This window comes from Enterobacter sp. 241F3, from assembly GCF_034106785.1.
Classification (GTDB): Bacteria; Pseudomonadota; Gammaproteobacteria; order Enterobacterales; family Enterobacteriaceae; genus Enterobacter; species Enterobacter vonholyi.
The window spans coordinates 1-53,081 of the sequence record NZ_JAWNDD010000007.1; the positions used below are offsets into that span (position 1 = coordinate 1).

The 53,081-nt window shown below is 53.0% G+C and carries 74 protein-coding genes (1 of these 74 running past the window's edge); 16 read left to right on the plus strand and 58 right to left on the minus strand.

Going from position 1 to position 53,081, the window contains the following annotated elements; all coding sequences use genetic code 11:
- Nucleotides 1-338 precede the first annotated feature (338 nt).
- Nucleotides 339-893, plus strand: a complete 555-nt coding sequence (locus UR504_RS17110) for a gamma carbonic anhydrase family protein (RefSeq protein ID WP_302238377.1) — start codon at nt 339-341, stop codon at nt 891-893.
- Here the strand turns inward: UR504_RS17110 and UR504_RS17115 are convergent.
- Genes UR504_RS17115 through dprA form a run of 6 tightly spaced genes read right to left on the minus strand, consistent with a single transcriptional unit; the run spans nt 869 to nt 4,652 of the window.
- Nucleotides 869-1,117: a DUF1488 domain-containing protein gene (locus UR504_RS17115; protein ID WP_274241011.1), complete on the minus strand. Its 249-nt coding sequence runs from the start codon at nt 1,115-1,117 to the stop codon at nt 869-871. The two genes, UR504_RS17110 and UR504_RS17115, sit on opposite strands and share 25 nt — an antisense overlap.
- On the minus strand, nt 1,114-1,932 hold the full coding sequence (gene aroE, locus UR504_RS17120; protein WP_274241013.1) for a shikimate dehydrogenase: 819 nt from the start codon (nt 1,930-1,932) through the stop codon (nt 1,114-1,116). The genes UR504_RS17115 and aroE overlap by 4 nt, the downstream gene beginning before the upstream one ends.
- 4 nt (nt 1,933-1,936) lie before the next feature.
- The gene (tsaC, locus tag UR504_RS17125; RefSeq protein WP_023309444.1) at nt 1,937-2,509 is read right to left on the minus strand and encodes an L-threonylcarbamoyladenylate synthase type 1 TsaC; all 573 of its coding nucleotides are present in this window, start codon (nt 2,507-2,509) and stop codon (nt 1,937-1,939) included.
- Entirely contained in the window at nt 2,502-3,056 is a 555-nt protein-coding gene (locus UR504_RS17130) for a type I DNA topoisomerase (protein ID WP_274241016.1), read from the minus strand. Before UR504_RS17130 ends, tsaC begins: the two co-directional genes overlap by 8 nt.
- Nucleotides 3,057-3,082: 26 nt before the next feature.
- Nucleotides 3,083-3,556: a DUF494 family protein Smg gene (gene smg, locus UR504_RS17135; RefSeq protein ID WP_008503477.1), complete on the minus strand. Its 474-nt coding sequence runs from the start codon at nt 3,554-3,556 to the stop codon at nt 3,083-3,085.
- Entirely contained in the window at nt 3,528-4,652 is a 1,125-nt protein-coding gene (gene dprA / locus UR504_RS17140) for a DNA-protecting protein DprA (protein WP_111966072.1), read from the minus strand. Before dprA ends, smg begins: the two co-directional genes overlap by 29 nt.
- Before the next feature lie 127 nt (nt 4,653-4,779).
- On the opposite strand from dprA, the gene def reads away from it, so the two are divergent.
- The 5 genes from def (at nt 4,780) to mscL (ending at nt 9,556) form a co-directional block, all read left to right on the plus strand.
- Complete coding sequence (gene def / locus UR504_RS17145) at nt 4,780-5,289, plus strand: peptide deformylase (RefSeq protein WP_008503479.1); 510 nt, start codon at nt 4,780-4,782, stop codon at nt 5,287-5,289.
- A gap of 24 nt (nt 5,290-5,313) precedes the next feature.
- Nucleotides 5,314-6,261: a methionyl-tRNA formyltransferase gene (fmt, locus tag UR504_RS17150; protein ID WP_127732448.1), complete on the plus strand. Its 948-nt coding sequence runs from the start codon at nt 5,314-5,316 to the stop codon at nt 6,259-6,261.
- Nucleotides 6,262-6,313: 52 nt separating this feature from the next.
- Nucleotides 6,314-7,600: a 16S rRNA (cytosine(967)-C(5))-methyltransferase RsmB gene (gene rsmB, locus UR504_RS17155; RefSeq protein ID WP_111966071.1), complete on the plus strand. Its 1,287-nt coding sequence runs from the start codon at nt 6,314-6,316 to the stop codon at nt 7,598-7,600.
- Nucleotides 7,601-7,622: 22 nt separating this feature from the next.
- Nucleotides 7,623-8,999, plus strand: a complete 1,377-nt coding sequence (trkA, locus tag UR504_RS17160; RefSeq protein WP_008503482.1) for a Trk system potassium transporter TrkA — start codon at nt 7,623-7,625, stop codon at nt 8,997-8,999.
- Nucleotides 9,000-9,145: 146 nt separating this feature from the next.
- The gene (gene mscL, locus UR504_RS17165; protein ID WP_023309449.1) at nt 9,146-9,556 is read left to right on the plus strand and encodes a large-conductance mechanosensitive channel protein MscL; all 411 of its coding nucleotides are present in this window, start codon (nt 9,146-9,148) and stop codon (nt 9,554-9,556) included.
- Here mscL and UR504_RS17170 read toward each other — a convergent pair whose 3' ends face one another.
- The 31 genes from UR504_RS17170 to rpsJ all read right to left on the minus strand — a co-directional run bounded on the left by UR504_RS17170 (nt 9,557) and on the right by rpsJ (nt 24,386).
- On the minus strand, nt 9,557-9,772 hold the full coding sequence (locus tag UR504_RS17170; protein ID WP_111966064.1) for an alternative ribosome-rescue factor A: 216 nt from the start codon (nt 9,770-9,772) through the stop codon (nt 9,557-9,559).
- Nucleotides 9,773-9,829: 57 nt separating this feature from the next.
- The gene (zntR, locus tag UR504_RS17175) at nt 9,830-10,255 is read right to left on the minus strand and encodes a Zn(2+)-responsive transcriptional regulator (protein ID WP_014833516.1); all 426 of its coding nucleotides are present in this window, start codon (nt 10,253-10,255) and stop codon (nt 9,830-9,832) included.
- 2 nt (nt 10,256-10,257) lie between these two features.
- A complete protein-coding gene (locus tag UR504_RS17180) occupies nt 10,258-10,626 on the minus strand; it encodes a DUF1992 domain-containing protein (protein WP_302238430.1) in 369 nt (122 codons plus the stop codon).
- 106 nt (nt 10,627-10,732) lie between these two features.
- Complete coding sequence (gene rplQ / locus UR504_RS17185; protein WP_001216368.1) at nt 10,733-11,116, minus strand: 50S ribosomal protein L17; 384 nt, start codon at nt 11,114-11,116, stop codon at nt 10,733-10,735.
- 40 nt (nt 11,117-11,156) lie between these two features.
- Nucleotides 11,157-12,146 (minus strand): DNA-directed RNA polymerase subunit alpha, encoded by a 990-nt coding sequence (locus tag UR504_RS17190; protein ID WP_002919219.1) that lies wholly within the window; start codon nt 12,144-12,146, stop codon nt 11,157-11,159.
- 25 nt (nt 12,147-12,171) lie between these two features.
- Nucleotides 12,172-12,792 (minus strand): 30S ribosomal protein S4, encoded by a 621-nt coding sequence (rpsD, locus tag UR504_RS17195; protein WP_004868345.1) that lies wholly within the window; start codon nt 12,790-12,792, stop codon nt 12,172-12,174.
- A 33-nt stretch (nt 12,793-12,825) separates the two neighbouring features.
- The gene (rpsK, locus tag UR504_RS17200; protein ID WP_003863312.1) at nt 12,826-13,215 is read right to left on the minus strand and encodes a 30S ribosomal protein S11; all 390 of its coding nucleotides are present in this window, start codon (nt 13,213-13,215) and stop codon (nt 12,826-12,828) included.
- A 16-nt stretch (nt 13,216-13,231) separates the two neighbouring features.
- Nucleotides 13,232-13,588: a 30S ribosomal protein S13 gene (gene rpsM / locus UR504_RS17205; RefSeq protein ID WP_003863308.1), complete on the minus strand. Its 357-nt coding sequence runs from the start codon at nt 13,586-13,588 to the stop codon at nt 13,232-13,234.
- A 146-nt stretch (nt 13,589-13,734) separates the two neighbouring features.
- A complete protein-coding gene (gene rpmJ / locus UR504_RS17210) occupies nt 13,735-13,851 on the minus strand; it encodes a 50S ribosomal protein L36 (RefSeq protein ID WP_000868187.1) in 117 nt (38 codons plus the stop codon).
- A 31-nt stretch (nt 13,852-13,882) separates the two neighbouring features.
- Nucleotides 13,883-15,214 carry a preprotein translocase subunit SecY gene (gene secY, locus UR504_RS17215; protein WP_003863305.1) on the minus strand — a complete coding sequence of 444 codons (1,332 nt, stop codon included), beginning with the start codon at nt 15,212-15,214 and terminating at the stop codon, nt 13,883-13,885.
- A 7-nt stretch (nt 15,215-15,221) separates the two neighbouring features.
- On the minus strand, nt 15,222-15,656 hold the full coding sequence (gene rplO / locus UR504_RS17220) for a 50S ribosomal protein L15 (protein WP_003863304.1): 435 nt from the start codon (nt 15,654-15,656) through the stop codon (nt 15,222-15,224).
- 3 nt (nt 15,657-15,659) lie between these two features.
- Complete coding sequence (rpmD, locus tag UR504_RS17225) at nt 15,660-15,839, minus strand: 50S ribosomal protein L30 (RefSeq protein WP_003863301.1); 180 nt, start codon at nt 15,837-15,839, stop codon at nt 15,660-15,662.
- A 6-nt stretch (nt 15,840-15,845) separates the two neighbouring features.
- On the minus strand, nt 15,846-16,346 hold the full coding sequence (gene rpsE, locus UR504_RS17230; protein ID WP_003863299.1) for a 30S ribosomal protein S5: 501 nt from the start codon (nt 16,344-16,346) through the stop codon (nt 15,846-15,848).
- A gap of 14 nt (nt 16,347-16,360) precedes the next feature.
- A complete protein-coding gene (rplR, locus tag UR504_RS17235; protein WP_003863297.1) occupies nt 16,361-16,714 on the minus strand; it encodes a 50S ribosomal protein L18 in 354 nt (117 codons plus the stop codon).
- A gap of 9 nt (nt 16,715-16,723) precedes the next feature.
- Nucleotides 16,724-17,257, minus strand: coding sequence for a 50S ribosomal protein L6 (gene rplF / locus UR504_RS17240; RefSeq protein ID WP_003863296.1), 534 nt, complete (start codon nt 17,255-17,257; stop codon nt 16,724-16,726).
- A gap of 12 nt (nt 17,258-17,269) precedes the next feature.
- Entirely contained in the window at nt 17,270-17,662 is a 393-nt protein-coding gene (rpsH, locus tag UR504_RS17245; protein ID WP_006178918.1) for a 30S ribosomal protein S8, read from the minus strand.
- Nucleotides 17,663-17,692: 30 nt separating this feature from the next.
- Nucleotides 17,693-17,998, minus strand: coding sequence for a 30S ribosomal protein S14 (gene rpsN, locus UR504_RS17250; RefSeq protein WP_003863291.1), 306 nt, complete (start codon nt 17,996-17,998; stop codon nt 17,693-17,695).
- 14 nt (nt 17,999-18,012) lie between these two features.
- Complete coding sequence (gene rplE, locus UR504_RS17255; protein ID WP_001096202.1) at nt 18,013-18,552, minus strand: 50S ribosomal protein L5; 540 nt, start codon at nt 18,550-18,552, stop codon at nt 18,013-18,015.
- A gap of 14 nt (nt 18,553-18,566) precedes the next feature.
- Complete coding sequence (gene rplX, locus UR504_RS17260; RefSeq protein WP_003863287.1) at nt 18,567-18,881, minus strand: 50S ribosomal protein L24; 315 nt, start codon at nt 18,879-18,881, stop codon at nt 18,567-18,569.
- A 10-nt stretch (nt 18,882-18,891) separates the two neighbouring features.
- Nucleotides 18,892-19,263: a 50S ribosomal protein L14 gene (rplN, locus tag UR504_RS17265; protein WP_002919748.1), complete on the minus strand. Its 372-nt coding sequence runs from the start codon at nt 19,261-19,263 to the stop codon at nt 18,892-18,894.
- A 166-nt stretch (nt 19,264-19,429) separates the two neighbouring features.
- The gene (gene rpsQ, locus UR504_RS17270) at nt 19,430-19,684 is read right to left on the minus strand and encodes a 30S ribosomal protein S17 (RefSeq protein WP_008503489.1); all 255 of its coding nucleotides are present in this window, start codon (nt 19,682-19,684) and stop codon (nt 19,430-19,432) included.
- Complete coding sequence (rpmC, locus tag UR504_RS17275; RefSeq protein ID WP_003863282.1) at nt 19,684-19,875, minus strand: 50S ribosomal protein L29; 192 nt, start codon at nt 19,873-19,875, stop codon at nt 19,684-19,686. The genes rpsQ and rpmC overlap by 1 nt, the downstream gene beginning before the upstream one ends.
- Entirely contained in the window at nt 19,875-20,285 is a 411-nt protein-coding gene (gene rplP, locus UR504_RS17280) for a 50S ribosomal protein L16 (protein WP_002919759.1), read from the minus strand. Before rplP ends, rpmC begins: the two co-directional genes overlap by 1 nt.
- A gap of 12 nt (nt 20,286-20,297) precedes the next feature.
- The gene (gene rpsC, locus UR504_RS17285; RefSeq protein ID WP_000529945.1) at nt 20,298-20,999 is read right to left on the minus strand and encodes a 30S ribosomal protein S3; all 702 of its coding nucleotides are present in this window, start codon (nt 20,997-20,999) and stop codon (nt 20,298-20,300) included.
- Between the two features lie 17 nt (nt 21,000-21,016).
- Nucleotides 21,017-21,349 (minus strand): 50S ribosomal protein L22, encoded by a 333-nt coding sequence (gene rplV, locus UR504_RS17290; protein WP_002919773.1) that lies wholly within the window; start codon nt 21,347-21,349, stop codon nt 21,017-21,019.
- 14 nt (nt 21,350-21,363) lie between these two features.
- Nucleotides 21,364-21,642, minus strand: a complete 279-nt coding sequence (gene rpsS, locus UR504_RS17295) for a 30S ribosomal protein S19 (RefSeq protein ID WP_001138117.1) — start codon at nt 21,640-21,642, stop codon at nt 21,364-21,366.
- A gap of 16 nt (nt 21,643-21,658) precedes the next feature.
- Nucleotides 21,659-22,480, minus strand: a complete 822-nt coding sequence (rplB, locus tag UR504_RS17300; protein WP_008457150.1) for a 50S ribosomal protein L2 — start codon at nt 22,478-22,480, stop codon at nt 21,659-21,661.
- 17 nt (nt 22,481-22,497) lie between these two features.
- Nucleotides 22,498-22,800 carry a 50S ribosomal protein L23 gene (rplW, locus tag UR504_RS17305; protein WP_000617546.1) on the minus strand — a complete coding sequence of 101 codons (303 nt, stop codon included), beginning with the start codon at nt 22,798-22,800 and terminating at the stop codon, nt 22,498-22,500.
- Entirely contained in the window at nt 22,797-23,402 is a 606-nt protein-coding gene (gene rplD / locus UR504_RS17310) for a 50S ribosomal protein L4 (protein ID WP_000424395.1), read from the minus strand. Before rplD ends, rplW begins: the two co-directional genes overlap by 4 nt.
- 10 nt (nt 23,403-23,412) lie before the next feature.
- Entirely contained in the window at nt 23,413-24,042 is a 630-nt protein-coding gene (gene rplC, locus UR504_RS17315; protein ID WP_003863274.1) for a 50S ribosomal protein L3, read from the minus strand.
- A 32-nt stretch (nt 24,043-24,074) separates the two neighbouring features.
- The gene (rpsJ, locus tag UR504_RS17320; protein ID WP_001181005.1) at nt 24,075-24,386 is read right to left on the minus strand and encodes a 30S ribosomal protein S10; all 312 of its coding nucleotides are present in this window, start codon (nt 24,384-24,386) and stop codon (nt 24,075-24,077) included.
- A gap of 380 nt (nt 24,387-24,766) precedes the next feature.
- On the opposite strand from rpsJ, the gene UR504_RS17325 reads away from it, so the two are divergent.
- Nucleotides 24,767-25,240: a prepilin peptidase gene (locus UR504_RS17325; RefSeq protein WP_271369738.1), complete on the plus strand. Its 474-nt coding sequence runs from the start codon at nt 24,767-24,769 to the stop codon at nt 25,238-25,240.
- Here the strand turns inward: UR504_RS17325 and bfr are convergent.
- From bfr to fkpA, 11 genes are all read right to left on the minus strand, one after another.
- Nucleotides 25,224-25,700, minus strand: coding sequence for a bacterioferritin (gene bfr / locus UR504_RS17330; protein WP_008503492.1), 477 nt, complete (start codon nt 25,698-25,700; stop codon nt 25,224-25,226). The two genes, UR504_RS17325 and bfr, sit on opposite strands and share 17 nt — an antisense overlap.
- Before the next feature lie 72 nt (nt 25,701-25,772).
- Nucleotides 25,773-25,967, minus strand: coding sequence for a bacterioferritin-associated ferredoxin (gene bfd, locus UR504_RS17335; RefSeq protein WP_008503493.1), 195 nt, complete (start codon nt 25,965-25,967; stop codon nt 25,773-25,775).
- Between the two features lie 179 nt (nt 25,968-26,146).
- Entirely contained in the window at nt 26,147-27,331 is a 1,185-nt protein-coding gene (gene tuf / locus UR504_RS17340) for an elongation factor Tu (protein ID WP_014068448.1), read from the minus strand.
- Nucleotides 27,332-27,400: 69 nt separating this feature from the next.
- A complete protein-coding gene (gene fusA, locus UR504_RS17345) occupies nt 27,401-29,515 on the minus strand; it encodes an elongation factor G (RefSeq protein WP_008503004.1) in 2,115 nt (704 codons plus the stop codon).
- A gap of 96 nt (nt 29,516-29,611) precedes the next feature.
- Nucleotides 29,612-30,082 carry a 30S ribosomal protein S7 gene (gene rpsG, locus UR504_RS17350; protein WP_004106370.1) on the minus strand — a complete coding sequence of 157 codons (471 nt, stop codon included), beginning with the start codon at nt 30,080-30,082 and terminating at the stop codon, nt 29,612-29,614.
- 96 nt (nt 30,083-30,178) lie between these two features.
- The gene (gene rpsL / locus UR504_RS17355) at nt 30,179-30,553 is read right to left on the minus strand and encodes a 30S ribosomal protein S12 (RefSeq protein ID WP_000246815.1); all 375 of its coding nucleotides are present in this window, start codon (nt 30,551-30,553) and stop codon (nt 30,179-30,181) included.
- 124 nt (nt 30,554-30,677) lie between these two features.
- Nucleotides 30,678-30,965: a sulfurtransferase complex subunit TusB gene (gene tusB, locus UR504_RS17360; protein WP_045909310.1), complete on the minus strand. Its 288-nt coding sequence runs from the start codon at nt 30,963-30,965 to the stop codon at nt 30,678-30,680.
- Between the two features lie 7 nt (nt 30,966-30,972).
- Complete coding sequence (gene tusC / locus UR504_RS17365) at nt 30,973-31,332, minus strand: sulfurtransferase complex subunit TusC (RefSeq protein ID WP_111963791.1); 360 nt, start codon at nt 31,330-31,332, stop codon at nt 30,973-30,975.
- On the minus strand, nt 31,332-31,718 hold the full coding sequence (gene tusD, locus UR504_RS17370) for a sulfurtransferase complex subunit TusD (protein ID WP_115876878.1): 387 nt from the start codon (nt 31,716-31,718) through the stop codon (nt 31,332-31,334). The genes tusC and tusD overlap by 1 nt, the downstream gene beginning before the upstream one ends.
- Entirely contained in the window at nt 31,718-32,440 is a 723-nt protein-coding gene (locus UR504_RS17375; protein WP_003861697.1) for a transcriptional regulator, read from the minus strand. Before UR504_RS17375 ends, tusD begins: the two co-directional genes overlap by 1 nt.
- Before the next feature lie 165 nt (nt 32,441-32,605).
- Nucleotides 32,606-33,427 (minus strand): FKBP-type peptidyl-prolyl cis-trans isomerase, encoded by an 822-nt coding sequence (gene fkpA, locus UR504_RS17380; RefSeq protein ID WP_111963789.1) that lies wholly within the window; start codon nt 33,425-33,427, stop codon nt 32,606-32,608.
- A 238-nt stretch (nt 33,428-33,665) separates the two neighbouring features.
- Here fkpA and UR504_RS17385 point away from each other — a divergent pair, with 238 nt between their 5' ends.
- Nucleotides 33,666-33,884 (plus strand): protein SlyX, encoded by a 219-nt coding sequence (locus UR504_RS17385; protein WP_302237818.1) that lies wholly within the window; start codon nt 33,666-33,668, stop codon nt 33,882-33,884.
- A 51-nt stretch (nt 33,885-33,935) separates the two neighbouring features.
- On the opposite strand, the gene slyD is transcribed toward UR504_RS17385, so the two are convergent.
- The 4 genes from slyD to kefG all read right to left on the minus strand — a co-directional run bounded on the left by slyD (nt 33,936) and on the right by kefG (nt 37,194).
- Nucleotides 33,936-34,526, minus strand: coding sequence for a peptidylprolyl isomerase (gene slyD / locus UR504_RS17390; protein WP_008503010.1), 591 nt, complete (start codon nt 34,524-34,526; stop codon nt 33,936-33,938).
- A 94-nt stretch (nt 34,527-34,620) separates the two neighbouring features.
- Entirely contained in the window at nt 34,621-34,821 is a 201-nt protein-coding gene (locus UR504_RS17395; RefSeq protein WP_010436300.1) for a YheV family putative zinc ribbon protein, read from the minus strand.
- Between the two features lie 13 nt (nt 34,822-34,834).
- Nucleotides 34,835-36,640, minus strand: a complete 1,806-nt coding sequence (kefB, locus tag UR504_RS17400) for a glutathione-regulated potassium-efflux system protein KefB (protein WP_320739956.1) — start codon at nt 36,638-36,640, stop codon at nt 34,835-34,837.
- Nucleotides 36,640-37,194, minus strand: coding sequence for a glutathione-regulated potassium-efflux system ancillary protein KefG (gene kefG / locus UR504_RS17405; protein ID WP_021242220.1), 555 nt, complete (start codon nt 37,192-37,194; stop codon nt 36,640-36,642). The genes kefB and kefG overlap by 1 nt, the downstream gene beginning before the upstream one ends.
- 135 nt (nt 37,195-37,329) lie before the next feature.
- On the opposite strand from kefG, the gene UR504_RS17410 reads away from it, so the two are divergent.
- From UR504_RS17410 to UR504_RS17425, 4 genes are all read left to right on the plus strand, one after another.
- A complete protein-coding gene (locus tag UR504_RS17410; protein WP_302237771.1) occupies nt 37,330-39,234 on the plus strand; it encodes an ABC transporter ATP-binding protein in 1,905 nt (634 codons plus the stop codon).
- 112 nt (nt 39,235-39,346) lie between these two features.
- Entirely contained in the window at nt 39,347-40,369 is a 1,023-nt protein-coding gene (locus UR504_RS17415) for a hydrolase (protein WP_302237769.1), read from the plus strand.
- Nucleotides 40,366-40,584, plus strand: a complete 219-nt coding sequence (locus tag UR504_RS17420) for a YheU family protein (protein ID WP_008503016.1) — start codon at nt 40,366-40,368, stop codon at nt 40,582-40,584. Before UR504_RS17415 ends, UR504_RS17420 begins: the two co-directional genes overlap by 4 nt.
- A gap of 30 nt (nt 40,585-40,614) precedes the next feature.
- Nucleotides 40,615-41,484: a phosphoribulokinase gene (locus tag UR504_RS17425; protein ID WP_008503017.1), complete on the plus strand. Its 870-nt coding sequence runs from the start codon at nt 40,615-40,617 to the stop codon at nt 41,482-41,484.
- An 87-nt stretch (nt 41,485-41,571) separates the two neighbouring features.
- On the opposite strand, the gene UR504_RS17430 is transcribed toward UR504_RS17425, so the two are convergent.
- Nucleotides 41,572-41,976, minus strand: a complete 405-nt coding sequence (locus UR504_RS17430; protein WP_008503018.1) for an OsmC family protein — start codon at nt 41,974-41,976, stop codon at nt 41,572-41,574.
- A gap of 311 nt (nt 41,977-42,287) precedes the next feature.
- Here UR504_RS17430 and crp point away from each other — a divergent pair, with 311 nt between their 5' ends.
- Both crp and UR504_RS17440 read left to right on the plus strand, forming a co-directional pair.
- Nucleotides 42,288-42,920: a cAMP-activated global transcriptional regulator CRP gene (crp, locus tag UR504_RS17435; protein WP_000242758.1), complete on the plus strand. Its 633-nt coding sequence runs from the start codon at nt 42,288-42,290 to the stop codon at nt 42,918-42,920.
- A gap of 57 nt (nt 42,921-42,977) precedes the next feature.
- A complete protein-coding gene (locus tag UR504_RS17440) occupies nt 42,978-45,065 on the plus strand; it encodes a YccS/YhfK family putative transporter (protein ID WP_302237816.1) in 2,088 nt (695 codons plus the stop codon).
- On the opposite strand, the gene argD is transcribed toward UR504_RS17440, so the two are convergent.
- From argD to ppiA, 4 genes are all read right to left on the minus strand, one after another.
- Nucleotides 45,062-46,282, minus strand: coding sequence for a bifunctional acetylornithine/succinyldiaminopimelate transaminase (gene argD, locus UR504_RS17445; protein WP_181899775.1), 1,221 nt, complete (start codon nt 46,280-46,282; stop codon nt 45,062-45,064). The genes UR504_RS17440 and argD overlap by 4 nt on opposite strands.
- Before the next feature lie 86 nt (nt 46,283-46,368).
- A complete protein-coding gene (pabA, locus tag UR504_RS17450; RefSeq protein WP_127732460.1) occupies nt 46,369-46,932 on the minus strand; it encodes an aminodeoxychorismate synthase component 2 in 564 nt (187 codons plus the stop codon).
- A gap of 30 nt (nt 46,933-46,962) precedes the next feature.
- Nucleotides 46,963-47,547: a putative adenosine monophosphate-protein transferase Fic gene (locus UR504_RS17455; RefSeq protein ID WP_115876871.1), complete on the minus strand. Its 585-nt coding sequence runs from the start codon at nt 47,545-47,547 to the stop codon at nt 46,963-46,965.
- Between the two features lie 106 nt (nt 47,548-47,653).
- On the minus strand, nt 47,654-48,226 hold the full coding sequence (gene ppiA, locus UR504_RS17460; RefSeq protein WP_014885514.1) for a peptidylprolyl isomerase A: 573 nt from the start codon (nt 48,224-48,226) through the stop codon (nt 47,654-47,656).
- 277 nt (nt 48,227-48,503) lie between these two features.
- On the opposite strand from ppiA, the gene tsgA reads away from it, so the two are divergent.
- A complete protein-coding gene (tsgA, locus tag UR504_RS17465; protein ID WP_302237760.1) occupies nt 48,504-49,688 on the plus strand; it encodes an MFS transporter TsgA in 1,185 nt (394 codons plus the stop codon).
- 18 nt (nt 49,689-49,706) lie between these two features.
- On the opposite strand, the gene UR504_RS17470 is transcribed toward tsgA, so the two are convergent.
- On the minus strand, nt 49,707-51,008 hold the full coding sequence (locus tag UR504_RS17470; RefSeq protein ID WP_302237757.1) for a cytosine deaminase: 1,302 nt from the start codon (nt 51,006-51,008) through the stop codon (nt 49,707-49,709).
- A 240-nt stretch (nt 51,009-51,248) separates the two neighbouring features.
- On the opposite strand from UR504_RS17470, the gene nirB reads away from it, so the two are divergent.
- Nucleotides 51,249-53,081, plus strand: partial view of a nitrite reductase large subunit NirB gene (gene nirB, locus UR504_RS17475; protein ID WP_302237755.1) — the 5' portion only. 711 nt of this gene lie beyond the right edge of the window; the window shows 1,833 of its 2,544 coding nt (coding positions 1-1,833); it begins with the start codon at nt 51,249-51,251; its stop codon lies beyond the right edge, outside the window.

The window sequence follows — 53,081 nt, forward strand, 5'->3', positions numbered from 1 at the left end:
TGTTAAAGAGCAGTGCAACGCGGCTTTCGCTCACCGTTGCGAGGTGGCGTATATTACGCTTTCCTCTTTCAGAGTCAACCCGTTATTTCAGGATTTTTTCTCTTCAACCGACCGGCTGTTTGTGAAGTGATTCACATCCGCCGTGTCGATGGAGGCGCATTATAGGGATCCCATTTTTTAGCACAAGTATTTTTTAGATCTTTTTTTCCGACTGCTGATTTTCCGCGCTTTTCGCTGAAATCCCGCCCGATCTGCTTAAATATTGACGTATTTTGCCTTGCCTCGATCCATTAGTACGATCAAAGTCTTCTGTATAGCGCTCATTGTTAGAGGTAGATATGCCCGGAGTATTACGTCCTTATAAAGATCTGTTCCCCCAAAAAGGCGATCGCGTGATGATCGATGCCAGTAGCGTGGTGATTGGTGATGTCCGAATGGCCGATGATGTCAGTATCTGGCCACTCGTCGCCATCAGGGGTGATGTTAACTATGTGTCGATTGGTGCACGTACCAATATTCAGGACGGTAGCGTCCTGCACGTCACGCACAAATCCTCCTATAACCCGGAAGGCAATCCCCTCATCATTGGAGAAGAGGTTACCGTCGGCCATAAAGTGATGCTTCACGGCTGCACTATCGGAAATCGCGTACTTGTTGGCATGGGGTCGATTTTGCTGGATGGCGTCATAGTAGAAGATGACGTGATGATTGGAGCCGGTAGCCTGGTCCCGCAGAACAAACGGCTGGAGAGCGGCTATCTCTATCTGGGAAGTCCGGTAAAACAGATCCGCCCCCTTAAGGAGGCAGAGATCGAAGGATTAAAATACTCGGCGAACAACTACGTAAAATGGAAAAATGATTATTTGGATCAGGATAGCCAAACCCAACCCTGATCGTCTTCCTGCTCTTCGCGGATTAAATCGCTGGCTTCCTCTTCCAGCTCCCAGCGATTTTCGCAAAATACCGCTATCGGATCTGAACCGCCAAAACGACGCAACAGCGTTTCCCCATGAATGGCACAGGTCAGTTGCATGCCGTGTACCAGAACCGGGAAACAGACCGCTTGCTTACTTTCATCCCAGCTCTCTCTGTCCGGAAAATGAATAGCCTGATTCACGCCGAAAGCTCCTGCTTTAACTTTTCAATGACCGGCTCGACTGCAGGCAACACCCCGTGCCAGAGCAGCACCGCATGCGCAGCCTGCCCCACCAGCATGCCGAGTCCATCGGCTAACTGTTTCGCACCGTGTTGTTCACACCAGTTAAGGAAAGGCGTCTTTCCTTTCTGATAAAACATGTCATAGAAATACATATGCGCACTGACCAGCGAAGCGGGGATCGCCGGGATCTCACCACTAATGCCACTGGATGTGGCATTAATGACAAGATCGAACTCACGATCGGCAAGATCGTCAAGAGCTACCGCGCTCACGCTGCCGGTATGCGCAAACAACGCCGCCAGTGCTTCTGCCCGGGAAAAGGTTCTGTTAGTAATGGTCACCGAACAGTCCAGTGAAAGCAGAGGCAACAGAACGCCCCGCGATGCGCCACCCGCGCCAATCAGCAGGATCCGGAATCCAGGCTTGATAAAGGAGAGTCTTTCCAGATCGCTGAGTAAACCAATCCCGTCGGTGTTGTCACCCAAAAGGCGTCCATCCTCAAGCCGTTTTAGAGTATTGACTGCACCAGCCAGTGAAGCGCGCTCGGTTAGCTCATCCGCACGTTCGAAGGCTTCCTCTTTAAAAGGCACCGTCACATTCGCGCCTTTGCCCCCCGCGGTGAAAAAGGCCTCCAGCGTTGGGATAAAAGCATCCACTGGCGCCAGTATGCGACCATAGGGATGATCAATCTCCAGCTGCTCCGCGAATTGCTGATGGATCAACGGTGACTTGCTGTGTGCAATGGGATTGCCAAAAACAGCATAGGTTTCCATGAGATTACCCCTGGCGAAAACGTTCGCCGGTCAAAGCGTCGCGAATTTCAGACGGATTCAGGCGCCCTCCCGTTTCACCGACAGCAACAGGGAAGTCATTCCCGAACTGCGCCAGCACTTCTTCGGTTGTCCGACAAGGCGGCAATCCGGTCAGGTTAGCACTTGTTGAGACTAGCGGTTTACCAAATGCCAGACAAAGCTCAACCACCAGCGGATGGTCAGTTACGCGAACGGCGAGGGAATCAAAGCGTCCGGTTAACCAACGCGGGGTTGTCGGCTGCGCCGGGAAGACGAAGGTCACTGGTCCCGGCCACGCGGAGAAGATAGTCTCGCGCTGCGCCGGCGTCAGCATAGAGTCATCGATATAAGGTTTAAGCTGCTCGTAATTCGCAGCGATCAAAATCAGTCCTTTCTCGACGGGTCTTTGTTTCAGGGCAAGCAGACGGCTCACAGCCGTCTCGCTGTCAGGATCGCAACCGACCCCAAAAACAGCTTCAGTTGGATAGGCGATGACTTCTTCATTTTTCAGTACGTCCACTGCATGCGCAATGGAGCCTGATGGCAGGTTATTATTCACTATTTTGATCCGCCGTAACCGGCTTTCCACATTGTTTACTGGCGCAGAAGCGTTTCATGCCTTGCGCGGTTTTCTTCTCTATCAGTAGCGGATAATTGCAATGAGGGCAGATTCCCGCTACCGGTTTAAAATTGATGACGAACTGGCATTCAGGGTAGCGATCGCACGAATGGAAGGTCTTACCATAACGGGAACGGCGCTGTACCAGCTGACCGCGCTGACACTGAGGGCACGCAATTGCCGTTTCATCAGGTTTATCAATTTGTTCCGTATGCTCACATTCTGGATAGCGGCTACATCCAATAAACATGCCGAAACGCCCCTGCCGCAGGGCTAATTCACCACCGCACACGGGACAATACTGACCCTCCAGAATTTTAACGATATGTCCATCCGCCTGGCTTTTCAGAGGACGAACATAATCACATTCCGGATAGTGTGAACAACCGAGAAACGGGCCGTGTTTCCCGGACCGAATAACAAGTTCAGCCCCGCACTGCGGGCAGGGCTCGTTTTTATGCACCGTGAATAGTGCTGATTTGGCCATAACAACTCTTGGTGCTGCACATTGAATTAGTGCAGCATACCTTCATTCACTTCAAAGAGTAATTCTTCCATTTGCTGATAGGCATTTTCACAGCCCGGAATATTAAACAGAACCATCAGGATCACCCATTTGAGATCTTCCAGTTCGAATTCTGCTGTATCCAGCGCCATGACGCGCTCTATCACCATTTCTCTCGTTTCGAGGTTCAGCACCTGAATCTGCTCAAGGAATAAGATGAATCCCCGGCAGCTGGCGTCCAGCCTTTCACACTCTTCTGCGGTATAAATGCGTACTGACAATGGATCCGAAGCAAGCTGCATCGGTTCGGCCAGGCCTTCCTGATAATCAGCCAGTTTTTCCAACCACATCAACGCATTATAGATGTCTTCCCGCTCAAACCCCGCATCGGTAAGATCCTGTGTCAATTTGTCCTGATCCACTCGCATTTCTGCTTCGTTATGGATGTAAGTCTCAAACAAATACATCAGTACGTCGAACATGGCATGCCCTCCTCAATCGGACATAGCCGCCGGGTACAGCTGCGATCCACCCTGCTAACTCCAGTTCGAGTAGCTGTGCTACCGTTACTGGCACAGGTTGGCCGGCACGTTCAGCGACAACGTCAACAGGTGTTACCTCATCTCCTACGTTAGCCAGGAGCTTGGGAAATGGCAATGCCACCTTTCCCTGATCTGATGAATATTGTCGCTTTTCGGGATCTTCCTGCAGCCATTGCAGCCCATATTGCAAATTTTCAAGAATATCCCCTACTTCCGTTACCGGTGTGGCCCCTTGTTTAATCAGCCAGTGGGGCCCCTCGCATCCGGGGTTACCTATCGGGCCGGGCAAGGCAAAGACCTCTCTCCCCTGTTCGAGCGCGCATCGTGCCGTGACCAGCGAACCGCTTCGCCGCGCAGCTTCAACTACCAGCACGCCTTTGCTAAGCCCGCTGATAATTCGATTACGACGCGGAAAGTTTGCCGGCCTGGGCTGCGCGGAAAGCGGAAACTCAGAGACTATCGCGCCGTCAGATTCAATAAGCCGCATCGCCAATGCCTGATGTCGGCGTGGATAAATGCTAAAAAGACCGTTCCCCAGGACCGCGACACTTTGTCCTTTAGCTGACAGTGCCGCGCTGTGGGCAACGCCGTCAATACCGCAGGCCAGCCCGCTGGTAATCGTGAAACCACTTTGTGTAAGCTGTTCGCACAGGATTTTCCCCCATCGCTCGCCGTACCATGACGGCGCACGACTGCCTACCACCGCCAGCTGAACGGTATTAAGCGTCTCTGGGTTACCTTTTATGAATAATGCACCGGGATAATCAGGGATCGTGCGAAGCAAAGGGGGATAAAGGGGATGGTTGGCCGTTAATAAATGATGCCCCGGCTGCTCAAGCCATAGCAGGCTACGTTCCAGCTCACTCTCATTGAACGCAAAGAACCGTTCAGCCTGCTTTGCTGTCAGTCCAGCATTTCTTAAGACAAGCGTGTCGATGCCTTCCTGCTTCTGCAGTCGTGCAGCCGCTTCCAGCATTACATCACCACACAGAGACCCTGTGTGTATTAGCCGTAGCCATATCTCGGTCAACGTCATCCTTTCCCCTGCCATAAGCGGCCTCCGCAATCATTGCGATTGGTCACTGATGCTGTCAATCGATGGGGGATTTGTCTAGAATAGAGGTAGTATTCTTATCAACTCCTGAACACGACTCTGGAAATTTATGGCAGTTTTGCAAGTGTTACATATTCCGGACGAGCGCCTTCGCATCGTCGCTGAACCGGTCAAAGAAGTGAATGCAGAAATCCAGCGTATCGTTGATGATATGTTCGATACCATGTACGCCGAAGAAGGCATTGGCCTGGCGGCGACACAGGTGGACATTCATAAGCGTATTATCGTGATTGATGTTTCTGAAAATCGCGATGGCCGCCTGGTGCTGATCAACCCTGAACTGCTCGAAAAGAGTGGCGAAACCGGTATTGAGGAAGGCTGTCTGTCTATTCCTGAACAGCGTGCGTTAGTGCCGCGAGCTGAAAAGGTGAAAATTCGCGCCCTGGATCGTGACGGTAATCCGTTCGAACTGGAAGCAGATGACCTGCTGGCGATTTGTATTCAGCATGAGATGGATCACCTTGTCGGTAAACTGTTTATCGATTACCTCTCACCGCTGAAACAGCAGCGTATTCGTCAGAAAGTAGAAAAACTGGATCGTTTGCGTTCTCGCGCATAACGCCCCCCGGATACAAGGATCATCGTGTCTAAAACACTACGAATTATCTTCGCGGGAACCCCTGATTTTGCAGCGCGTCATCTTGACGCGCTGTTATCTTCCGGTCACAAGGTTGTTGGCGTCTTTACCCAGCCGGACCGTCCTGCTGGTCGCGGCAAAAAAATGATGCCCAGCCCGGTAAAAGTGCTGGCAGAAGAGCATGGGCTACCCGTTTTCCAGCCCGCATCGTTACGCCCACAGGAAAATCAGCAGCTGGTCGCTGACCTGAAAGCCGACGTAATGGTGGTGGTGGCTTACGGTTTAATCCTGCCAAAAGCTGTGCTCGATATGCCTCGCCTGGGTTGCATCAACGTGCATGGGTCTTTGCTCCCGCGCTGGCGTGGTGCTGCACCTATTCAGCGCTCGCTGTGGGCAGGTGATGCCGAAACGGGCGTTACCATTATGAAGATGGACGTAGGTTTAGACACCGGCGATATGCTGTATAAACTGGCCTGCCCCATTACGTCAGACGATACCAGCGCCACGCTGTATGACAAACTGGCAGACCTCGGTCCACAAGGGCTTATCGAGACGCTCCAGCAGCTTGCTGACAATACGTCGAAACCGGAAGTTCAGGATGACGCGCTGGTGACTTATGCCGAAAAGCTGAGCAAAGAAGAAGCGCGGATCGACTGGTCCCTGTCGGCCGCTCAGCTTGAACGCTGCATTCGCGCTTTCAATCCATGGCCGATGAGCTGGATGGAGATTGATGAGCAGCCGGTGAAAGTGTGGAAAGCCTCCGTCATTAGCGGTACTACTACGGCTGAACCCGGTACGATTGTTGACGCCAACAAGAACGGCATCCAGGTGGCGACTGGGCAAGGGATATTGAATCTTGAATCGCTCCAACCGGCCGGTAAGAAAGCCATGAGCGCTCAGGATCTGTTAAATTCCCGTCGCGAATGGTTTATCCCGGGCAACCGTCTTGCCTGAGCAAATTTATTCTTAAGGCCCGGTGTTTCCGGGCATTTTTATTTTTACGGTTATGAAAAAACAAAATCTACGCAGTATGGCGGCTCAGGCCGTCGAGCAGGTTATTGAGCAGGGCCAGTCATTGAGCAATGTCCTGCCTCCCCTGCAGCAAAAAGTCTCTGATAAGGATAAAGCCCTGCTTCAGGAGCTCTGCTTTGGCGTCCTGCGCACGCTTTCTCAACTTGAGTGGTTGATTAATAAGCTGATGTCACGCCCAATGACAGGCAAACAGCGCACCGTACACTATTTGATTATGGTGGGTTTTTATCAGCTTCTTCATACCCGCATCCCACCCCATGCCGCGCTGGCAGAGACGGTGGAAGGTGCCGTTGCGATTAAACGTCCTCAGTTGAAAGGGCTGATCAACGGCGTACTGCGTCAGTTCCAGAGACAGCAGGAAGAGCTTCTGGCTGAATTTGCCCAAAGCGAAGCGCGCTTCCTGCATCCGGACTGGCTGTTGAAGCGCCTGAAAAAAGCTTATCCGCAGCAATGGCAGGACATTGCCGATGCTAACAACCAGCGTCCACCAATGTGGTTACGCGTGAATCGTAATCACCACACCCGTGACGCATGGCTGGCATTACTTGAAGAAGCTGGAATGAGCGGCTTCACCCATGACGCATACCCTGATGCCGTGCGCTTAGCATCGCCTGCACCGGTACATGCATTGCCCGGCTTTGAAGACGGTTGGGTAACGGTACAGGATGCCTCGGCTCAGGGTTGCATGACCTGGCTTGAACCCCAAAACGGTGAGCAGATCCTCGATCTCTGCGCCGCACCAGGGGGCAAAACGACGCATATTCTTGAAGTGGCTCCGCAGGCCAGCGTGATGGCAGTGGACGTTGATGAGCAGCGTCTTTCACGCGTCTACGACAACCTCAAGCGCCTGGGCATGAAGGCACAGGTTAAGCAAGGCGATGGACGCAAACCAGCAGAATGGTGTGGCGAAACACAATTCGATCGCATTTTGCTGGATGCCCCCTGCTCTGCCACCGGCGTGATTCGTCGTCATCCTGATATCAAGTGGCTGCGTCGCGATCGTGATATTAACGAGCTTGCCCAACTGCAATCCGACATTCTCGACGCCATCTGGCCACATCTTAAACCCGGCGGCACGCTGGTCTATGCGACCTGCTCAGTGCTGCCGGAAGAAAACAGTCAGCAAATCGCGGCCTTCCTTAAACGTACCCCGGATGCAGCGCTGCGCGATACGGGAACGCCTGAATGCCCGGGTCAGCAGAATCTGCCGGGTGCAGAAGAGGGTGATGGCTTCTTTTACGCTAAGCTAATCAAAGAGTGATGTTGAGAACAGGTCACGAGATATGAAGATTATCATTCTGGGCGCAGGACAGGTTGGCGGAACGCTGGCGGAAAACCTGGTTGGGGAAAACAACGACATCACCATAGTTGATACCAACGGCGATCGCCTGCGTGTTTTACAGGACAAATTTGACCTGCGCGTGGTGCAGGGTCATGGTTCGCACCCACGTGTTCTTCGTGAGGCAGGCGCCGACGATGCCGACATGCTGGTTGCGGTAACCAGTTCTGACGAAACCAATATGGTTGCCTGTCAGGTGGCCTACTCGCTTTTCAACACACCAAACCGAATTGCGCGTATTCGCTCTCCGGACTATGTCCGCGATGCTGAAAAACTGTTTAATTCCGAAGCGGTCCCCATCGACCACCTTATCGCGCCAGAACAGCTGGTTATCGACAATATCTACCGCCTGATCGAATATCCGGGTGCCCTGCAGGTGGTAAACTTTGCCGAGGGCAAAGTGAGTCTGGCAGTGGTTAAGGCCTATTACGGCGGACCATTGATTGGCAATGCGCTTTCCACCATGCGCGAGCACATGCCGCATATCGATACGCGCGTCGCAGCCATTTTCCGTCACGACAGACCCATTCGCCCGCAGGGCTCCACGATTGTCGAAGCCGGTGATGAGGTCTTCTTTATTGCGGCCTCACAGCATATTCGTGCGGTGATGAGTGAACTACAGCGTCTCGAAAAACCCTATAAACGCATTATGCTGGTCGGCGGCGGCAATATCGGTGCAGGTCTGGCACATCGGTTAGAAAAAGATTACAGCGTGAAGTTGATCGAGCGCGATCAACAGCGTGCTGCTGAACTGGCGGAAAAACTTCAAAATACGATCGTATTTTATGGTGACGCGTCCGATCAGGAGCTACTGGCTGAAGAGCATATTGATCAAGTCGATCTCTTTATTGCCGTCACCAACGATGACGAGGCAAATATAATGTCCGCCATGCTCGCGAAGCGCATGGGGGCAAAAAAAGTCATGGTGCTTATCCAGCGCAAGGCGTATGTCGATCTGGTTCAGGGCAGCGTTATTGATATTGCCATTTCGCCTCAGCAGGCAACAATTTCAGCGCTTCTGAGCCATGTTCGTAAAGCGGATATTGTCGGTGTGTCATCGCTCCGCCGTGGCGTGGCGGAAGCCATTGAAGCTGTTGCTCACGGAGATGAAACCACGTCACGCGTAGTGGGTCGGTCAATCGATGAAATTAAGCTTCCACCAGGCACGATCATCGGCGCCGTTGTGCGCGGAAATGATGTCATGATTGCCAATGATAATTTACGAATTGAGCAAGGCGATCACGTTATTATGTTCCTTACCGATAAAAAGTTTATTACTGACGTCGAACGTTTATTCCAGCCAAGTCCATTCTTCCTTTAAAGAATTGGGTGCTCCAGAAAAAGCACCCTTACTTTATCCTTTTCATTTCTGTGCCTTTTATTTTTCATAATGTTTAATTATCCCGAATGGCAATTGGCTAATCATTTGTTAAACTTAAACTCGTCAGCTGGCACAAGGAGAGAACAATGAGTTTTATTAAAGAATTTCGCGAATTTGCGATGCGCGGGAACGTGGTGGATTTAGCTGTGGGTGTCATTATTGGTGCGGCATTCGGCAAGATTGTTTCATCATTAGTGGCCGACATTATCATGCCACCTTTAGGGTTGTTAATCGGGGGCATAGATTTCAAACAGTTCGCTTTCACGCTGCGTGAAGCACAGGGTGATGTGCCGGCGGTCGTGATGCACTACGGCGTATTCATTCAGAACGTATTTGATTTTGTGATTGTCGCGTTTGCCATTTTTATGGCTATCAAGCTGATCAACAGGCTCAATCGTAAGAAAGAAGAGCCAGCTGCAGCACCTGCACCAACGAAAGAAGAAGTGCTGCTGAGTGAGATCCGCGATCTGTTAAAAGAGCAGAACAACCGCGTTTAATCAAAAGCTTAAAGCAGGAAGGCCAGTGGTAAATAAGCGATTCGCTTGCTTGCCACTGGCCTCCCAGTTACCCCGTTTTTCATGCTTGTCTTTACGCAGATAACTTCCTTTCCCTTTTTTATTCTTCTCAACGCGCTGTCTGAATAGCGGGTCGTGAAGTAGTGCCTCAATGGCATTGTCTTTGATCTGACCTTTCGTGTGCTGATAGCGGCTCATAAATTCTCCTGAGCATGGTTTATGACGACGGGAGTCTAGACCCGGATGAACTAAAAATCAACAGCCCTGCGTTTCTCCACTCGCTCCCTGTTCAAGAGCTTCCAGAATGGAACAATAAATACTGCTGTGGGCCGTACCGCAGCAGGCATCATTCAGCCTTTGCAGAGAGCGCTGCATGGTTTGCAGCTCCTGAATGCGTGCTTCCACTTCATCCAGACGAGCCTGCACAATGCTTTTAGACTCCTGGCAGGTGTGATGTGCCGGATCGATGCGGATCGATAAAAGTTCGCGGATCGAGTCTAATGTGAAACCGAGCTGGCGCGCATAACGAATAAACCGCAGGCGCTGCAGATCGTTATCGGTATAAAGTCGAAAGCCACCTTCAGTACGAACCTCATGATCGATCATCTGCTGCTTTTCGTAATATCGAATGGTATCCGGCGTGACGTTAGCGAGCTTCGCAAGTTCACCGATACGGTACATAGCTACTCCTCATTTAATTTCTGCATCAATTTTACACCGTATTCACCGTGCAGAAAGTCAGTGTTCATTCCTGCCTGGCGAAGCTTGAGTTCAAGCAGGGTGAGACGACGGCTAAGTTCAGAATGTCGCGGATCGTCCTGACGGAGGCCTTTAAGCAGATCGGCCAGTTCAACAGCCTCTCTGCGCTGTTCAAGCTCCGGAGGGAGACAGCCTGCATTTTTCAGTAAACGGTATCCAGCCCGTAATTCAGGCGAGATGTGGGAATCGTCTTCAAGCACAAGAGGTTCGCCGCTTCCTGGAAGATCGTCGAATTCGCCTTTTTTTTGGGCATCACGAATATGGCGTTCTGCCCACTGGTCGAGCAACCACATTACCAGCTCCAAGGATGAACAGAATTGATACAGACATTGTAGAGAAGTGGGGATATCACGGATATAAAAAAACCCGCCGGAGCGGGTTTTTTTACGTTACTGCAGATTACTCTGCAGCAGCTTCTGCTTTCTCTGAACGATCAACCAGCTCGATGTAAGCCATCGGCGCGTTGTCGCCTGCACGGAAACCACACTTCAGAATGCGAGTGTAACCACCGGCACGGCTCGCGAAACGCGGGCCCAGTTCGTTAAACAGTTTTGCCACGATCTCGTTATCACGAGTACGGGCGAATGCCAGACGACGATTAGCAACGCTGTCAGTCTTGGCAAGAGTAATCAGCGGCTCAACTACGCGACGCAGCTCTTTCGCTTTAGGCAGGGTCGTCTTGATGATCTCATGACGAACCAGTGAACCTGCCATGTTGCGGAACATAGCCTGGCGATGGCTGCTGTTGCGGTTCAGTTGACGACCACTCTTACGATGGCGCATGACCTTATCCTTCTCAGTAAAACCTTAACCTGTGATCCGGTTACTCGTCAGCAATGCTTGCCGGTGGCCAGTTTTCCAGGCGCATGCCCAGAGACAGACCACGAGAAGCCAGCACGTCTTTAATCTCAGTAAGAGATTTTTTACCCAGGTTCGGCGTTTTCAGCAACTCAACCTCGGTACGCTGTACCAGATCACCGATATAGTGGATAGCTTCTGCCTTGAGGCAGTTAGCAGAGCGGACAGTCAACTCGAGATCGTCAACAGGGCGCAGCAGGATCGGATCGAATTCTGGTTTCTCTTCTTTCACTTCCGGCTGACGTACATCACGTAAGTCAACGAAAGCTTCCAGTTGTTCTGCCAGGATGGTTGCCGCACGACGAATCGCCTCTTCAGGATCGATTGTGCCGTTGGTTTCCATTTCGATGACCAGCTTGTCCAGGTCGGTACGCTGTTCTACACGCGCTGCTTCAACATTGTAGGCAATACGCTCTACAGGGCTGTAGCATGCGTCGACCAGCAGACGGCCGATTGGGCGCTCATCTTCTTCCGAATGAATTCGGGCAGAAGCCGGCACATAACCACGACCGCGCTGAACTTTGATACGCATGCTAATCGCTGCGTTCTCATCGGTCAGGTGGCAGATCACGTGCTGCGGCTTGACGATTTCAACATCACCGTCGTGGGTGATGTCGGCTGCAGTCACAGGGCCAATGCCAGATTTATTCAGAGTAAGAATAACTTCATCTTTACCCTGAACTCTCACCGCCAGCCCTTTCAGGTTGAGCAGGATTTCAAGGATATCTTCCTGAACGCCTTCTTTGGTGCTGTACTCATGAAGTACACCATCAATCTCAACCTCGGTCACCGCGCAACCCGGCATCGATGAGAGCAGAATACGGCGCAGTGCGTTACCCAGAGTATGGCCAAAGCCACGCTCTAAAGGCTCAAGGGTCACCTTGGCGTGCGTCGAACTCACTTGCTCGATATCTACCAGGCGCGGTTTTAGAAACTCTGTCACAGAACCCTGCATTGTGTCCTCTCTTTGGTACTAAGCTTTACTTGGAGTAAAGCTCGACGATCAGGTGTTCGTTAATGTCCGCAGACAGATCAGAACGTTCTGGCTGACGCTTGAACGTACCTTCCATCTTGCCAGCATCAACTTCCAGCCAGGTTGGCTTTTCACGCTGCTCAGCCAGCTCCAGAGCGGCCTTCACGCGAGATTGCTTTTTCGCTTTCTCACGAATGCTAACAACGTCATTCGCTTTAACCTGATAAGAAGCGATGTTAACAACACGACCGTTTACCATGATTGCTTTGTGGCTAACCAGCTGACGTGATTCAGCACGAGTAGCGCCGAAGCCCATACGGTATACAACGTTGTCCAGACGACCTTCCAGCAGAGCCAACAGGTTTTCACCTGTGTTGCCTTTCAGACGTGCTGCTTCTTTATAGTAGTTACGGAACTGACGCTCCAGCACACCGTACATACGGCGAACTTTTTGCTTTTCACGCAACTGCACACCATAGTCAGACAGACGCGGTTTACGCGCACCGTGCTGGCCAGGAGCTTGTTCAATTTTACACTTGGTATCGATCGCGCGAACGCCAGACTTAAGGAATAAGTCGGTGCCCTCACGACGGCTCAGCTTGAGCTTAGGACCCAAATATCTTGCCATTTTCTATCTCCAACTAACCTAAAAAACGGAGCGTTATACGCGACGTTTTTTCGGCGGACGACAACCGTTATGAGGGATCGGAGTCACATCAGTAATATTCGTGATGCGGAAACCAGCGGCGTTCAGAGCGCGAACAGTAGATTCACGACCCGGACCCGGACCTTTAACCATAACTTCCAGATTCTTGATGCCGTATTCTTTTACGGCTTCAGCGCAACGCTCTGCTGCAACCTGAGCTGCGAACGGAGTGGATTTGCGAGAACCACGGAAACCGGAACCACCGGCTGTTGCCCAACCCAATGCGTTACCCTGACGATCAGTAATAGTAACGATGGTGTTGTTGAAAGAAGCATGGATATGAGCCACGCCGTCAGAGACTTGTTTTCTTACACGTTTACGTGCACGAACTGGTGCCTTTGCCATTATTCAATCACCCCGATTATTTCTTGATCGGTTTGCGCGGACCCTTACGGGTACGTGCGTTGGTCTTAGTACGCTGACCGCGCACTGGCAGACCACGACGATGACGCAAACCGCGATAGCAACCAAGATCCATCAGGCGCTTGATGCTCATGCTGATTTCACGGCGCAGATCACCTTCAACGACAAATTTGGCAACTTCGTCACGCAGCGTGTCGATTTGTTCTTCAGACAGCTCACTGATCTTAACATCTTCAGCGATACCCGCTGCAGCCAGAATGGCTTTAGAACGGGTCTTGCCGACGCCGTAGATCGAAGTTAATGCGATCACAGCATGTTTCTGATCAGGAATGTTAATGCCTGCTATACGGGCCACTATGCACTCCTACTATTTAATATGTACGCACCATGCTGAAAAGCCCGTTTTCAGGATACTCAAATGGAAACGTACAGACATACAAAAGATTGGCTGGCTAATCTAGCCAGCTCAACCCAACTTTGCAAGAAAAATATGCGAAATAATCAGCCTTGGCGCTGTTTATGCTTCGGCTCGGCACTGCAAATCACACGGATGACACCATCACGCTTAACGATTTTGCAGTTACGGCATAATTTCTTGACGGAAGCACGAACTTTCATTTTTACTCTCCGTAACTTCTCAGGCGACCAATTAGCGGCCGTAGCCTTTCAGGTTCGCCTTCTTCAATGCAGACTCATACTGACTGGACATCATCAGAGTTTGCACTTGAGCCATAAAGTCCATAATCACGACAACAACGATAAGCAGTGAGGTCCCACCGAAGTAGAACGGTACTTTCATTGCATCACGCATGAACTCCGGGATCAGGCAGATAAAAGTAATATAGAGCGCACCAACCAAAGTCAGGCGGGTCATTACTTTATCGATATACTTCGCCGTTTGCTCTCCCGGACGAATTCCTGGTACAAATGCACCGGACTTCTTCAGGTTATCTGCTGTTTCACGCGGGTTGAAGACCAACGCCGTGTAGAAGAAACAGAAGAAGATGATCGCAGACGCATAGAGTAACACATAAAGTGGTTGCCCAGGCTGCAAATACAGCGAAATTGTTGTCAGCCAGTTCCAACCAGTACCGCCCCCGAACCATGACGCGATGGTCGCCGGGAACAGAATAATACTGGAAGCGAAGATAGCCGGGATAACCCCCGCCATGTTCACTTTCAGCGGTAAATGTGTGCTCTGTGCAGCATAGACACGACGACCTTGCTGACGTTTAGCGTAGTTCACCACAATGCGGCGTTGACCACGTTCAACGAAGACAACAAAGAACGTCACTGCAAATACTAATACTGCAACCAACAGCAACAGGAGGAAGTGCAGGTCGCCTTGACGCGCTTGCTCGATAGTATGGGCGATGGCTGGCGGGAGGCCCGCAACAATACCGGCGAAGATGATGATTGAGATACCGTTACCGATACCACGCTCAGTAATCTGTTCGCCGAGCCACATCAGGAACATTGTCCCTGTGACCAGACTTACAACAGCGGTGAAGTAGAATGCAAAGCCCGGGTTTAACACCAGGCCCTGCATACCAGGCATATTCGGCAGACCGGTAGCAATACCGATCGACTGGAATATTGCCAGCACCAGAGTACCGTAACGGGTGTACTGACTAATCTTACGACGTCCAGACTCCCCTTCTTTCTTCAACTCTGCCAGGGCCGGATGAACGACCGTCAGCAGCTGGATAATAATAGATGCCGAAATGTACGGCATAATACCCAATGCAAAGATAGAAGCACGGCTGAGAGCACCACCAGAGAACATGTTGAACATTTCAATGATGGTGCCTCGCTGTTGCTCAAGCAGTTTGGCAAGTACAGCGGCATCGATACCAGGGATCGGAATAAAAGAGCCAATACGGAACACAATCAGCGCGCCGATAACAAACAGCAGTCTGCGTTTCAGCTCGCCAAATCCACCTTTGGCACTTTGAAAATCTAATCCCGGTTGCTTAGCCATCTGCTACTTATTCCTCAATTTTACCGCCAGCAGCTTCGATAGCAGCACGAGCACCTTTAGTAACACGCAGGCCACGAACAGTTACCGGAGTAGAAACTTCACCAGCCAGGATCACTTTCGCGAACTCGATCTGGATACCGATAATGTTTGCTGCTTTCAGCGTGTTCAGGTCTACAACGCCGCCTTCAACTTTCGCCAGGTCAGACAGACGGATTTCCGCTGTGATCGCTGCTTTGCGAGAGGTGAAGCCGAACTTCGGCAGACGACGGTACAGTGGCATCTGGCCACCCTCGAAACCGCGACGTACGCCACCGCCAGAACGAGAGTTCTGACCTTTGTGACCACGACCACCGGTTTTACCGAGGCCAGAACCGATACCACGACCCAGGCGTTTACCCGCCTTTTTAGAGCCTTCGGCCGGAGACAGAGTATTTAAACGCATCTCTTACTCCTCAACTTTAACCATGAAGTAAACCGCGTTGACCATACCACGAACAGCAGGAGTATCCTCGCGCTCAACGGTATGACCAATACGACGCAGACCCAGGCCAAGCAGCGTTGCCTTGTGTTTCGGCAGACGACCGATTGCACTGCGGGTTTGAGTGATTTTAATAGTCTTTGCCATGGTCAATTACCCCAGAATTTCTTCAACGGATTTACCACGCTTGGCAGCGACCATTTCTGGAGAATTCATATTTTCCAGGCCATCAATAGTTGCACGAACCACGTTGATCGGGTTGGTGGAACCATATGCTTTAGCCAGAACGTTATGAACCCCAGCAACTTCCAGAACGGCGCGCATTGCACCACCGGCGATGATACCGGTACCTTCTGAAGCTGGCTGCATGAATACACGAGAACCCGTGTGAACACCTTTAACTGGGTGCTGCAGGGTGCCGTTGTTCAGCGCGACGTTAATCATGTTGCGACGGGCTTTTTCCATCGCTTTCTGGATCGCTGCTGGAACTTCACGCGCTTTACCGTAACCAAAACCAACGCGACCGTTACCATCGCCTACTACAGTCAGAGCTGTGAAGGAGAAAATACGACCACCTTTAACGGTTTTAGATACGCGGTTTACCGCGATCAGCTTTTCCTGCAGTTCGCCAGCCTGTTTTTCGATGTGAGCCATCTTACACCTCTACCTTAGAACTGAAGGCCAGCTTCACGGGCAGCATCTGCCAGTGCCTGGACACGACCATGATATTGGAACCCGGAACGGTCAAAGGAAACATTGCTGATGCCTTTTTCCAGAGCGCGTTCAGCAACAGCTTTACCTACAGCTGCAGCGGCGTCTTTGTTACCGGTGTACTTCAATTGTTCTGAGATAGCTTTTTCTACAGTAGAAGCAGCTACCAGAACTTCAGAACCGTTCGGTGCAATTACCTGTGCGTAAATATGACGCGGGGTACGATGTACCACCAGGCGAGTTGCACCCAGCTCTTTGAGCTTGCGGCGTGCGCGGGTCGCACGACGGATACGAGCAGATTTCTTATCCATAGTGTTACCTTACTTCTTCTTAGCCTCTTTGGTACGCACGACTTCGTCGGCGTAACGAACACCCTTGCCTTTGTAAGGCTCAGGACGACGGTAGGCGCGCAGATCTGCTGCAACCTGACCGATCAGCTGTTTATCAGCGCCTTTCAGCACGATTTCAGTCTGAGTCGGGCATTCTGCAGTGATACCGGCCGGCAGCGGATGCTCAACAGGGTGTGAGAAGCCCAGAGACAGGCCTACTGCATTCCCTTTGATAGCTGCACGATAACCTACACCAACCAGCTGAAGCTTTTTAGTGAAGCCTTCGGTAACACCAACAACCATTGAGTTCAGCAGGGCACGCGCGGTACCAGCCTGAGCCCATCCATCCACGAAACCATCACGTGGACCGAAGGTCAGAGCGTTATCTGCATGTTTAACTTCAACAGCTTTGTTGAGGGTACGAGTCAGCTCGCCGTTTTTACCTTTGATCGTAATAACCTGACCGTCGATTTTTACATCAACGCCGGCAGGAATAACGACCGGTGCTTTAGCAACACGAGACATTCTTTCCTCCGATTAGGCTACGTAGCAGATAATTTCGCCACCAAGACCAGCCTGGCGCGCTGCACGATCAGTCATAACACCTTTAGAGGTAGAAACAACTGCGATACCAAGACCAGCCATAACTTTTGGCAGCTCATCTTTTTTCTTATAGATGCGCAGGCCTGGGCGGCTGACACGCTGAATGCTTTCTACAACAGCTTTACCCTGGAAATACTTGAGAGTAAGTTCCAGTTCCGGCTTGGTGTCGCCTTCAACTTTAAAATCTTCGATAAAACCTTCTTCCTTCAGCACGTTGGCAATTGCCACTTTCAGCTTGGCGGAAGGCATGGTGACCGCAACTTTGTTCGCGGCCTGACCGTTACGGATACGGGTCAGCATATCCGCGATCGGATCTTGCATGCTCATCTGTCTTTACTCCCGTGATTCAATTGGTAATTACCAGCTAGCCTTTTTCAAGCCTGGCACTTCACCGCGCATGGCGGCTTCACGCAGTTTGATACGGCTCAACCCAAACTTGCCCACATAACCATGTGGACGACCTGTTTGACGACAGCGGTTACGCTGACGAGACGGGCTGGAATCACGCGGCAGAGACTGCAGCTTGAGAACCGCATTCCAACGATCTTCGTCGGAAGCGTTCACATCAGAAATGATCGCTTTCAGTTCAGCGCGTTTAGCGAAGAATTTATCAGCTAAAGCTACGCGCTTTACTTCGCGTGCTTTCATTGATTGCTTAGCCATTCAGTAACCCTACCTTACTTGCGGAACGGGAAGTCAAAGGCAGCCAGCAGAGCACGGCCTTCTTCGTCAGATTTCGCAGTAGTGGTAATGGTAATATCCAAACCACGCACGCGGTCGACTTTATCGTAGTCGATTTCTGGGAAGATGATCTGCTCACGGACACCCATGCTGTAGTTACCACGACCGTCGAAAGACTTAGCGGACAAGCCACGGAAGTCACGGATACGTGGAACAGCAATAGTGATCAGGCGCTCAAAGAACTCCCACATGCGTTCGCCACGCAGAGTTACTTTACAGCCGATCGGATAGCCCTGACGGATTTTGAAGCCTGCAACAGATTTGCGTGCTTTGGTGATCAGCGGTTTTTGACCGGAGATTGCTGTCAGGTCAGCTGCTGCGTTATCCAGCAGTTTCTTGTCAGCGATCGCTTCACCAACACCCATGTTCAGGGTGATCTTCTCGACCCGAGGGACTTGCATGACAGAATTGTAGTTAAACTCGGTCATGAGTTTTTTAACTACTTCGTCTTTGTAGTAATCATGCAGTTTCGCCATCGTACTACTCCAAATTACTTGATAGTTTCGCTGTTAGACTTGAAGAAACGGACTTTTTTGCCGTCTTCGAATCTAAAGCCTACACGGTCAGCCTTGCCGGTAGCCGCATTGAAGATTGCAACGTTAGAAACCTGAATAGCAGCTTCTTTTTCAACGATGCCACCTGGTTGGTTCAGGGCCGGAACCGGCTTCTGATGTTTCTTAACCAGGTTGATACCTTCAACGACAAGTTTGCCGGAAGACAGAACATTTTTTACTTTACCGCGTTTACCTTTATCTTTACCGGTTAACACGATAACTTCGTCATCACGACGGATTTTCGCTGCCATGATTCGCTCCTTAGAGTACTTCTGGTGCCAGAGAGATAATTTTCATGAACTTCTCAGTACGAAGTTCACGAGTTACCGGCCCAAAGATACGCGTGCCGATAGGCTGCTCGCTGTTATTGTTTAAAATAACGCATGCATTACCATCGAAGCGAATGACAGAACCGTCAGGGCGACGAACACCCTTCTTGGTGCGCACCACTACCGCCTTCAGCACATCACCTTTTTTGACCTTACCACGTGGAATTGCTTCCTTGATGGTGATCTTGATGATGTCGCCTACGCCTGCGTAGCGACGGTGCGAGCCACCCAGAACCTTGATACACATTACGCGACGTGCACCGGAGTTGTCGGCGACGTTCAGCATAGTCTGTTCTTGGATCATTTTAGTGCTCCGCTAATGTCAACTACTACCTGAGACTCTAAAATCAGAGCCGTTAAAAAGCCCCATATCGAGGGCGCGGCATTATAACACCGCTTCTGCAATATGGGTAGAAAAAATAAACGGCTCATCGCTGAGCCGTTTATTCGTATTGAGAAGGCGTACTGTATTACAGAACCGCTTTCTCTACAACGCGAACCAGCGTCCAGGACTTAGTCTTGGACAGTGGGCGGCATTCACGGATTTCAACCTTGTCGCCGATACCACATTCGTTGTTCTCGTCATGTACGTGCAGTTTGGTCGTACGCTTGATGAATTTACCGTAGATCGGGTGTTTCACAATACGTTCGATAGCTACAACAATGGATTTCTCCATTTTGTCGCTAACAACACGACCTTGCAGAGTACGGATTTTATCGGTCATTACGCACCCGCCTTCTGAGTCAGTAAAGTCTTAACGCGTGCAACATTGCGACGCACTTGCTTCAGCAGGTGAGTCTGTTGCAGCTGGCCACTTGCAGCCTGCATACGCAGGTTGAACTGCTCACGCAGCAGGTTCAGCAGCTCAGCGTTCAGCTCTTCAACGCTTTTTTCACGCAGCTCTTTTGCTTTCATTACATCACCGTCTTAGTTACAAAGGTGGTTTTGATAGGCAGTTTCGCTGCTGCCAGGCCGAAGGCTTCACGGGCCAGCTCTTCCGGAACACCGTCCATTTCATAAAGGACTTTGCCCGGTTGGATCAAGGCAACCCAGTACTCCACGTTACCTTTACCTTTACCCATACGAACTTCCAGCGGCTTCTCGGTGATCGGTTTGTCCGGGAATACACGGATCCAGATCTTACCTTGACGCTTAACTGCACGGGTCATTGCACGACGTGCTGCTTCGATCTGACGTGCAGTCAGACGACCACGGCCAACAGCTTTCAGACCGAAAGTGCCGAAGCTAACATCCGTACCCTGCGCCAGACCACGGTTGCGGCCTTTGTGCACTTTACGGAATTTTGTACGCTTTGGTTGTAACATCAGCGACGCTCCTTATTTACGGCCTTTACGCTGCTGCTTTTTAGGTTGAGCAGCCGGTTTTTCCGGTTGTTCAACAGCAGCCATACCACCCAGGATCTCACCTTTGAAGATCCATACCTTAACGCCGATTACACCGTAAGTGGTGTGCGCTTCAGAGGTGTTGTAGTCGATGTCAGCACGCAGAGTGTGCAGCGGTACGCGACCTTCACGGTACCATTCGGTACGTGCGATTTCCGCGCCGCCCAGACGGCCGCTAACTTCAACTTTGATACCTTTAGCGCCCAGACGCATTGCGTTCTGTACAGCACGCTTCATAGCACGACGGAACATTACACGACGTTCCAGCTGTGAAGTAATGCTGTCAGCAACCAATTTAGCGTCCAGTTCAGGCTTACGAACTTCAGCGATATTGATCTGTGCAGGAACGCCAGCGATATCCGCTACGACCTTGCGCAGTTTTTCTACGTCTTCGCCTTTCTTACCGATAACGATGCCAGGACGAGCAGTGTGAATAGTCACACGGATGCTCTTCGCTGGACGCTCGATAACGATACGAGATACAGACGCTTTAGCCAGTTCCTTAGTCAGGTACTGACGTACTTTAAAATCGCTGTCCAGGTTGTCAGCGAATTCTTTGGTGTTCGCAAACCAGGTAGAGTTCCATGGTTTTACAATACCCAGGCGAATACCATTAGGATGTACTTTCTGACCCATTGCTAGTCTCCAGAGTCTCAGCGATCGGACACAACCACAGTAATGTGGCTGGTGCGCTTCAGGATGCGATCTGCACGACCTTTCGCACGCGGCATAATGCGCTTCATGCTTGGGCCTTCATCTACGAAAATTTTCGCGACTTTCAGATCGTCGATGTCAGCGCCATCGTTGTGTTCAGCGTTAGCAATGGCAGATTCCAGTACTTTCTTGACCAATACCGCAGCTTTCTTGTTGGTATAGGTCAGGATGTCCAGGGCCTGCGACACTTTCTTACCGCGAATCAGGTCAGCAACAAGGCGAACCTTCTGAGCAGAAGAACGAGCATGGCGATGTTGAGCTAAAGTTTCCATCTCTTCCTCCTACCTTATTTCTTCTTCGCTTTTTTATCAGCAGCGTGGCCGCGATAAGTACGAGTCGGTGCGAATTCACCCAGTTTGTGACCAACCATTTCGTCGGTAACAAAGACTGGAACGTGCTGACGACCATTATGGACAGCGATGGTCAAACCGATCATGTTAGGAAAGATCGTTGAACGACGGGACCAAGTGCGCAGGGGCTTCTTGTCTCCGCTTTCCACCGCTTTCTCTACCTTCTTCAGCAAGTGCAGGTCAATAAAAGGACCTTTCTTGAGAGAACGTGGCATGGCTTATCCTCTAAAATTATTTGCTACGGCGACGTACGATAAATTTATCAGTACGCTTGTTGCTGCGGGTCTTCTTACCTTTGGTCTGAACGCCCCACGGAGATACCGGGTGCTTACCAAAGTTACGACCTTCACCACCACCATGTGGGTGATCGACTGGGTTCATCGCAGTACCGCGAACGGTAGGACGAACACCACGCCAGCGTGCAGCACCTGCTTTACCCAGAACGCGCAGCATATGCTCAGCATTGCCAACTTCGCCCAGAGTAGCACGGCAGTCTGCTTCGACTTTACGCATTTCACCAGAACGCAGACGCAGAGTGACATAAGCACCATCACGAGCAACGATCTGAACGTAAGTACCAGCGGAACGTGCCAGCTGACCGCCTTTACCTGGTTTCATTTCTACGTTATGAACGGTAGAACCAACCGGGATATTGCGCATCGGCAGGGTGTTGCCTGCTTTGATTGCAGCATCAACGCCAGACTGAATCTGGTCGCCAGCTTTCAGGCCTTTAGGGGCCAGGATGTAACGGCGTTCGCCGTCTTTGTACAGAACCAGCGCGATGTTCGCGGAACGGTTCGGATCGTACTCAAGACGTTCAACAACTGCTGGGATACCGTCTTTGTTGCGTTTGAAGTCAACAATACGATAAGCCTGCTTGTGGCCACCACCGATGTGACGAGTGGTGATACGGCCATTGTTGTTACGACCACCGGATTTGCTGTTTTTTTCCAGCAACGGAGCAAAAGGTTTGCCCTTGTGCAGCTCAGGGTTAACCACTTTAACTACGTGGCGACGACCCGGAGATGTCGGTTTACATTTAACAACTGCCATTGTATTACTCCTCCGACTTACTCAGCGCCGCCAACGAAGTCCAGATTCTGGCCTTCTTTCAGGGTGACGTAAGCTTTTTTCCAGTCGCTACGACGACCGATACGCTGTCCGTGACGTTTAACTTTCCCTTTAACTACCAGGGTGTTAACGACTTCGACTTCGACTTCAAACAGTTTCTGCACAGCAGCTTTGATCTCTGCTTTGGTCGCGTCTTTAGCAACTTTGAGAACGATGGTGTTTGTTTTTTCCATCGCAGTAGACGCTTTTTCAGAAACGTGCGGTGCGCGAAGCACCTTCAGCAGACGTTCTTCACGAATCATGCCAGCATCTCCTCAACTTGCTTAACAGCATCAGCAGTCATTACGACTTTGTCGAAGGCGATCAGGCTAACCGGGTCGATACCAGTCGCATCGCGTACGTCAACCTTGTGCAGGTTACGTGCGGCCAGGAACAGGTTCTCGTCCAGCTCACCGGTGATGATCAGCACATCTTCCAGAGCCATGTCTTTCAGTTTCTGTGCCAGCAGCTTAGTTTTAGGCGCTTCAACAGAGAACTTCTCGACAACGATCAGACGATCCTGACGTACCAGTTCGGACAGGATGCTTTTCAGCGCGCCGCGGTACATCTTTTTGTTAACTTTTTGACTGTGGTCCTGTGGACGCGCAGCGAAGGTCACGCCACCTGAACGCCAAATCGGGCTCTTGATAGAACCTGAACGCGCACGGCCGGTACCTTTCTGGCGCCATGGCTTTTTGCCAGAACCAGTTACTTCAGCACGAGTCTTCTGAGCACGAGTACCCTGACGAGCACCAGCTGCATAAGCAACAACAACCTGGTGAACCAGCGCTTCGTTGAAATCACGACCGAAGGTAGTTTCGGAAACAGTCAGCGCGCTCTGCGCGTCTTTCAATACTAATTCCATTGCTATCCCCTTACGCCTTCACAGCTGGTTTAACGATCAGGTCGCTACCGGTTGCACCCGGAACTGCACCTTTAACCAGCAGCAGGTTGCGCTCAGCGTCAACACGTACTACGTCCAGGCTCTGAACGGTTACACGTTCGTTACCCAGCTGACCTGCCATTTTCTTGCCTTTGAACACTTTGCCCGGAGTCTGGTTCTGACCGATAGAACCCGGAACGCGGTGAGACAAGGAGTTACCGTGAGTAGCGTCCTGGGTACGGAAGTTCCAGCGCTTAACGGTACCAGCAAAACCTTTACCTTTAGAGGTACCGGTTACGTCAACTTTTTTAACGTCAGCAAACAGCTCAACGCTAATGTCCTGACCTACGGTGAACTCTTCGCCTTCAGCAAGACGGAATTCCCACAGACCACGGCCAGCTTCTACGCCAGCTTTAGCGAAGTGACCCGCTTCTGGTTTGGTTACACGGTTAGCTTTTTTAGCACCAGTGGTAACCTGAATAGCGCGGTAGCCATCGTTAGCCAGATCTTTAACCTGAGTAACGCGGTTTGCTTCAACTTCGATTACGGTTACTGGGATAGAAACGCCATCTTCAGTGAAGATGCGGGTCATACCCACTTTTTTACCGACTAAACCAATCATTGTTTCAACCTCTCAATCGCTCGATGACCTGATTAACCCAGGCTGATCTGCACGTCTACACCGGCAGCCAGATCCAGACGCATCAGAGCATCAACGGTTTTCTCAGTTGGCTCAACGATGTCAACCAGACGCTTGTGAGTGCGGATTTCGTACTGATCGCGCGCGTCTTTGTTAACGTGCGGAGAGATCAGAACGGTGAAGCGCTCTTTGCGGGTCGGCAGCGGGATCGGACCACGGACTTGCGCACCAGTGCGCTTAGCAGTCTCGACGATTTCCGCGGTTGATTGATCGATCAGACGATGATCAAACGCTTTAAGGCGGATACGGATTCTTTGGTTCTGCATGAGACCAGAGCTCCAATTATTTTATAAACGAAAATGATTACTCCTCAAACCCATTACGATTGATGGGAGAGTGTAACCGTTCTTACGTAGCTCCCCAATTGGGAGCATTGTTGAGTAACAAAATGAGCTACTCTGGTTCTGATTGAACCCGCCGTCAATTACGACAAGCCCGCGCATTATACGTAAATCTGGGCAAGACGCAAGTGCCGTTTAGAAATTAAGCGCCAGAGGCGCAGTATTCATAAGAGCGCGCAACATTTTATGCAATGTAATCTGCGTCGATGCTTTGTTTCGAGCCGCTACGCATCTCCTTTTTTTATGCGTTGCCGGCAAGGCCGATTATAACGAGTATGCGCGCAAACCCGCTTGAGGCCTTTTTCATGCTAACCACCCTCCCCTTTCTGCTGATCTATCTTTCGCTGACTGCCTTACTGGTACATGCCGATATTCGCTACGGTCTGCTTCCCGATAAATTTCTCTGCCCGCTGCTATGGGCGGGCCTGCTCTTTCAGCTCTGTATCCATCCGGATTTTCTGCCACGTGCGGTGGTGGGTGCGATGGCTGGATATATCGGTTTTGCCGTTATTTACTGGGGCTACTGGTTTATCCGCCGACGTGAAGGTATGGGATATGGCGATGTAAAATACCTGGCTGCGCTTGGCGCATGGCACGGCTGGTGCGTACTGCCTACGCTGGCGCTACTCGCGGCGCTGATGGCGCTTCTTTGCATTATTGTTTTTTCGTTAATCCGCCCTGATAAGAAGGCAATAAAAAACCCGCTGCCTTTTGGGCCATTTCTGGCAGCAGCGGGTTTATGCGTTGGCTGGAAGACGTTGCTTATTCTTCCACTTTAATCTGTGACTGAAGATAGTTTTGCAGGCCGATTTTAGCAATCAGATCCAGCTCCGTTTCCAGCCAGTCAATATGGCCTTCTTCATCGGCCAGGATCTGGATCATCATATCGCGACTGACGTAGTCATGTACGCTGTCAGCATAGGCAATGGCTTCACGGAGATCTTTGGCGCCTTCAAGCTCCAGCCTGAGGTCGGAACGCAGCATCTCTTCGACATCTTCTCCGATGCCCAGCTTGCCGAGATCCTGCAGGTTTGGAATGCCTTCAAGGAATAAAATACGCTCGATATATTTATCAGCGTGTTTCATCTCATCTATAGATTCATGGTACTCAACGTCGTTTAAACGTTTGAGTCCCCAGTTTTTAAACATTCTCGCGTGAAGAAAGTACTGGTTGATTGCGACAAGCTCATTTCCCAATAATTTATTGAGATAACTTATGATTTTAACATCACCTTTCATTATATAGTCCCTCCGCTTCCACTCATTGAAGCGTAGATCGGGCTACAGGGATGTCAAAAAAAAGATGGGCGCTTACGCGATCTCTTTGTATTCCGGGATCTGCATCAGTTCGTCCTGCATGATCTCTCGCGCAGCACGTACACATTTACCGCATTGATTTCCCACCGGAACAAATTTGCGAAGCTGCTGGAATGACTGGGGCTGGAACTGGCGAACGGCCTGACGTATTTTTTTGTCGCTTACACCATTACATAAACAAACGTACATATAAACTCCCGTTCAAATTATGCGCAAAGTGTAAGTGAGAATGGTTATGATTACAATAGCACAAACGCCAGAATGCGGGGAGGGAGCAGGCAAAAAATGCGAAATTTTGTGACAAATACCTGAGCGGCAGAAAACAAAAAAGGACGCCGAAGCGTCCTTTTTTATTCGGGGATAATTAATTAGCCCAGAACTTTAGCAACAACGCCCGCGCCAACGGTACGGCCGCCTTCACGGATTGCGAAACGCAGACCGTCGTCCATCGCGATTGGGTGGATCAGAGTCACAACCATCTTGATGTTGTCGCCTGGCATTACCATCTCAACGCCTTCTGGCAGTTCGATGGTACCGGTCACGTCAGTTGTACGGAAGTAGAACTGTGGACGGTAGCCTTTGAAGAACGGAGTATGACGGCCGCCTTCGTCTTTGGACAGAATGTACACTTCAGATTCGAACTTGGTGTGTGGCTTGATTGAGCCTGGCTTCGCCAGAACCTGACCACGTTCGATTTCTTCACGTTTGATACCACGCAGCAGAACACCAACGTTCTCACCAGCACGGCCTTCGTCCAGCAGTTTGCGGAACATTTCAACGCCAGTACAGGTAGACTTTGCAGTCTCTTTGATACCAACGATTTCAACTTCTTCACCAACTTTGATGATACCGCGCTCTACACGACCGGTAACAACGGTACCACGACCGGAGATGGAGAATACGTCTTCGATTGGCAGCAGGAATGGCTTGTCAATCGCACGCTCTGGTTCTGGGATGTAAGAATCCAGGAAGCCAGCCAGTTCGATGATTTTCGCTTCCCACTCAGCTTCGCCTTCCAGCGCTTTCAGAGCAGAACCACGAACGATTGGAGTATCGTCGCCTGGGAAATCGTACTGAGACAGCAGTTCACGAACTTCCATCTCTACCAGTTCCAGCAGCTCTTCGTCATCAACCATGTCGCACTTGTTCAGGAACACGATGATGAAAGGAACGCCTACCTGACGACCCAGCAGGATGTGCTCACGAGTCTGAGGCATTGGGCCGTCAGTCGCAGCAACAACCAGGATCGCGCCGTCCATCTGCGCAGCACCGGTGATCATGTTTTTAACATAGTCGGCGTGGCCTGGGCAGTCTACGTGTGCGTAGTGGCGAGTCGGGGTGTCATATTCAACGTGGGAAGTGTTGATGGTGATACCACGAGCTTTTTCTTCTGGTGCGTTATCGATCTGGTCGAATGCACGAGCAGAACCACCGTAGGTTTTAGCCAGAACGGTAGTGATTGCAGCAGTCAGGGTAGTTTTACCATGGTCAACGTGGCCGATAGTACCAACGTTGACGTGCGGTTTTGTACGTTCAAATTTTTCTTTAGACACGGCTATATTCCTTACTATAGTGCTCTCCCCTCTGGAGAGAGCACGGGACTTAGGTTTTAATCCTGTGGATTACTTACCACGGGCTTCAATAACGGCCTGAGCAACGTTGTTAGGCGCATCATCATACTTCAGGAATTCCATGGTGTATGATGCACGACCTTTGGTCAGAGAACGCAGCTGAGTCGCATATCCGAACATTTCAGACAGCGGAACTTCAGCGTGGATCTTAACGCCAGTTACTTCGGATTCCTGACCACGCAGCATACCGCGACGACGGCTCAAGTCACCGATAACGTCACCGGTGTTCTCTTCAGGAGTTTCTACTTCAACCTTCATGATTGGCTCAAGCAGAACTGGTTTTGCTTTCTTAAAGCCTTCTTTAAAGGCAATAGACGCAGCCAGTTTAAACGCCAGTTCAGAGGAGTCAACGTCGTGGTAAGAACCGAAGTGCAGACGAACACCCATGTCAACAACCGGATAGCCAGCCAGAGGGCCCGCTTTCAGCTGTTCCTGGATGCCTTTATCAACGGCAGGGATGTATTCGCCAGGAATTACACCACCTTTGATGTCGTTGATGAACTCGTAACCTTTCGGGTTAGAGCCCGGCTCCAGTGGGTACATGTCGATCACAACGTGACCGTACTGACCGCGACCACCAGACTGCTTAGCGTGTTTACCTTCAATGTCGGTAACTTTCGCGCGAATCGCTTCGCGGTAAGCAACCTGAGGTTTACCCACGTTCGCTTCAACGTTGAATTCACGCTTCATACGGTCAACGATGATGTCCAGGTGCAGTTCACCCATACCAGCGATGATGGTCTGGTTAGATTCTTCATCAGTCCATACGCGGAATGATGGGTCTTCTTTCGCCAGACGGCCCAGAGCCAGACCCATTTTTTCCTGGTCAGCTTTGGTTTTTGGTTCAACTGCGATGGAGATTACCGGCTCTGGGAATTCCATACGCTCCAGAATGATCGGGTGATCCGGGTCACACAGGGTGTCACCAGTGGTCACGTCTTTCAGACCGATAGCTGCAGCGATGTCGCCCGCACGAACTTCTTTGATCTCTTCACGTTTGTTAGCGTGCATCTGTACGATACGGCCAAAACGCTCACGCGCCGCTTTCACGGAGTTCAGGATGGTGTCACCGGAGTTAACCACACCAGAATAAACGCGGAAGAAGGTCAGGTTACCCACGAATGGGTCGGTAGCAATTTTGAACGCCAGTGCAGAGAATGGCTCTTCGTCGCTTGCGTGACGCTCAGCCGGAGTATCTTTACCGTCGTCCAGGATGCCGTTGATCGCAGGAACGTCAACCGGGGATGGCAGGTAGTCAACTACCGCATCCAGCATCGCCTGAACACCTTTGTTCTTGAACGCAGAACCACAGGTTACCAGGATGATTTCGTTGTTCAGAACGCGCTGACGCAGAGCTTTTTTGATCTCTTCTTCAGTCAGTTCTTCACCACCCAGGTATTTCTCCATCAGCTCTTCAGAAGCTTCAGCAGCGGATTCGATCAGGTTCTGGTGCCATTCGTCAGCCAGGTCCTGCATTGCAGCTGGGATATCTTCGTATTCGAAGGTAACGCCCTGGTCTGCATCGTTCCAGTTGATGGCTTTCATTTTCACCAGGTCGATAACGCCGGTGAAGCCTTCTTCAGCACCAATTGCCAGCTGCAGCGGAACAGGGTTCGCGCCCAGACGGGTTTTGATCTGACCAACAACTTTCAGGAAGTTAGCACCCATACGGTCCATTTTGTTAACGAACGCGATGCGTGGAACTTTATATTTGTTCGCCTGACGCCATACGGTTTCAGACTGTGGCTGAACACCACCAACTGCGCAATAAACCATTACCGCGCCGTCAAGAACACGCATGGAACGTTCTACTTCGATGGTGAAGTCAACGTGCCCTGGGGTGTCGATGATGTTTACGCGATGCGGTTCGTACTGCTTAGCCATACCTGACCAGAATGCAGTAGTCGCTGCGGAGGTGATAGTGATACCACGCTCCTGCTCCTGTTCCATCCAGTCCATGGTGGCTGCGCCGTCATGAACTTCACCGATTTTGTGGTTTACACCGGTGTAGAACAGAATACGTTCGGTAGTAGTGGTTTTACCGGCGTCGATGTGCGCACTGATACCGATGTTACGGTAGCGTGCGATGGGTGTTGTACGAGCCATTTGATTCCTCGTTTATATCTTTAGGCGTTCAGTTAAGTTACCCAGAGCGGGCGGCTTCTCTGAAGCGCCCGCCTGGTGACTAAGACTCCGAAGGGATTACCAACGGTAGTGTGCGAACGCCTTGTTGGCTTCTGCCATACGGTGAACGTCTTCACGTTTCTTAACTGCAGTACCTTTGTTGTCTGCAGCATCAGAAAGTTCGTTCGCCAGACGCAGAGCCATGGATTTATCACCGCGTTTACGAGCAGCTTCAACGATCCAACGCATTGCCAGGGCATTACGACGGACCGGACGAACTTCAACTGGAACCTGATAAGTAGAACCACCAACGCGGCGGGACTTAACTTCTACAGTTGGGCGAACGTTGTCGAGAGCGACTTCGAAAGCTTCCAGTTCATTTTTACCAGAACGCTGAGCCAGGGTCTCAAGCGCGCTGTATACGATTGCTTCTGCAGTAGATTTTTTACCATCTACCATCAGGATATTTACAAATTTTGCCAGCAGTTCTGATCCGAATTTCGGATCTGGAAGAATTTTACGCTGACCAATGACGCGACGACGTGGCATGGGAATACTCCGTTGTTAATTCAGGATTGTCCAAAACTCAAAGAGTTTAGTGTGACATTAAGATAAATCAGTTTGGCCTTACTTAACGGAGAACCATTAAGCCTTAGGACGCTTCACGCCGTACTTGGAGCGAGCCTGCTTACGGTCTTTAACACCTGAGCAGTCCAGCGCACCACGAACGGTGTGGTAACGAACACCCGGAAGGTCTTTAACACGACCGCCACGGATCAGGATCACGGAGTGCTCCTGCAGGTTGTGACCTTCACCACCGATGTAGGAAGTCACTTCGAAACCGTTAGTCAAACGCACACGGCATACTTTACGCAGTGCGGAGTTTGGTTTTTTAGGAGTGGTGGTATATACACGAGTACATACGCCACGTTTCTGCGGGCAGGCTTCCAGCGCAGGCACGTTGCTTTTCGCAACTTTGCGTGCACGTGGTTTGCGTACCAGCTGGTTAACTGTTGCCATTAAATAGCTCCTGGTTTTAGCTTTTGCTTCGTAAACACGTAATAAAACGACCTCATACAATATGAGGACGCGAAATTTTAGGGCTACGTCGAAAAGGTGTCAAGAAATATACAGCGATCTCAAATCACCAGTTCATTTGACTGGCGTGCGTCACAGTAAGATTGACGAAATCAGTATAGCCAACCACGTCAATTTTGGCTGAAATTTGACCAGAAAGACCCCGCGCATCCAGATCGTCCTTCAGCGCAGAGACTGTTATGGGGGCATTCGTGAGAATTTCAACGAAACGACTGCCTTCCAGTGCAGCAAGTACGCCATCCTGAATCAGCAGCAGGTCATCACCGTCGCGCAGCATACTCAGTAACGCGTCGATATCACATTGCCACGGTGAATGGCTCAGAGTATGGAGCATGTCAGCCTCAGAAAGTCAGAACGGTGTCGTAGTGGGAAAGGTGTTCGCGCAATGCAGCTGAAGACAGGACTGTCACATCCAGCACGAAAGGCGTCTTATCATCCAAACCGCGAGCGGCCAGCGAATCGGCGCAGACATAAAGGGTTTCGATGTCGTACAGCGGCAGCACTTTAAAGGTAGCGATGTAATCCCGCGCCAGAATGGCCTGAGGCTGTTGCCCAGCCAAAAGCTGAAACACCCCGTCCCCCAAAAAGAAGACGCCGATATCTTCGGTCAGCGCGGACGTTGCAAGTAACGCATCCAGCCCTTCGCGGCCAGAAGCGCTGCCGTGCGGCGCAGACTTAAAAACAAATGCCACGCGCTTCATCAGAATTGCACCACTCTGTCGCAGGTTAACGCCGCCTGTGCCAGCGCGCCCAGACCACTTAACGAAAAACCGGGCTGCAGGTTAGAACCCGATAAACCAAGACGCGCAGCTTCGGTTGCATCGGTTACGCCCCGGCGCAGTGCCGCCGCCACGCAGATGTGCAGTTCTACGCCCTGCTTTTCGTTTAATGCCTGCCATCCGCGCACCACATCAAACTCATCGTTCGCCGGCGACGTAAACTGGTTTGCGTTGTACACCCCTTCCCGATAGAAGAAGACGCTCGCCAGCTCATGTCCGGCCGCCAGCAGCGCATGCGCAAACTGTAGCGCGCTGCTGGCCTGCTGAGTCCCGTACGCCGGGCCTGTCACCATTAACGCAAAACGCATTACTTATCTTGTCCCAGGAAATCACCGCTTTTGAACTGGCGAATATAGAGGTAGACCGTGTGCTTGGAGATGTTCAGACGATCGGCCACCTGGTTGATGGCGTCTTTAATATCAAAAATCCCTTTCTCATAGAGATTGAGCACGATCTGGCGATTCTTGGCGTTGTTCGAGACGTTGCGATCGGCATTCACTTCTTCAATGGTGAACTCAAGCGTCTGTGTGACGAGATCTTCGACGGAAGAGGCAAAGTTAACAGAAGAGCCAACATCCGGCGTTTCTGGTGGAATAAAGGTGCTCATGATCTGCGAGAAAGGCACATCAAGGTTCATGTTGATGCACAGCAGCCCAATCACACGATGCTCGCGGTTTCGAATCGCGATAGTTTCTGATTTCATCAGCACGCCGCTTTTGGCACGGGTGAAATAGCATTTGGAGACGCTGCTGTCCGCGCCGGTCATGTCATGCAACATACGCAATGCAAGGTCGGTGATTGGCGAACCAATTTTACGGCCAGTATGCTCACCATTCGCAATGCGGATGGCGGAACACTTCAGATCTTGCAGGGAGTGCAATACGATTTCGCAGTGGGAGCCAATGAGCATCGCTAACCCGTCCACTACCGCTTCATAGGATTTCAGAATATCGAAGTCGGTCTGATCGAAAGGACGTTGATCCAGCAAATCAAGTTCACTGGTTTCGTTGGTTAAAAGCGACCTGGACATGAAAAAAACACTCCTTTTCAGGAGCCTGTCGTTAGGTTTTCAGGGCAGGCTCATTATCTACACGGACAACTAAATTAATACAGCGTGTACAGCGCTTTCCAGTGTTAATTATATCTGCCCCACAATAAAAAAACCGCCGCCTGAAAGGCGGCGGTTTTTATCACATTACTTCTTAGCGTCTGTCGCTGCTTTTTCTTCAGCAGGTGCGTCCGCTTTAGCATCCGCTTTCGGTGCCGGTTTGATGTCCAGCAGCTCTACGTCAAAGACCAGCGTAGAGTTGGCTGGGATTCCCGGAACGCCGGTTTTGCCATAGGCCAGATCCGGTGGGATGACCATCTTGATCTTGCCGCCTTTCTTGATGTTTTTCAGGCCTTCAGTCCAGCCAGGGATCACACCATCCAGACGGAAGGAGAGCGGCTCACCACGGGTGTAAGAGTTATCGAACTCTTTACCGTCGATCAGCGTACCTTTGTAGTTCACAACAACGGTGTCGCTGTCTTTAGGCGCATCGCCGGTGCCTTCTTTCTCAACTTTGTACACCAGGCCAGTAGAAGAGGTTTTCACACCCTTCTCTTTAGCAAAGGTATCGCGGTAGGCTTTGCCTTTCGCTTCGTTGTCTTTCGCGTCCGCGTCCATCTTGGTCTGCGCGGCACCCTTCACACGCGCTTCGAACGCCTGCAGAGTCTGTTCAATTTCCTGGTCAGACAGCTTGCTCTTATCTGCAAATGCGTCCTGAACGCCCGCGATCAGCTGAGCTTTATCCAGTTTGATGCCCAGCTTCTCTTGTTCTTTCAGAGAGTTTTCCATGTAACGACCCAGAGATGCGCCCAGTGCGTAGGCGGATTTCTGGTCGTCATTTTTGAACGCCGCTTTGCTGTCTGCAGTGGCAGCAGGCTTCGCAGCAGTATCAGCAGCGAATGACAGCGGCGCGTTCAGCGCAACAGCCATCGTCGTCGCCAGCAGCGTTACTTTAAACAGTGATTTCATCCATATCTCCAGGGCCTGGGGACTCTCACCCCAGCGTTAAACGTAAATGAGTGACGTACTATAAAACGTTGCGGAAGAAATCTACAGACAGACACTTCCAATTCTCGCCACTTTTCAGACTATTTTTGTTTAAATAAGTTTCCTGCCAAGGGGATGCAGACTGTACTTAAGGATAAACTCAGTTAAACTGCGCCGCCGCAGTGCCATTATGGTGAATCTGAAACAAACGAGGTGAATGATGAAGGATACAACGATAGAAGCGAGAATGGCTGAGCTGGAAAGCCGCCTGGCTTTTCAGGACATCACCATCGAAGAGCTAAACCAGACCGTGACCGCACATGAGCTCGAAATGGCGAAACTGCGGGATCATATGCGCCTGCTGACGGAAAAGCTGAAGGCTACGCAGCCGTCGAACATTGCCTCTCAGTCAGAAGAGACGCAACCTCCTCATTATTGAGGCGTAAAAAAAGCGGGATAATCCCGCTTTTTTATTTTCCGCATGACGGAATTAGTGGCAGCCGCAGCCGCCGTTACCGCAACCACCTTTACCGTGGCCGTGATCATGACCATGGTCGTGGCCGTGACCACCGCAGCAGCCATCGTGGCCGTGATCGTGGTCATGGTCGTGACCGTGCGCACCGTGAACGTGGCCATGAGCCAGTTCTTCTTCGGTCGCTTCACGGATCGCAACAACTTCTACGTTGAACTTCAGGTTCTGGCCAGCCAGCATGTGGTTGCCGTCAACCACGACGTGGTCATCTTCCACTTCGGTGATTTCAACTGGAACCGGGCCCTGGTCGGTTTCCGCCAGGAAGCGCATGCCAACCTGCAGTTCGTCAACGCCCATGAACACGTCTTTAGGAACGCGCTGAACCAGGTTGTCGTCATACTGACCATAAGCGTCGTTCGCGCCTACAGCAACGTCAAATTTGTCGCCAACTTCATGACCTTCCAGCGCGTTTTCCAGGCCGGAAATCAGGGAACCGTGACCATGCAGGTAGTCAAGCGGCGCACTCACCGGAGACTCATCAACCAACACACCGTCTTCTGTACGTACCTGATAGGCCAGGCTGACCACCAGGTCTTTTGCTACTTTCATGATATCTCCTGAGCGTGGGAAAATTGCTGGCGCAGATTGTAGCGGAAATCTGCACCCGTGTACCCTTAAGCTTAAAAAAACTCAGAGCATATCGCTAGTCTGGATGAAAAATGCCGATCACTTGCTCTTCTTTGCGAACGTGATCGCGCGCCTCTTTGTCGGCCTCACGCATCTGGTGACCGCACTTAACACACTCAACAACATCAATATTATTTTCCCGCCACATCGCCAGGGTATCTTGCGCCTGGCAGGTCGGGCATTTTGCACCCGCGATAAAGCGTTTACGTACAGCCATCTTTCGTTACCCTTTATTCAAATTCATCCCAGCCATCGAGCTGGCGTCTTTCCTGCTGCATCTCGCGCTGGAAGATCTCCTCCAGCTCGCGACGCGCTTCCCGCACGCGGGAGATCTGCGCCGTATCGGTATGTACCGGCATCAGCTCGCGCAGCATCCGCATATCCAGCCGGCGGAAGTGCATCTGGGCGCGCTGCGCCTGATGCGGATGCATGCCGAGCGAGATCAACGCCTTGCGCCCCAGCTCCAGCGCACTGGAGAATGTCTCACGGGAGAAGTGTTTCACACCCGCCTGCAATAATTCGTGAGCTTCAACACGTCCCCGCGCACGCGCCAGAATATGCAGATGCGGGAAATGCTGCTGACACAGATCCACCAGCTTCATCGTGTCTTCCGGGTCGTTACAGGTAATCACGATGGACTCTGCCGCTTCTGCCCCCGCCGAGCGCAGCAGCTCGAGCTGGGTCGCATCGCCGTAGTAAACCTTATAGCCATATTTGCGCATCAGGTTGACCGCGCTGATATCACGCTCCAGCACCGTAATGCGCATTTTGTTCGCCATCAGTAAACGCCCGATCACCTGTCCGAAGCGGCCAAAGCCCACCACGATAACCTGAGGCTTATCATCTTCCACCCACGGCGCTTCGTCTTCATCGTCTGACGGGTTCAGGCGGCGCGACAGGAGTTTATCCACCAGCTTCATCAGCAGCGGCGTGGTCATCATTGACAGCGTGACCGTCACCAGCAAAAGCGCCATCTGATCGTCTTTAAACAGCTTCTGGGAGGAGGCGGTAGAGAACAGCACAAACGCAAACTCACCTCCTTGGCTTAACACGCTGGCAAACTGCATGCGCTCCGAACTGCGCAAGCCGTAAATGCGCGCCAAGACGTACAGCACCAGCGTTTTCAACGCTACCAGGATGGCTACGCTCACCACAACCCACAGCAGATGGGTATAGAGCACGCCAAGGTTGAGCGCCATCCCCACCGAAATAAAGAACAGGCCTAACAGCAGCCCTTTGAAGGGATCGATGGCAATTTCCAGCTCGTGCCGATACTCGCTCTCCGCCAGCAGCACCCCGGCGATAAAGGTCCCGAGCGCCATCGACAGCCCCAGCGCATCCATAAACAACGCCGACCCCAGCACCAGCAGCAGCGTCGCGGCCGTAAAGACCTCGCGCACGCCCGACGCGGCAATAAAGCGGAACACCGGACGTAAAAGAAAACGTCCGTCAATCAGCATGCCCGCGAAGGCCAGCACCTTCATGGCAATTTTTGCCCAGTCGAAGTGATCGTCCCCGGAGCCCGCCAGCAGCGGCACCAGCGCCAGCGCCGGGATGACCGCCAAATCCTGGAACAGCAGCACCGAAAAACCCAGCTGGCCGGCTTCGTTGCGATTCATCCCCTTGTCACGCATCAGCTGCAGGGCCATCGCCGTTGACGACATCGCAAGACCTATCCCGCCGATCACCGCCGCCTGCCATGAAAAATTGGTCAGCATTAACAGGCCACCCAGGATCGCGGCGCTGAACATCACCTGCGCGGCGCCCACGCCAAAGATAGAACGTCGGAGTTGCCACAATTTCGAAGGATTCAGTTCCAGCCCGATGATGAACATCAGGAACACCACGCCCAGCTCGGAGAAATGAAGAATTTCATCCACATCGCTGATGAATCCCAGCCCCCAGGGGCCAATCGCGATCCCCGCCAGCAGATAACCCAACACCGCACCTATTCCAATACGTGCAGCAAGCGGCACAGCGACGACGGCCGCAAATAAAAACAGCACCCCGGCGAGGAGCAAATTCGATCCTTCCATTAACGACCTCCTGCCGGAATCGGTGACGCCAGCCATTCACCATAGGCTCTGGCATGGCTGGCCAGCTCTTTCGGATCCTGGCGTCGGGCCCAGTAGACAATAATCGGGCTCATCCAGTGCATACGGCACATTGCCGCCGTCAGCTCGAAAGGCCGCAGAATGTCGCTCATCGGATAACGGTTCAGCCCGTCGTGGCGGTAAGCGCTTTCGGGTTCACCGGTCGTAATCACGCTACGCCAGTACTTTCCCGCCAGCTGGTTGCCCCCCACCCCGCTGGAGAAGCCCCGGCTCAGCACGCGGTCCAGCCACTCTTTGAGCAGCGCCGGACAGCTGTAGGTATAAAGCGGATGCTGGAACACAATCACGTCATGCTGACGCAGCAGTTCCTGCTCGTAAGGGATATCAATAAAGAAATCAGGATAGTGCGCGTAGAGATCGTGCACCGTCACGTTACTGAGCTGTGTGGCCGGCTTAAGCAGCACCCGGTTTGCCACCGAGTCCTGAGATTCCGGATGGGCATACAGCAGCAGCACTTTTGCTGTCTGAGACATCATTCCCCTCCCGGTCTTGTTTCTGTTTTTGTGTATCGTTGTTGTTTTGGGCTACCATGGCGGCCCGGTGCGGAAAATGGCCCACACCTTACATTATCATAATGACAAATTAACATAGTCGGAACATACGGCGCTTCTATGATTGTTTTCTCCTCGTTACAAATTCGTCGCGGCGTGCGCGTCCTGCTGGATAACGCCACTGCTACCATCAACCCAGGCCAAAAAGTGGGTCTGGTCGGCAAAAACGGCTGTGGTAAATCCACCCTGCTGGCGCTGCTGAAAAACGAGATTAGCGCGGATGGCGGTAACTTTACCTTCCCGGGAAACTGGCAGCTCGCCTGGGTAAACCAGGAGACTCCGGCGCTGAGCGAACCGGCACTCGACTATGTTATCGACGGTGACCGTGAGTACCGTAAGCTCGAGGCGGAACTTAACGCCGCTAACGAGCGCAACGACGGCCACGCCATCGCCACCGTTCACGGCAAGCTGGACGCCATTGACGCGTGGACCATTCGCTCCCGAGCCTCCAGCCTGCTGCACGGCCTGGGCTTCAGCAACGAACAGCTCGAACGCCCGGTCAGCGACTTCTCCGGCGGCTGGCGTATGCGCCTCAACCTGGCGCAGGCGCTGATCTGCCGCTCTGACCTGCTGCTGCTTGATGAACCGACTAACCACCTCGATCTCGATGCGGTTATTTGGCTGGAGAAGTGGCTTAAGAGCTATCAGGGCACTCTGATTCTGATCTCCCACGACCGAGACTTCCTCGACCCGGTGGTGGATAAAATCATTCATATCGAACAGCAAACGATGTTCGAGTACACCGGCAACTACAGCTCCTTCGAGCGCCAGCGCGCGACGCGCCTTGCCCAGCAGCAGTCCATGTACGAAAGCCAGCAGCAGCGCGTGGCACACCTGCAGAGCTTCGTGGATCGCTTCAAGGCCAAAGCCTCAAAAGCGAAGCAGGCCCAGAGCCGCATCAAGATGCTGGAACGCATGGAGATGATCGCCCCGGCGCACGTCGACAACCCGTTCCATTTCAGCTTCCGCGCCCCGGAAAGCCTGCCGAACCCGCTGCTGAAGATGGAAAAAGTCAGCGCGGGCTATGCCGACCGCATTATTCTCGACTCCATCAAGCTCAACCTGGTGCCGGGTTCGCGCATTGGCCTGCTGGGGCGTAACGGCGCAGGTAAATCGACGCTGATCAAGCTGCTGGCGGGCGAGCTTAGCCCGGTCAGCGGTGAAATCGGCCTGGCGAAGGGCATCAAGCTTGGCTACTTCGCCCAGCATCAGCTGGAATTTTTACGCGCGGATGAATCCCCGATTCAGCACCTCGCGCGTCTGGCGCCGCAGGAGATGGAGCAGAAGCTGCGCGACTACCTCGGCGGCTTCGGCTTCCAGGGCGATAAGGTCACTGAAAACACCGAGCGCTTCTCCGGGGGCGAAAAAGCCCGTCTGGTGCTGGCGCTGATCGTCTGGCAGCGTCCGAACCTGCTGCTGCTCGATGAACCGACCAACCACCTGGATCTCGATATGCGTCAGGCGCTGACCGAAGCGTTGATTGAGTTCGAAGGCGCACTGGTTGTGGTTTCGCACGACCGTCACCTGATCCGCTCCACCACGGACGATCTCTACTTAGTGCACGATGGCAAAGTCGAACCGTTCGACGGCGATCTGGAAGACTACCAGCAGTGGCTGACGGACGTGCAGAAGCAGGAGAACCAGCCGGAGGAGTCGGCGAAAGACAACGCCAACAGCGCGCAGGCACGTAAAGACCAGAAACGCCGTGAAGCGGAGCTGCGCACCCAGACGCAGCCGCTGCGTAAAGAGATTGCCCTTCTCGAAAAAGAGATGGAAAAGCTCAACGCCACGCTTGCTACCGTTGAAGAGAAGCTCGGCGACAGCGGCCTGTATGACCAGAGCCGTAAAGCTGAACTGACGGACTGCCTGCAAACCCAGGCGAAGACCAAATCCAGCCTTGAAGAGTGTGAGATGGCGTGGCTCGACGCGCAGGAACAGCTGGAAGCGATGCTGCAGGCTGACTGACCTGTTTACCCCGTTTTAAGAACAGAATCCGTACCGGGTTCGGAAATCCAGCTTAAACGGGGTACAATTCGGAAAGTATCGTAAATTTCCGACAAGAATCAGCATCGCGCTTATGACCCAAATCATCCCATCAGACTTCGACATTGCGGTCGAAGACAGCACTGAGTTCGTGCCTATGCGCGGCGTGGCCAATCCCCATTTGCAGACCATGCTGCCGCGACTGATCCGCCGCAAGGTTCAGTTCACCCCGCACTGGCAACGGCTTGACCTGCCAGACGGTGATTTTCTGGATCTCGCCTGGAGCGAAGCGCCGGAACAGGCTCGCCATAAGCCGCGTCTGGTGGTCTTTCACGGCCTGGAAGGCAGCCTGCACAGCCCGTATGCCCATGGGCTAATTGAAGCGGCAAAAGCGCGCGGCTGGCTCGGCGTGGTGATGCATTTTCGCGGCTGTAGCGGCGAACCGAATCGTCAGAAACGCATTTATCACTCGGGTGAAACAGAAGACGGGACGTGGTTTTTACACTGGCTGCGGGAAAATTATGGCACCGTGCCAACGGCCGCCGTGGGCTACTCGCTGGGCGGCAATATGCTGGCCTGTCTGCTGGCCAAAGAGGGCGAAAGCGTGCCGCTGGAGGCCGCCGTCATTGTCTCCGCGCCGTTTATGCTCGAGCAGTGCAGCTACCATATGGATAAAGGCTTCTCCCGCGTCTACCAGCGTTACCTCCTCAACCTCCTGAAGGCCAACGCGGCACGTAAACTGAAGGCCTACCCGGATACCCTGCCGGTCAGCCTGCGCCAGCTGAAAAAGGTACGCCGTATTCGCGAGTTCGACGACCTGATCACCGCGAAAATTCACGGCTTCGCCGATGCGATTGACTATTATCGTCAGTGCAGCGCCATGCCGCTGCTCAGCAAGATCACGCAGCCAACGCTGATTATTCATGCCAAAGATGACCCGTTTATGGATCATCACTCGATCCCCGCGCAGGAATTCCTGCCCGACAACGTTCACTATCAGTTGACCGAGCACGGCGGCCACGTCGGGTTTATCGGCGGCACGCTGCGCCGCCCGAAAATGTGGCTTGAGGCGCGTATTCCTGACTGGCTAACCCCTTATCTGGACGGTGAAAAATGATTATTCCCTGGCAGGATCTGGCTCCCGAAACGCTCGATAATCTGATTGAAAGCTTTGTATTACGCGAAGGCACCGATTATGGTGAACAGGAACGCTCGCTTGAGCAAAAGGTCAACGATGTAAAGCGCCAGCTGAAAAGCGGCGACGTGGTGCTGGTGTGGTCAGAACTGCATGAGACGGTCAATATCATGCCCCGCAACGCGTTTCACGGCTGATCTTCCACCCTTTTCAGTCAGGGAGTTGCTATGTCTGCCAGACATCCGGTTATAGCCGTTACGGGGTCGAGTGGTGCGGGAACCACCACCACAAGCCTCGCATTTCGCAAGATTTTCGCCCAGCTGAATCTCCGTGCGGCGGAGGTCGAAGGCGACAGCTTTCACCGCTACACGCGCCCGGAAATGGACATGGCCATCCGTAAGGCGCGCGATCTGGGTAAACACATCAGCTACTTCGGCCCGGAGGCTAACGACTTCGGCCTGCTGGAACAAACCTTTATCGAGTATGGCCAGAGCGGCAAAGGGCAGTCCCGCAAGTATCTGCATACCTATGATGAAGCCGTTCCCTGGAATCAGGTGCCGGGAACCTTTACCCCATGGCAACCGCTGCCGGAACCCACTGACGTCCTGTTTTACGAAGGATTGCACGGCGGCGTGGTCACCCCGCAACACGACGTAGCGCGCCACGTGGACCTGCTGGTCGGTGTGGTCCCTATCGTGAACCTGGAGTGGATCCAGAAGCTGACGCGCGACATGAGCGAACGTGGCCATTCGCGAGAGGCGGTAATGGACTCGGTGGTACGCTCCATGGAAGATTACATCAACTTCCTGACGCCGCAGTTCTCCCGCACCCATATCAACTTCCAGCGCGTGCCGACGGTGGATACCTCCAACCCGTTTGCCGCCAAAAGTATCCCATCCCTGGATGAGAGCTTTGTGGTGATCCATTTCCGCAATCTCGAAGGCATAGATTACCCCTGGCTGCTGGCGATGCTGCAGGGCTCGTTTATTTCTCATATGAATACATTGGTCGTACCGGGCGGAAAAATGGGGCTGGCGATGGAGCTCATCATGACGCCGCTGGTGGAGCGGTTGATGGAAGGGAAACAGATTGCGTGACGTCTGTTGCCGGATGGCGCTTCGCTTATCCGGCTTACGTTCGTGCAGTTGTAGGCCCGGTAAGCGCAGCGCCACCGGGCTTTGTTTTTAAGCCTCGATCACTTCATACGAATGCGTGATTTTTACCGCTTTCTCCAGCATTAATGCCACAGAGCAGTACTTCTCCGCAGACAGATCCACCGCACGCGAGACCGCCGCGTCTTTCAGTTCTTTACCTGTGACCACAAAGTGCAGGTTAATATGGGTGAACAGACGTGGCGCCTCTTCACGACGTTCTGAGGTGAGTTTAACCTCACAATCCGTCACGTCATGACGACCTTTTTGCAGAATCGACACCACGTCAATGGCGCTGCATCCGCCTGCCGCCATCAGCACCATTTCCATTGGGCTTGGCGCTTTATCGCCGGAGTTACCGTCCATTAAAATCTGGTGCCCTGACGCGGACTCGCCCAGGAACGTTAAACCTTCAACCCATTTCACGCGCGCTTGCATATTCTTAAACTCCAACGTTGCATTTTTGGTGACAGATTACGCGTGCGTTACATTTCTCGCAATGGAAGGCGACCTGCATCATGCTGAAGCGAGACACCAGGAGACACGCGGCGAAAGCTATGCTAAAACACTCTGGATGCTACAGTAATACATTGACGTTACACATGTATGCAGAGGACATCAAACTTTACTGGCTGCGAAACGTTACGGTAGCCGACTTCCCAGGGTATGGGTAAGAATTCGATTGCAACCCCAGAGTCCGGATGCATCTGATGACTCTGGTGACAGCTTATAACAGAGGATAACAGCGCATGGTGCTTGGCAAACCGCAAACAGACCCGACTCTCGAATGGTTCTTGTCTCATTGCCACATTCATAAGTACCCATCTAAGAGCACGCTGATTCACCAGGGTGAAAAAGCGGAAACGTTGTATTACATCGTTAAAGGCTCGGTGGCAGTGCTGATCAAAGATGAAGAAGGGAAAGAGATGATCCTTTCTTATCTGAACCAGGGCGATTTCATCGGTGAACTGGGCCTGTTTGAAGAGGGCCAGGAACGTAGCGCCTGGGTTCGAGCAAAGACAGCATGTGAAGTGGCTGAAATTTCTTACAAGAAGTTCCGTCAGCTGATTCAGGTTAACCCTGACATCCTGATGCGTCTTTCTTCCCAGATGGCGCGCCGTCTGCAGGTCACGTCAGAGAAAGTGGGTAACCTCGCCTTCCTGGACGTTACCGGCCGTATCGCACAAACCCTGCTGAACCTGGCGAAACAGCCAGACGCCATGACCCACCCGGACGGCATGCAAATTAAAATTACCCGTCAGGAAATTGGTCAGATCGTCGGTTGCTCCCGTGAAACAGTGGGCCGTATCCTGAAAATGCTGGAAGATCAAAACCTGATCTCCGCCCACGGTAAAACCATCGTGGTCTACGGAACGCGTTAATTCCGCTTAAACGGCGTGCCATCGCAAGGTGTCACGCCGTTTTTGTCTCTACTCCCCATGTGGCGCAGGCTGATCTATCACCCGGAAGTTAACTACGCACTGCGACAAACGCTGGTGTTGTGTCTTCCCGTGGCCATAGGCCTGATCCTCGGACATCTTCAGCAGGGCCTGCTGTTTTCCCTCGTGCCCGCCTGCTGCAACATCGCCGGTCTGGACACGCCGCATAAGCGCTTTTTCAAACGCCTGATTATTGGTGGCTGCCTGTTTGCCGGCTGTAGCCTCGCCGTACAGCTGTTACTGGCTCGTGATATCCCGCTGCCGCTGATCCTGACCGTGCTGGCGATGACCCTCGGCGTCACGGCGGAAATCAGTTCGCTGCACGCCCGCCTGCTTCCCGCCTCGCTAATTGCGGCCATTTTCACGCTAAGTCTCGCCGGGAATATGCCGGTGTGGGAGCCGCTGCTGATCTACGCCCTGGGGACACTGTGGTACGGGCTGTTTAACTGGTTCTGGTTCTGGCTGTGGCGGGAACAGCCGCTGCGCGAATCCCTGAGCCTGCTCTATGTACAGCTTGCGGATTACTGCGAAGCCAAATACACCCTGCTCACCCAGCATACCGATCCGGAAAAATCCTTACCGCCGCTGCTTACGCGCCAGCAGAAGGTGGTGGATCTGATAAGCCAGTGCTATCAGCAGCTGCATATGCTCGCCGCCAACAAGAACCACGAGTACAAACGCCTGCTGCGCACCTTCCAGGTCGGGCTGGATCTACAGGAACATATCTCCGTGAGCCTGCACCACCCGCAGGAGGTACAAAAGCTGGTCGAGCGCAGCCATGCCGAAGCGGTGATCCGCTGGAACGCGCAGACCGTCTCCGCACGCCTGCGGGTGCTGGCCGATGATATTCTCTATCACCGCTACCCCACGCGCTTTAACATGGATAAACAGCTCGGCGCGCTGGAGAAAATCGCCCGCCAGCATCCGGATAACCCGGTCGGACAGTTTGCCGCCTGGCACTTCAGCCGCATCGCCCGGGTGTTGCGCACCCAGCGTCCGCTTTATCCGCGAGACCTGATGGCGGATAAGCAAAAACGGCTGCCGTTATTGCCCGCGCTCAAAAGCTATCTTTCTTTTAAATCGTCCGCCCTGCGCAACGCCGCAAGGATTAGCGTGATGCTCAGTACCGCCAGCCTGATGGGCATGGCGCTGCATCTGCCGAAGCCCTACTGGATCTTAATGACCGTGCTGTTTGTCACCCAGAACGGCTACGGTGCCACGCGGGTGCGTATTCTGCACCGGGCGGGCGGAACGATGGCCGGGCTGATCATTGCAGGAGTAACGCTGCACTTCCACGTGCCGGAAGGCTATACCCTGGCAGGGATGCTGGCGATCACGCTGGTGAGCTATCTAATTATCCGCAAAAACTACGGCTGGGCGATGGTGGGCTTTACGGTGACGGCGGTATATACCCTGCAGCTGCTTACGCTCAATGGCGAACAGTTTATTGTCGCCAGGCTGATTGATACTCTGATCGGCTGCCTGATTGCCTTTGGCGGCATGGTCTGGCTCTGGCCGCAGTGGCAGAGCGGGCTGCTGAGACAGAACGCCCACGACGCGCTGGAGGCCGACCAGCAGGCCATTCGCCTGATCCTGAGCGACGACCCGCAGCCGTCCCCGCTGGCCTATCAGCGCATGAAGGTCAACCAGGCGCACAACGCCCTGTTCAACTCGCTTAACCAGGCGATGCAGGAGCCGGGCTTTAATTCGCACTATCTGGCCGATATGAAGCTCTGGGTGACGCACAGCCAGTTTATCGTCGAGCACATTAACGCCATGACCACGCTGGCGCGCGAGCACACGATGCTGACGCCGGACCTGGCGCAGCGCTATCTGCAGTCATGTGAAATTGCGTTGCAGAGGTGTCAGCAGCGTCTGGAGTATGACGCGCCGGGCGAGTCGGGAGACTCAAACATTCTGGAAGCGCCGGAAACGTTGACCCACGGGCCAATGAGCACCCTGGAGCAGCACTTGCAGCGCGTTCTGGGGCATCTGAACACCATGCACACCATTTCGTCGGTGGCATGGCGTCAGCGTCCGCATCACGGCATTTGGTTAACGCGCCGGTTGAAACGAACCGAATATTAGCCTTTAACGATCTTCGCAACCGCCGCGGCAAAGCGGGTCAACCCGTCTTCAATATCCTTATCCTCCACCACCAGCGACGGCGCAAAGCGCATGACGTCCGGTCCGGCGTTGAGCACCATCACCCCTTCGCGAGCGGCGGCGTGCAGGAAGTCGCGAGCGCGGCCCTTGTACTGCGGCTTAAGCTCGGCGCCAATCAGCAGCCCCATCCCGCGGATCTCGCTGAACACGTCGTACTGATCATCAATCTTTTTCAGGTGTTTCACAAACAGCTCGCGCTTCGCGCTAACGCCGTTCAACACCTCTGGCGTGTTGATGATGTCGAATGCGGCACCCGCCACGGCGCTCGCCAGCGGGTTACCGCCGTAGGTGGAGCCGTGAGAACCGACGTGGAACGCAGAGGCGATCTCCTGTGTCGTCAGTACCGCACTCACCGGGAAACCACCGCCAAGCGCTTTGGCGCTGGTCAGAATATCCGGCGTCACGCCGTAGTGCATATAAGCGAACAGATCGCCGGTACGCCCCATCCCGCACTGCACTTCATCAAAGACCAGCAGCGCCTGATGCTCGTCGCACAGCGCGCGCAGCCCTTTCAGGAATTCCGGGGTTGCTGCGGTCACACCGCCTTCACCCTGGATCGGTTCGACAACAACTGCGCAGGTGTGGTCGTCCATTACCGCTTTCACCGCGTGCAGATCGTTAAACGGCACGTGGACGATATCGGCCGGTTTTGGGCCAAACCCGTCGGAATACTTCGGCTGCCCGCCAACGGAGACGGTAAAGAAGGAGCGTCCGTGGAAGGCGTTGTGGAAGGCGATGATTTTGGTTTTGTACGGGCTGTGGCGCGTTGTCGCGTAGTAGCGCGCCAGCTTAAAGGCAGTTTCGTTGGCTTCAGTGCCGGAGTTCATAAACAGCACGCGTTCCGCGAAGGTAGCATCAATGATCTTGCGGCCCAGGCGCAGCGCCGGTTCGTTGGTGAACACGTTGCTGGTGTGCCACAGGGTTTCGCCCTGGGTTTTCAGCGCCTCCACCAGCGCGGGATGGCAATGACCCAGCGCCGTGACCGCAATACCACCCGCGAAATCCACATACTCTTTACCCTGCTGATCCCAGACGCGGCTGCCTTTTCCCTTCACCGGGATAAATTCAGCCGGTGCATAAATCGGCAGGATCACTTCATCAAATGTCGCGCGGGTAATTGCTGGTTGTTCAGTTGCCATGTCATGACCATCCATTTTATGTCACAGTGAATGTGAAAATATAATCACAAAATATGCATAAAAAATCACAGCAAGGCAACAGATTTTCAGCGATTGAGGAAATTTGCCAGCAGCGCGTGCCCCTGCTCGCTGAGGATACTTTCCGGGTGGAACTGCACGCCTTCGAGATCCCATTCGCGGTGGCGAATCCCCATGATCTCCTGCGTATCGCTCCGGGCGGTCACCTCAAAACAGTCGGGCAGCGTCGACGGGTCAATGACCAGGGAATGGTAGCGCGTCACGATTAAAGGATTATTGAGCCCCGTGAACACCCCGGTGCCGGCGTGGGTGACCGGAGAGGTTTTACCGTGCATCACTTTCGCGGCGCGCACGATGGTGGCACCAAACGCCTGGGCAATTGCCTGATGGCCCAGGCAGACGCCCAGGATTGGCAGCTTGCCGGCATAGTGCTGGATAACCTCCAGCGAAATACCCGATTCCGACGGGGTGCAGGGGCCGGGTGAAATCACTATTTTCTGCGGCGCCAGCGTCTCGATATCGGCGAGAGCGATCTCGTCGTTACGGCGGACAACCACCTCTGCACCCAGTTCACAAAAATACTGGTAAAGGTTCCAGGTGAAGGAATCGTAGTTATCAATCAGCAGAATCATGGCGGCTCCCGAAAAAAATGCCGCCCTATTCTACTCAGATTCCCGCGCTTCGCTCACTACTTTGGCAAAGATAGCGTTTAACGCGGTTAAATCTCCCGTTGCGCCACTTCGGTTAGCCGCAACCCACTGCTCGGGGTCGATATCGCGCCAGTCCAGCGAGTAGCCCGCGTGGAGCGCCAGCTGCTCGAAGAAAACGCGTTGGGCAATGCCGTTGCCGCCCATAAACGGATGCAGCATGTTGATTTCGCAGTAGTAGTGGCTAACTCTGTCAACAAACGCCGCTTTCTCAAGACCCACAAGATATTTTTCGCTTTCCAGCGCCGCCATCAGCTCGTTCCCCATCTTTTCGATGTACTCAAAATGGCAGAAGGGAATGTCACCTTTAAAAATATCCTCGGTACGGAGCTCACCTGCCCGCTTCATCTCACTGCGGTACAAATGACGATGAATAAGGCACAGATGGGGTAACCCGGGCGCGGAAGGCCCAAGCTCCAGCGTCTCAATATGGGGTTCTGAGGGACCATTACCTTTTTCAAGGAGACAACTGGCCTGTAAATTGACGTTACGCTGCTGTTCCCAGAGACGGGATTTTTGCTTGTCGGTGAGTTTTTTCACTTAACGCCTCCCTGAATAGTCCGTTTGCCACAAGTATAAGCAGCAAAACGCGCTTTCGCAGGGAGGGCTACATAACGCGGGCCGGAGAAGCCCGCGCTCAGAAGAGTTACGGCAGAACTTTGGCGGAGAGGATAACCACTGGTTTTGACGGGACATTCTGATACGGACCGACGTCGTGAGTAGGCACCTGAGAAATCTTGTCAGCCACGTCCATCCCTTTCACGATTTTACCAAAGACCGCATAGCCAAAGTCGCGCTGACCGTGGTCGAGGAAGGCGTTATCCGCTACGTTGAGGAAGAACTGGCTGGTCGCGCTGTCTTTGTCCGCGGTACGCGCCATTGAGATGGTACCGCGCTTGTTCAGCAGGCCGTTGTCCGCTTCGTTTTTAATAGGCGGGTTTGGCTGTTTCTGCTGCATTTGCTCGTTGAAACCGCCCCCCTGAATCATGAAGCCTGGGATCACGCGGTGGAAAGTGGTGTTGTTGTAGAAACCGCTGTTCACATAGTCGAGGAAGTTTTTCACGGAAACAGGGGCTTTCTGGCTATTCAGTTCCAGCTCAATATTCCCGGCGGAGGTGGTCAGCAGAACGTGAGGGTCCCCTTTTGCTGCCAGCGCAGCAGGGGAAACGGCAGAAAGAGCAAACACAGCTGCGACAGCCGCCAGTGTTGATTTGAGCATGAGAATTCCTTAACAAAGCGCAGTATAAAAAGCGAATGGCTTGATTCTAAAGAGCAGTATGAACGGAGACCAGCCTTTTACCTAATTTTACGAAGTTGAAACAATTATTACTACGCAAACGATTGGTTACGCCGCCAATTAATGTGATTTAGATCACATTAAAACCTGCAATGACACATTCATTGCCCTTAAAAGATAGGAATAGATCACTTTAACGACTAAAATCTGCCCGCTCTCAGCGCCCCTGGGCGCTTTTCTTTTTCTGAACAGGCCAGACATGACTAACAGCAATCGCATCAAGCTCACATGGATCAGCTTCTTCTCCTACGCCCTGACCGGCGCGTTGGTGATCGTCACCGGGATGGTGATGGGGAATATCGCAGACTACTTCCATCTGCCCGTTTCCAGCATGAGTAACACCTTCACCTTCCTCAACGCGGGGATCCTGATCTCTATCTTCCTGAATGCCTGGCTGATGGAAATCGTCCCGCTGAAAACCCAGTTACGCTTCGGCTTTGTACTGATGGTCGCCGCCGTGGCGGGTCTGATGCTAAGCCACAGCATCGCCCTGTTCTCCGCCGCCATGTTCGTGCTCGGTCTGGTCAGCGGGATCACCATGTCGATCGGTACGTTCCTGATTACCCATATGTATGAAGGCCGCCAGCGCGGCGCGCGTCTGCTGTTTACTGACTCCTTCTTCAGCATGGCCGGGATGATTTTCCCAATGGTCGCGGCCGTTCTGCTGGCCCGCAGCATTGAGTGGTATTGGGTCTATGCCTGCATTGGTCTGGTCTACGTGGCGATCTTTATTCTGACCTTCGGCTGCGAGTTCCCGGTGCTGGGCAAAAAAGCGCAAACCACTGCAGAACCCGTCGCTAAAGAGAAATGGGGTATCGGCGTGCTGTTCCTCTCCATCGCCGCCCTGTGCTACATCCTGGGCCAGCTGGGATTTATCTCCTGGGTACCGGAATACGCCAAAGGTCTGGGCATGAGCCTGAACGACGCAGGCAAACTGGTGAGCGATTTCTGGATGTCTTACATGTTCGGCATGTGGGCGTTTAGCTTCATCCTGCGCTTCTTCGACCTGCAGCGCATTCTGACCGTGCTGGCGGGCCTGGCGACCGTGCTGATGTATCTGTTCATCAACGGCTCCCCGGAACATATGCCGTGGTTCATTCTGACCCTGGGCTTCTTCTCCAGCGCCATTTATACCTCGATCATTACCCTGGGCTCCCTGCAGACCAAAGTGGCCTCGCCGAAGCTGGTTAACTTCGTTCTGACCTGCGGCACCATCGGCACCATGCTGACCTTCGTGGTGACGGGCCCGATCGTTGCCCACAGCGGCCCGCTGGCCGCGCTGCAAACCGCGAACGGTCTGTACGCCGTGGTGTTCATCATGTGCTTCGTTCTGGGCTTCGTGACCCGCCACCGCCAGCACAACGCGGTAGCGGCATCGCACTAAACCCTGCGCCCCTTTGCATTACGCAGAGGGGCTGTTTCTGGCAAAACTCACCTCTTCTCCTCCGGTATCCATCTGGATCCAGGTTTGCGCCAGCTGCGTGGTGGCGATAATCCGCCCCTGACGAATCGACCAGCGCACCGGCACCTGACAGCGCACCGCTTCAAACCCACTCTCCGCAGGCAAAATAATCAGGTTTGCCGGGTTTCCCGTAGCAATACCGTAATCGCTCAGGCCAAAGGTGCGGGCGCTGTTATGGGTAATCAGGTTCAGGCCGCTGTCGATTTGCGGATAGCCCATCATCTGACAGACGTGCAGCCCCATATGCAGCACCTGCAGCATATTGCCGGTGCCGAGCGGGTACCACGGGTCGAAGACGTCGTCATGACCAAAGCAGACGTTTATGCCCGCTTCCTGCAGCTCTTTTACCCGGGTGATGCCGCGGCGCTTCGGATAGTCATCAAAGCGCCCCTGCAGGTGGATATTGACCAGCGGGTTAGCGACGAAGTTAATCCCCGACATCTTCAGCAGACGGAAGAGCCGCGAGGTGTAAGCGCCGTTGTAGGAGTGCATGGCGGTGGTATGGCTGGCCGTCACGCGCAGGCCGATGCCGGCCTCATACGCCAGCGCTGCCACCGTCTCGACAAACCGCGACTGCTCGTCGTCGATTTCATCGCAGTGGATATCCAGCGGACGGTCATACTTCTTCGCCAGTTCAAAAGCGATATGCAGCGACTGCACGCCATACTCGCGGGTGAACTCGAAGTGTGGGATCGCCCCCACCACGTCGGCGCCCAGCTTTAACGCCTCTTCCAGCAGCGCCGCGCCGTTCGGGTAAGAGAGAATCCCTTCCTGCGGAAACGCAACGATTTGCAGCGTTACCCACGGGGCCACCTCCTGCTTCACCTCCAGCATCGCCTTCAGGGCGGTAAGCGTCGGGTCGGATACATCCACATGGGTGCGGACAAACTGGATGCCGTTAGCGATTTGCCACTTCAGCGTTTTCCAGGCGCGCGCTTTCACGTCGTCATGACTGAGCAACGCCTTGCGCTCCGCCCAGCGCTCAATACCCTCAAACAGCGTGCCGGACTGGTTCCAGTTCGGCTCGCCCGCCGTCTGGGTCGTATCAAGATGGATATGCGGCTCAATGAACGGCGGGATAGCCAGCCCACCGCGCGCATTCAATACTTCATAACTTTCGGCGTGGGTGTCGTCCATCGGGGTGATGTCACCAAATCGCCCGTTCTCAATGGCGAGCTGCCACAGCCCTTCCCGACCCGGTAAACGAACATTCTGAACAAGCCATAACGGTGTTGTAGACATACCCTTCCCCTAAAAAACGCCGCTGATTTTCAGGCGTATCGATTTTGGCAAAACCATCTCCTGATTTGTACACAAATTCAACGAGCACGAAAAGCCTGCGATTTCCGCCACTTATAAAAATCCTGACAAATCAGTCGCATACCACCTAAGGAGTAGGCTAAGACGTATTTGATTTGCATCAATAAGCGCCACTGCTGAATCGTTAAGGTAGGCAATAATAGAAAAGAAATCGAGGCAATAATGAGCAAACTCAGACTCGCTATCATCGGTAACGGCATGGTCGGCCACCGCTTTATTGAGGATCTTCTCGATAAGGCCGATGCTGAGCAGTTCGATATTACCGTGTTCTGTGAAGAACCCCGCAAGGCGTACGACCGTGTGCACCTGTCTTCCTACTTCTCCCATCATACCGCCGAAGAGCTCTCTCTGGTGCGTGAAGGTTTCTACGAGAAACATGGCGTAAAAGTGCTGGTGGGCGAACGCGCTATCACCATCAACCGTCAGGAAAAAGTGATCCACTCCAGCGCCGGGCGTACGGTTTTTTACGATAAGCTGATCATGGCGACGGGCTCCTATCCGTGGATCCCGCCAATTAAAGGCTCGGAAACTCAGGATTGCTTCGTCTACCGTACCATTGAAGACCTTAACGCCATCGAATCCTGCGCGCGTCGAAGCAAACGCGGTGCGGTGGTGGGGGGCGGCCTGCTGGGTCTGGAAGCGGCAGGCGCGCTGAAAAACCTCGGCGTTGAAACCCACGTCATCGAATTTGCCCCGATGCTGATGGCAGAACAGCTCGACCACATGGGCGGTGACCAGCTGCGTCGTAAAATCGAAAGCATGGGCGTGAAGGTTCACACCAGCAAGAACACCAAAGAGATCGTTCAGGAAGGGACTGAAGCGCGCAAAACCATGCGCTTTGCCGACGGCAGCGAGCTGGAAGTGGATTTCATCGTCTTCTCCACCGGTATTCGTCCGCGCGACAAGCTGGCGACCCAGTGCGGTCTTGCCGTGGCGCAGCGCGGCGGGATCATGATTAACGACACCTGCCAGACCTCCGATCCGGATATCTACGCGATTGGCGAATGCGCCAGCTGGAACAACCGCGTATACGGTCTGGTGGCGCCCGGCTACAAAATGGCACAGGTCGCCGTGGACCATATCCTCGGCAGCGAAAACGCCTTTTCCGGCGCAGACTTGAGCGCCAAGCTGAAGCTGCTGGGCGTAGATGTCGGCGGTATTGGCGATGCGCACGGCCGCACCCCGAATTCCCGCAGCTATGTCTATCTCGACGAAAGCAAAGAGGTCTACAAACGACTCATCGTCAGCCAGGACAACAAAACCCTGCTCGGCGCGGTGCTGGTGGGCGACACCAGCGACTTCGGCAATCTGCTTCAGCTGGTGCTCAACGCCATCGAACTGCCGGAAAACCCGGACGCGCTGATCCTTCCGGCTCATGCCTCCAGCGGCAAGCCGTCAATCGGCGTGGATAAACTGCCGGACAGCGCGCAGATTTGCTCCTGCTTCGACGTTACCAAAGGCATGCTGATCTCCGCCATCAACAAAGGCTGCCACACCGTTGCGGCCCTGAAAGCCGAAACCAAAGCCGGTACCGGCTGCGGCGGCTGTATTCCGCTGGTCACTCAGGTGCTGAACGCCGAACTGGCGAAACAGGGCATCGAGGTGAACAACAACCTGTGCGAGCACTTCGCGTATTCTCGCCAGGAGCTGTATCACCTGATCCGCGTGGAGGGCATCAAATCCTTCGACGAACTGCTGGCGAAGCACGGCCAGGGCTACGGCTGCGAAGTGTGTAAACCGACCGTCGGCTCCCTGCTGGCCTCCTGCTGGAACGAGTACGTGCTCAAGCCCGAGCATACGCCGCTGCAGGACACCAACGACAATTTCCTGGCCAACATCCAGAAAGACGGCACCTACTCCGTGATTCCACGTTCCGCCGGCGGCGAAATCACGCCGGAAGGGCTGGTGGCCGTGGGCCGTATCGCGCGTGAATTTAACCTCTACACCAAAATCACCGGCTCCCAGCGTATCGGCCTGTTTGGCGCGCAGAAAGAC

Excerpts from the sequence above, each read along its gene's own strand:
- rplO (WP_003863304.1), bottom strand. The coding sequence starts at position 15,656 with ATGCGTTTAAATACTCTGTCTCCGGCCGAAGGCTCTAAAAAGGCGGGT.
- rplV (WP_002919773.1), bottom strand. The coding sequence starts at position 21,349 with ATGGAAACTTTAGCTCAACATCGCCATGCTCGTTCTTCTGCTCAGAAG.
- ppiA (WP_014885514.1), bottom strand. The coding sequence starts at position 48,226 with ATGCTCAAATCAACACTGGCGGCTGTCGCAGCTGTGTTTGCTCTTTCT.
- tusC (WP_111963791.1), bottom strand. The coding sequence starts at position 31,332 with ATGAAGCGCGTGGCATTTGTTTTTAAGTCTGCGCCGCACGGCAGCGCT.
- rpsG (WP_004106370.1), bottom strand. The coding sequence starts at position 30,082 with ATGCCACGTCGTCGCGTCATTGGTCAGCGTAAAATTCTTCCAGATCCG.
- tsgA (WP_302237760.1), top strand. The coding sequence starts at position 48,504 with ATGACTAACAGCAATCGCATCAAGCTCACATGGATCAGCTTCTTCTCC.
- UR504_RS17430 (WP_008503018.1), bottom strand. The coding sequence starts at position 41,976 with ATGCAAGCGCGCGTGAAATGGGTTGAAGGTTTAACGTTCCTGGGCGAG.
- UR504_RS17110 (WP_302238377.1), top strand. The coding sequence starts at position 339 with ATGCCCGGAGTATTACGTCCTTATAAAGATCTGTTCCCCCAAAAAGGC.
- rpmC (WP_003863282.1), bottom strand. The coding sequence starts at position 19,875 with ATGAAAGCAAAAGAGCTGCGTGAAAAAAGCGTTGAAGAGCTGAACGCT.
- smg (WP_008503477.1), bottom strand. The coding sequence starts at position 3,556 with ATGTTCGACGTACTGATGTATTTGTTTGAGACTTACATCCATAACGAA.
- UR504_RS17170 (WP_111966064.1), bottom strand. The coding sequence starts at position 9,772 with ATGAGCCGCTATCAGCACACGAAAGGTCAGATCAAAGACAATGCCATT.
- UR504_RS17325 (WP_271369738.1), top strand. The coding sequence starts at position 24,767 with ATGCTAACCACCCTCCCCTTTCTGCTGATCTATCTTTCGCTGACTGCC.
- rplQ (WP_001216368.1), bottom strand. The coding sequence starts at position 11,116 with ATGCGCCATCGTAAGAGTGGTCGTCAACTGAACCGCAACAGCAGCCAT.
- slyD (WP_008503010.1), bottom strand. The coding sequence starts at position 34,526 with ATGAAAGTAGCAAAAGACCTGGTGGTCAGCCTGGCCTATCAGGTACGT.
- UR504_RS17385 (WP_302237818.1), top strand. The coding sequence starts at position 33,666 with ATGAAGGATACAACGATAGAAGCGAGAATGGCTGAGCTGGAAAGCCGC.
- rplN (WP_002919748.1), bottom strand. The coding sequence starts at position 19,263 with ATGATCCAAGAACAGACTATGCTGAACGTCGCCGACAACTCCGGTGCA.
- tusB (WP_045909310.1), bottom strand. The coding sequence starts at position 30,965 with ATGCTCCATACTCTGAGCCATTCACCGTGGCAATGTGATATCGACGCG.
- rplE (WP_001096202.1), bottom strand. The coding sequence starts at position 18,552 with ATGGCGAAACTGCATGATTACTACAAAGACGAAGTAGTTAAAAAACTC.
- argD (WP_181899775.1), bottom strand. The coding sequence starts at position 46,282 with ATGGCAACTGAACAACCAGCAATTACCCGCGCGACATTTGATGAAGTG.
- UR504_RS17395 (WP_010436300.1), bottom strand. The coding sequence starts at position 34,821 with ATGGCTGTACGTAAACGCTTTATCGCGGGTGCAAAATGCCCGACCTGC.
- UR504_RS17425 (WP_008503017.1), top strand. The coding sequence starts at position 40,615 with ATGTCTGCCAGACATCCGGTTATAGCCGTTACGGGGTCGAGTGGTGCG.
- rplC (WP_003863274.1), bottom strand. The coding sequence starts at position 24,042 with ATGATTGGTTTAGTCGGTAAAAAAGTGGGTATGACCCGCATCTTCACT.
- UR504_RS17375 (WP_003861697.1), bottom strand. The coding sequence starts at position 32,440 with ATGTCCAGGTCGCTTTTAACCAACGAAACCAGTGAACTTGATTTGCTG.
- UR504_RS17410 (WP_302237771.1), top strand. The coding sequence starts at position 37,330 with ATGATTGTTTTCTCCTCGTTACAAATTCGTCGCGGCGTGCGCGTCCTG.
- rpmD (WP_003863301.1), bottom strand. The coding sequence starts at position 15,839 with ATGGCAAAGACTATTAAAATCACTCAAACCCGCAGTGCAATCGGTCGT.
- UR504_RS17420 (WP_008503016.1), top strand. The coding sequence starts at position 40,366 with ATGATTATTCCCTGGCAGGATCTGGCTCCCGAAACGCTCGATAATCTG.
- rpsE (WP_003863299.1), bottom strand. The coding sequence starts at position 16,346 with ATGGCTCACATCGAAAAACAGGCTGGCGAACTGCAGGAAAAGCTGATC.
- UR504_RS17470 (WP_302237757.1), bottom strand. The coding sequence starts at position 51,008 with ATGTCTACAACACCGTTATGGCTTGTTCAGAATGTTCGTTTACCGGGT.
- kefG (WP_021242220.1), bottom strand. The coding sequence starts at position 37,194 with ATGATGTCTCAGACAGCAAAAGTGCTGCTGCTGTATGCCCATCCGGAA.
- rpsK (WP_003863312.1), bottom strand. The coding sequence starts at position 13,215 with ATGGCAAAGGCACCAGTTCGTGCACGTAAACGTGTAAGAAAACAAGTC.
- def (WP_008503479.1), top strand. The coding sequence starts at position 4,780 with ATGGCAGTTTTGCAAGTGTTACATATTCCGGACGAGCGCCTTCGCATC.
- UR504_RS17415 (WP_302237769.1), top strand. The coding sequence starts at position 39,347 with ATGACCCAAATCATCCCATCAGACTTCGACATTGCGGTCGAAGACAGC.
- rpsD (WP_004868345.1), bottom strand. The coding sequence starts at position 12,792 with ATGGCAAGATATTTGGGTCCTAAGCTCAAGCTGAGCCGTCGTGAGGGC.
- aroE (WP_274241013.1), bottom strand. The coding sequence starts at position 1,932 with ATGGAAACCTATGCTGTTTTTGGCAATCCCATTGCACACAGCAAGTCA.
- rpmJ (WP_000868187.1), bottom strand. The coding sequence starts at position 13,851 with ATGAAAGTTCGTGCTTCCGTCAAGAAATTATGCCGTAACTGCAAAATC.
- secY (WP_003863305.1), bottom strand. The coding sequence starts at position 15,214 with ATGGCTAAGCAACCGGGATTAGATTTTCAAAGTGCCAAAGGTGGATTT.
- rplF (WP_003863296.1), bottom strand. The coding sequence starts at position 17,257 with ATGTCTCGTGTTGCTAAAGCACCGGTCGTTATTCCTGCCGGCGTTGAT.
- rplB (WP_008457150.1), bottom strand. The coding sequence starts at position 22,480 with ATGGCAGTTGTTAAATGTAAACCGACATCTCCGGGTCGTCGCCACGTA.
- mscL (WP_023309449.1), top strand. The coding sequence starts at position 9,146 with ATGAGTTTTATTAAAGAATTTCGCGAATTTGCGATGCGCGGGAACGTG.
- rplX (WP_003863287.1), bottom strand. The coding sequence starts at position 18,881 with ATGGCAGCGAAAATCCGTCGTGATGACGAAGTTATCGTGTTAACCGGT.
- UR504_RS17130 (WP_274241016.1), bottom strand. The coding sequence starts at position 3,056 with ATGGCCAAATCAGCACTATTCACGGTGCATAAAAACGAGCCCTGCCCG.
- rpsH (WP_006178918.1), bottom strand. The coding sequence starts at position 17,662 with ATGAGCATGCAAGATCCGATCGCGGATATGCTGACCCGTATCCGTAAC.
- tusD (WP_115876878.1), bottom strand. The coding sequence starts at position 31,718 with ATGCGTTTTGCGTTAATGGTGACAGGCCCGGCGTACGGGACTCAGCAG.
- rpsL (WP_000246815.1), bottom strand. The coding sequence starts at position 30,553 with ATGGCAACAGTTAACCAGCTGGTACGCAAACCACGTGCACGCAAAGTT.
- rpsN (WP_003863291.1), bottom strand. The coding sequence starts at position 17,998 with ATGGCTAAGCAATCAATGAAAGCACGCGAAGTAAAGCGCGTAGCTTTA.
- UR504_RS17440 (WP_302237816.1), top strand. The coding sequence starts at position 42,978 with ATGTGGCGCAGGCTGATCTATCACCCGGAAGTTAACTACGCACTGCGA.
- zntR (WP_014833516.1), bottom strand. The coding sequence starts at position 10,255 with ATGTACCGTATCGGTGAACTTGCGAAGCTCGCTAACGTCACGCCGGAT.
- rplR (WP_003863297.1), bottom strand. The coding sequence starts at position 16,714 with ATGGATAAGAAATCTGCTCGTATCCGTCGTGCGACCCGCGCACGCCGC.
- UR504_RS17180 (WP_302238430.1), bottom strand. The coding sequence starts at position 10,626 with ATGTGGTTGCTCGACCAGTGGGCAGAACGCCATATTCGTGATGCCCAA.
- rsmB (WP_111966071.1), top strand. The coding sequence starts at position 6,314 with ATGAAAAAACAAAATCTACGCAGTATGGCGGCTCAGGCCGTCGAGCAG.
- dprA (WP_111966072.1), bottom strand. The coding sequence starts at position 4,652 with ATGACGTTGACCGAGATATGGCTACGGCTAATACACACAGGGTCTCTG.
- rplP (WP_002919759.1), bottom strand. The coding sequence starts at position 20,285 with ATGTTACAACCAAAGCGTACAAAATTCCGTAAAGTGCACAAAGGCCGC.
- UR504_RS17190 (WP_002919219.1), bottom strand. The coding sequence starts at position 12,146 with ATGCAGGGTTCTGTGACAGAGTTTCTAAAACCGCGCCTGGTAGATATC.
- rpsJ (WP_001181005.1), bottom strand. The coding sequence starts at position 24,386 with ATGCAGAACCAAAGAATCCGTATCCGCCTTAAAGCGTTTGATCATCGT.
- pabA (WP_127732460.1), bottom strand. The coding sequence starts at position 46,932 with ATGATTCTGCTGATTGATAACTACGATTCCTTCACCTGGAACCTTTAC.
- trkA (WP_008503482.1), top strand. The coding sequence starts at position 7,623 with ATGAAGATTATCATTCTGGGCGCAGGACAGGTTGGCGGAACGCTGGCG.
- rpsQ (WP_008503489.1), bottom strand. The coding sequence starts at position 19,684 with ATGACCGATAAAATCCGTACTCTGCAAGGTCGTGTTGTTAGCGACAAA.
- rplW (WP_000617546.1), bottom strand. The coding sequence starts at position 22,800 with ATGATTCGTGAAGAACGTCTGCTGAAGGTGCTTCGCGCACCGCACGTT.
- crp (WP_000242758.1), top strand. The coding sequence starts at position 42,288 with ATGGTGCTTGGCAAACCGCAAACAGACCCGACTCTCGAATGGTTCTTG.
- fkpA (WP_111963789.1), bottom strand. The coding sequence starts at position 33,427 with ATGAAATCACTGTTTAAAGTAACGCTGCTGGCGACGACGATGGCTGTT.
- kefB (WP_320739956.1), bottom strand. The coding sequence starts at position 36,640 with ATGGAAGGATCGAATTTGCTCCTCGCCGGGGTGCTGTTTTTATTTGCG.
- bfd (WP_008503493.1), bottom strand. The coding sequence starts at position 25,967 with ATGTACGTTTGTTTATGTAATGGTGTAAGCGACAAAAAAATACGTCAG.
- rpsS (WP_001138117.1), bottom strand. The coding sequence starts at position 21,642 with ATGCCACGTTCTCTCAAGAAAGGTCCTTTTATTGACCTGCACTTGCTG.
- rplD (WP_000424395.1), bottom strand. The coding sequence starts at position 23,402 with ATGGAATTAGTATTGAAAGACGCGCAGAGCGCGCTGACTGTTTCCGAA.
- rpsC (WP_000529945.1), bottom strand. The coding sequence starts at position 20,999 with ATGGGTCAGAAAGTACATCCTAATGGTATTCGCCTGGGTATTGTAAAA.
- bfr (WP_008503492.1), bottom strand. The coding sequence starts at position 25,700 with ATGAAAGGTGATGTTAAAATCATAAGTTATCTCAATAAATTATTGGGA.
- fusA (WP_008503004.1), bottom strand. The coding sequence starts at position 29,515 with ATGGCTCGTACAACACCCATCGCACGCTACCGTAACATCGGTATCAGT.